Source organism: Buttiauxella sp. 3AFRM03, from assembly GCF_003675305.1.
Classification (GTDB): Bacteria; Pseudomonadota; Gammaproteobacteria; order Enterobacterales; family Enterobacteriaceae; genus Buttiauxella; species Buttiauxella ferragutiae.
The window spans coordinates 514,101-571,771 of the sequence record NZ_CP033076.1; the positions used below are offsets into that span (position 1 = coordinate 514,101).

The following is a 57,671-nucleotide window of genomic DNA, read 5'->3' on the forward strand; positions in this document are numbered from 1 at the left end:
CACACGCTCAGTTGTTATGACAGGTTGAGCACCGCGCTGACTGTCGCGCAAGTGTATGGCGTACAACGGCTGTGCAATCATTACGCCGCACGCCTTGCACCACAACCCGGGCCAGACTCCTCCCGCGAGAGCAATCGCCGCTTGACACAAATTACTCAGTACGCCCGCCAGTTGGCCAGCCAGCCCACCTTGATTGATGATAATTCTCGCCAGCAACTCGATGAAGTCGCTCTATCAGTAAATGACATAGTGACATTTAACCAATTGATTGGGTTTACCGGTTTTCAGGCTCGTGTGATTGCCGTCTTTCAGGCGCTTCAGGGTCTACCTGTGCGTTGGCTTCCTGGGCTTGATACCCAACAAGATGCCAGCGCGAATTTGTTCCTTGATGGCGATAAATCCTGGCAACCTGATTTACCCCCTGTCGAGCAACGTTACGCGAACACGCAACAGCTCGATGTTTTGAACCTGAGCCAGTCACAAAGCGTTTTAAACCCGATTGGCTGGCTGCTGGCGCACGATGCTGAACCGCTTTCTGTGCTGAGTCAGCTTATCAGGCTGTTACTCCCGCCCGATGGCGAAATCGGTGACGATCTCGTGCTGGTGAACCTGCTGACGGCGCGCATTAATGGAAGCGTCAGTTGCTTTAGTCATGCGACTGCTCATTGGCATGCAGAAAATGGTTTACCCGAAGCGATACGCAATGGAGAACGGGCGCTACAGGCCTGGAGCCACAATCATCCTCGGGAGCGCGCGATCATACAGGCTGTTCGCGTATTAACTCGAGCACCAGGCAGCTTCAGTGCCGCCCAGCTTCAACCCTTATTTGAACAAGGTTTTAGCAACGATGATGCGTTGCGATTACTGGTGATTTCAGGGCTGTATGGCTGGTTGAATCGACTGAAAATTGGGTTGGGAAATGCCAGCTAGACATTGTATATCCCACGTTTTTACGGCAATCATCGCTTGCCGCAATGAGTGGTTTCGCGTAAAACTGTCAGCCGCTCTTTTGGCCACGAAAACTAAAATACATGTTCCAGGATAACCCGCTGCTCGCGCAGCTTAAACAGCAACTGCATTCCCAAACTCCACGCGTTGAAGGCGTGGTTAAAGGCACGGAAAAAGGCTTTGGCTTCCTCGAAGTGGATTCCCAGAAAAGTTACTTTATTCCGCCTCCGCAGATGAAAAAAGTGATGCACGGTGACCGCGTGAGCGCGGTGATTCATACCGACAAGGACCGCGAAACCGCTGAGCCAGAAGAGCTTATCGAACCGTTCCTCAGCCGGTTTGTTGGCCGTGTACAACGTAAAGACGACCGCCTGTCTATCGTGCCGGATCATCCGTTATTACGTGACGCGATTCAGTGTCGTGCGGATCGTAACGTGACGCATGATTTCCAGAATGGCGACTGGGCCGTGGCTGAAATGAAGCGCCACCCGCTGAAAGGCGATCGCGCTTTTTACGCTGAATTAACGCAGTTCATTACCTTCGGCGACGATCATCTTGCCCCGTGGTGGGTGACACTGTCGCGCCACAATCTGGAACGCGAAGCACCTAACGGTGTGTCGACTGAAATGTTAGATGAAGGCCTGGTGCGTGAAGATTTAACCGCCCTTGATTTCGTCACCATTGATAGCGCCAGCACGGAAGATATGGATGATGCGCTGTACGTTGAAGAACTGGCCGACGGCAAATTGCAACTGACGGTTGCCATTGCTGACCCTACCGCCTGGATTGCTGAAGGCAGCAAGCTTGACGGCATCGCCAAAGTTCGCGCATTCACCAACTACCTGCCGGGCTTTAACATCCCGATGCTGCCACGTGAATTATCTGATGACCTGTGTTCATTACGTGCCAACGTCACGCGCCCGGTTGTCGCTTGCCGCATGGTTATCGCGCAAGACGGCAGTATCGATGAAGGCATTAATTTCTTCGTCGCCACCATCGAATCTAAAGCCAAACTGGCCTATGAAGATGTATCCGACTGGCTGGAAGAAAAAGGCGACTGGCAGCCGCCAGGTGACGCCATTGCCAAACAAATCCGTTTGCTGGAACGCGTTTGTCTGAGCCGCGCTGAATGGCGTCGTACGCATGCACTGGTGTTCAAAGATCGCCCTGATTACCGCTTTGTATTAGGTGAAAAAGGCGAAGTATTGGATATCGTCGCTGAGTCGCGTCGTATTGCGAACCGCATCGTTGAAGAAGCCATGATTGCCGCCAACGTCTGTGCAGCCATTGTATTGCGTGAAAAGCTCGGTTTTGGCGTTTATAACGTCCATACCGGTTTTGACCCAGCTAACATTGATCAGCTCGCAAACATGTTGCAAGGCCACGGTCTGGAAGTTGACGCCCAGGAAGTGCTGACGTTGAACGGCTTCTGTAAACTGCGCCGTGAGCTTGATGCACAACCAACCAGTTTCCTTGATAGCCGTATTCGTCGTTACCAGTCATTTGCTGAAATCAGCACTGAACCTGGTCCGCATTACGGTCTTGGCCTCGAAGCTTACGCCACCTGGACTTCACCGATTCGTAAATACGGCGATATGATCAACCATCGTCTGTTAAAGGCGATCATCAAAGGTGAAACCGCAACGCGTCCGCAAGATGAGATCACGGTACAGATGGCGGAGCGCCGTCGCCTGAACCGTATGGCAGAACGCGATGTCGGCGACTGGTTATATGCGCGCTTCCTGCAAGATAAAGCGGGAACCGACACACGCTTTGCAGCTGAAATCATTGATGTCAGCCGTGGCGGGATGCGTGTACGCCTGATTGAAAACGGCGCGGTAGCCTTCATCCCTGCGCCATTCATTCACTCTGTTCGTGATGAAATGGTGTGCAGCCAGGAGCTTGGTACAGTGCAAATTAAAGGTGAAGTCGCCTTTAAAGTGACTGACGTTATCGATGTAACTATCGCCGAAGTGCGTATGGAAACGCGTAGCGTGATTGCCCGTCCAGCAATTTAAACGCAAGTTTAAAAATCTTCCTAAAAAGCTGAACATTGTGTTCAGCTTTTTTATTGGAACTTTTCCACCGACAACTGGATTTCGGGAAATAGTAACAATGGGGAAATGATTAGAGTTGTAACACTTTTTTTACTTGCGTTGTCTCCCGAAAAACTGCCAATCTAGCGCCGAAGATTCAGATTTCTCACATCTTCTGCAAAAACAATGTCTTTTACAGACAGTTGTCGCTTTGAGATCGGTTTTATATTGCTAATATAAATATCAGACTGACACGATATGTCGGCCCGGTTCAGGAGAGAGCATGAAAGACGATTTGGAGCAGAATCTGCTCTACCGTTATTTAGGGACAACCAGCCCATATTGGCGTTTGCCAACCGATAGCAATGCGCTGCAATTAGCAGCCAGCGAAGATTCAGATGTGAGTCAGGTCATCGCTTTGGATCCCGAACAGGCAGAGCAAATCCGCCAAATGACGGTGATTACCTCAAGCGTAACCATGTCAATTTCTTTGTTTGGCAGCGAAGTTTCTGTCCATCTGGTAGGACGAAAAGTATCAAAAAAGGAGTGGGCCGGTACGGCCTCAGCATGGAATGATACCCCTTCTGTTGCGCGTGATTTAGTACAAGGCCTCTCTTTTGCAGAACAGGTGGTTTCTGAGGCAAACTCGGTGATCGTCATTCTCGACCGATTAGGGAATATTCAGCGCTTCAATCGCCTGAGTGAAGAATATACCGGTCTTAAAGAACAAGATGTCATTGGGCAAAACGTCTTTAAATTATTCATGAGCCGTAGTGAAGCCGCCGCATCCAAACGCAATATTAGCGGTTTCTTTCTCAACGGAAACTCTTACGAAGTCGAACGCTGGATAAAAACCCGCAAAGGACAGCGGCTATTTTTGTTTCGCAATAAATTCGTCCACAGTGGCAGTGGCAAGAACGAAATCTATCTGATTTGTTCTGGTACCGACATTACCGAAGAACGCCGCGCACAAGAACGCCTGCGAGTGCTGGCAAATACCGATACGATTACCGGCCTTCCCAATCGCAATGCCATTAATGACCTCATCACTGCCGCTATCGATAATCGCGGTGAAACTCAGGCTGGCATCGTTTATCTGGACCTCGATAACTTTAAAAAAGTGAACGATGCTTATGGCCATATGTTTGGCGATCAGCTTTTGCAGGCGGTGTCGTTAGCGATTTTGAGTTGTCTTGATGATGGGCAAATTCTGGCCCGCCTTGGGGGTGATGAGTTTATTGTTCTGGCTACTGACACTTCGCAAGCCACTCTGGAAGCGATGTCGTCGCGAATTTTAACCCGCCTGAAGCAACCTTTCCGTATCGGGTTAATTGAAGTTTACACCGGTTGTTCGTTAGGTATTTCGCTGGCTCCCCAGCATGGTGAAGACCGGGAAAGCGTTATTCGCAACGCAGATACCGCGATGTATACCGCAAAAGAGAGCGGGCGCGGCAAGTTCTGTGTCTTCTCACCGGAAATGAATCAGCGGGTCTTTGAATACTTGTGGCTCGATACCAACTTACGTAAAGCGCTGGAAAACGATCAGCTGGTTATTCACTACCAGCCGAAAATGACCTGGCGCGGCGAAGTCAGAAGCCTGGAGGCGTTGGTTCGCTGGCAATCGCCAGAGCGTGGTTTGATTCCACCACTGGACTTCATTTCCTATGCAGAAGAGTCCGGTTTGATTGTTCCGCTTGGCCGCTGGGTAATGTTGAGCGTGGTTCAACAGGTGGCGAAATGGCGTGATAAAGGTATCAACTTACGCGTCGCGGTGAACGTGTCTGCACGCCAGTTAGCAGACCAAACAATCTTTAGCGATTTGAAGCAAGCACTCAAAGATCTCAACTTTGAGTACTGCCCTATCGATGTCGAACTCACAGAAAGCTGCTTGATTGAAAACGAAGAGTTAGCCCTTTCGGTGATTCAGCAGTTCAGTCGTCTTGGTGCCCAGGTGCATTTGGATGACTTTGGAACGGGTTATTCCTCGCTTTCTCAACTCGCTCGTTTCCCGATTGATGCCATTAAACTCGACCAAAGTTTCGTGCGCGATATTCATAAGCAATCTGTTTCCCAGTCGCTAGTGCGTGCCATCGTTGCAGTGGCGCAGGCTTTGAATTTGCAGGTGATTGCTGAAGGGGTGGAAAACCAAAAAGAAGATGCCTTTCTGACTAAGAATGGTGTCAACGAACGGCAAGGTTATCTGTTTGCGAAACCCATGCCCGCAGCCGTATTCGAACGTTGGTTAAAACGTTATCAAGCCAGAACTGCACGTTAACTGATTTATCAAACAGATAAGTGCCATATCATCCACCTGATATGGCACTTAATAGTGCAGCATAGTTAGTTTTGGTTAGCCCTTTGAGCAAAAACCTCTTTTGCGGCAAACAGCCCGTTAAGTGCGCATGGGAAACCGGCATACACCGCCATTTGCATCATCACTTCAACAATTTCTTGCTCTGAATTGCCAACATTTAATGCCCCTTGAATATGCACTTTGAGCTGTGGTGTCGCATTGCCAAGCGCTGTCAGTGCTGCAACCACCGCAATCTCTCTGGATTTCAAATCGAGACCTGGGCGTGAGTAAATATCACCGAAGGGGAACTCAATCAGCAGTTTTGCGAAATCTGGTGCAATGTCGCTCAAGCTGTTAATGACATTTTCACCTGCATTTCCATCAACTTCTTTTAATTTTGCAAGACCACGTAAGTAGCGTTCGTTTTCCATTTTTTAATCCTTTCAGTTATGGGATGAACGCACTCTAAATTTTCCGCTGCACAGTATCCAATACCCTTTTTGTGATACCTTTTCGGTATGAATGATGCAATCGATCTGCGACAACTTCGTTATTTTCTGGCAGTGAGTGAAGAACTCAATTTCAGCCGCGCTGCGTTACGCCTGCATATTTCTCAACCGCCATTAAGCCGACAGATCCGCCAACTGGAAGAGCAGCTTGGCGTACAATTATTTCTACGCAGTAAAACTGGGGTGACACTTACCGAGGCGGGTGCAGCATTTTTGCCGGAAGTAAAACTGACTTTGTTGCAGGCTGAAAAAGCGATTGCGGTTGCCCGTGCGTCGAAAGGTCAGGATGGTGGAAGGTTTGTTATCGGCTACACCACAGTGTTCGAACGCAGCATTATCCCTAATGTAACAAATGAATTGACCCAACGTTTTCCAGACTGGCAAATCCTCTCAAAGGGAAACTATTCCGTTAATCTGATTCGTGAAGTGCAAAATGGCACGATGGATGCCGCGTTCGTTGGTTTGCACTCCGATACCCAAGATCTGGCTGTCGAAAAAATCATAAATGACCCGTTAGTCGTGGCTATACCCCAGCATCATCGACTTGCAGCGAAACGTAGCTTAAGTTTCGACGACCTTCGTGGCGAAGCGATATTCTGGTTCGAAAGGCGTATGAATCCTGGTTTTTATGATCATTGTCAGGCATTTTTCCAGCGCATCAATTTCAAACTTAATGTGATCCCTGAGCCAGCAGATCATCACATCATGCTGGGGCTAATTGCCGAGGGAAACGGGATCGCGCTAGTTCCTGCATCATTGCAATGTATCAAGCGGCAAGGCGTGGTTTTTCGTAAGTTGAGGGAAGAATCTCATCACCTGACGATGGGCATCGCTGTCGTCTGGTCCAGGGAAAATCAGTCGCCTGTTCTGAAAACGTTTCTTGAACAGGTTCATTGTTCCCCCTGAACCGCGCAGCAAAAAGAAGACGCCATTCTGAAGAACAGCGCCAACCAACGGCAGAGCCGTATTACAACACTCTTAAACCTTAACTCGCTTTACGCAATACCGTTGCAGTATGGCGGTTTTGCAACTGCACCAGTCTTTCCATATAAGCAATATCCTTAGCTTCGAGGCAGAATGCGGCATCCACCCAGTCTTCAGTGATATCCATTAATTCCGAACGAGGTAACTGGAGGACACGTTGACGGGCACGCAACATTGCCCGAACACCATTTAGCTTAGGCTGCAAGGTATCGATAAAGGTTCGCGTCGCAAGGTAACCCTGGCCCGGTTCAAATAATTCATCCACCAGGCCAAATTGCTGATGCCACTCAGCGGTATGTGACTCCCCTTTATAAATCAGCTCCTCAGCCAGTTTCATACCAGAGCGACGGGCAACCAGCGAATACGCTCCCATTCCAGGGAACAGGTTAAAGGCGATTTCCGGGAACCCCATGCGCGCATCCCGTTGTGCCAGGACAAAATGGTGCGCAAGTGCGGCTTCAAACCCACCTCCTAATGCACTCCCTTCGACCATTGCAAGGCTAATTGCTCCACTATCAAAACCGCGGGAAGCCGCATGGACGCAGTCCACACAAGCGCGAGCATAAGCACGAAGTGCTTCACGACGGCCTTGCTGAATTGATTCAACAAAGAAGCCCAAATCGCCCCCCGTGTTATACATGCCTTGCACCAATGAGCCGGTCACCCAAAAATCAACGACAAAACCCTCCTGCTGCACCAGATACCGCAGGTTCATGATTTCTTCGATTAATTTATGGTTGAAACAAGGGCGAGGTTGAGCTCGTAACATCATCCATACAGTGCGTCGTTCTACTTCATAATAGCCAGACAATTGAGTGAATCGAGTAGTGTCCGTGAACAATTTGCAAGTTGGCTGGTTAATGACTGTCATTATCTTATCCTCATGTTATGAAAGCGCGTTACACGCAGGATCAGACTAATCCACTACTGCATTGGTATGAATGTATTGGAGTATTTAATAATTATTACTTATGTATTATTCGATAATTGATTGATGGATAAGAGTAAAAAAGCGCCTTAGCACCTTCTCTTTTGAGGGCTTTTTTTGCATTATGACGGTAACTTTTTCCCGAAAAACAGGATGCACTATGCCGAAAGTGGACCCTCTGCAACTCGCAAAGCGTATTGATACTGTGCTGGATATTTTAGTGGGAGGCGATCATACGTCAGCCATTAATAACCTGGAGATTTTGAAAGCTGAATTGCTACTCGTCGCAAATGGTGATGAACAAAAAGAAAGCGACTTAAAAAAGTCGCCCTGGGAGATTTGATCTGCTGCCGGCGAAAACCGGCACAGTTTTACAAGCTCAGTGAACCAAACGCCCCTTGCCAGTCCTTTTCGAATGTTGCAATCGCAGCATTCACCGCAGGTGTTGTCAGCAATTGCTCAGTGACATCAACCGGTAACGTAATCGCTTCACAACCCGCCAACAGGCAAGACATAGCCTGATGCGGCGTACGGAAACTGGCAGCCAGAATTTTCGATTGTGGTGCATGAAGCGTCAGCAATTGCTGTAAGTCCTGCACCATTTGAATACCATCGCCACCCTGCGCATCCAGGCGGTTCACATACGGTGCGACATATTCTGCACCTGCCAGCGCAGCCAGTAAGCCTTGCGCGGCACCATAAACCGCTGTCCCGAGTGTTGGGATGCCCAGTGCTTTTAATTGCTTCATTGCCGCCAGGCCTTCGACTGTGGTTGGAACTTTTACCACCAGACCCGGAACGCGTTTCACCAACAACTCGGCTTCTTTCACCATGTCATCAGCTTGTGCGGCAATGACTTGAGCAAATAATTTGCCTTCACCACCCAGCGCATCCTGCAACGCGGGCAACACTTCCCAAAGGGAAATGCCCGCTTTAGCTACAATTGATGGGTTGGTAGTCACGCCCTGCAAAGGCAAAACACGCGCTAAGCGTTTCACTGCGGCAACGTCAGCAGTATCTAAATACAGTTCCATAAACTCTCCAGATTTGTCGAATATCTCATTGCTCACATCATAACGTCACTGTCTGTTCCTTTGCTGATCGAAATCAATAAAACCTTCATTCGAAAGTAATCTAATTTACGAACAGAAGATAAAGGCGGGCTTATGCTATTTAATATCCAACGTTACTCAACACATGATGGTCCAGGTATCCGCACCGTGGTGTTCCTGAAAGGCTGCTCCTTAGGCTGCCGCTGGTGCCAGAATCCTGAAAGCCGTGCACGCAGTCAAGACGTTCTGTTTGATGAGCGCCTATGTCTTGCAGGCTGTGAGTTATGCCCACAAGCGGCTCCCCACGCTATCAGTCGTGTTGACGACTCGTTGGTTATCGCACGTGAGAAATTGCTGGCTGACGATATGGCCGCACTGGCCGACTGCTGCCCCACTCAAGCATTAAGCGTGTGCGGTGAGACACAGAGTGTTGATGCCATCATGCAGAAAGTCTTACGTGATAAACCGTTCTACGAACGTAGCGGTGGCGGTATTACGCTTTCCGGTGGCGAACCTTTTATGCAGCCTGATATTGCTGAGCAACTGCTGCGAAAAAGCAAAGAAGCGAGGATTCATACCGCTGTCGAATCTTGCTTGCATGTACCCTGGAAATATATCGAACCGACGCTCGAACATCTCGATTTGCTGCTCGCGGATCTCAAACATGTTGACGCGAAGCGTTTCAAACAATGGACCGATGGCAGCGCCGAACGCGTGCTGGATAACTTCCGCAAGCTGGCGGCACGCAATGTCGAAATGACGATACGGGTGCCATTAATCCCTGACTTTAATGCTGATGAGCAATCTATTCGTGCCATCTGCGATTTTGCCGCCGATGAAATTGGCGTCAAAGCGATTCACTTTTTGCCTTACCACACTTTAGGTATTAACAAATACAAGCTCCTGAATCTCCCTTATACGGCCGCGCACCAACCGCTTGATGCGCCAGAACTGCTGCAATTTGCTGAGCAGTACGCAAGCCAAAAAGGGATGACCGCCTGGATAAGAGGATAAACCGATGACCCAACTGAATCTGAACACCTTAAGCCAACGCATCAAAGATCATAAAGAAGCGTTGATTCATATCGTTAAGCCGCCGGTTTGTACTGAGCGCGCACAACACTATACGGCGATTTATCAGCAACATCAGGACAAGCCATTACCTGTGCGCCGCGCCCTCGCCCTCGCCCATCACCTTGCTGAACGTACTATCTGGATTAAGCATGATGAGCTGATTGTCGGGAACCAGGCAAGCCATGTGCGCGGTGCACCATTTTTTCCTGAATATACGGTAGGTTGGATCGAAACCGAGATCGATGAACTGGGCGACCGCCCTGGCGCTGGCTTCTCGATTTCAGATGCAGATAAAGCGGTAATGCACGAAATTTGCCCCTGGTGGCGCGGCCAGACGGTACAAGATCGCTGCTACGGAATGTTCACCGACGAGCAAAAAGAGTTGCTGGCAACCGGGATTATCAAAGCCGAAGGCAATATGACCTCTGGCGATGCGCACCTGGCGGTCAACTTCCCGCTGTTGCTGGAACTAGGTATTGATGGTTTACGTGCCAAAGTCGCTGAGCGCCGCTCACGCCTGCATCTCACCGACTGGGAAGATTTGCATAAAGAACAGTTCCTGAAAGCTATCGATATTACGTTTGTCGCGTTAAGCGATCATATTCAGCGTTTTGCGGTGCTTGCTAAAGAATTGGCGGCCAGCGAAAAACGTGTTGCACGCCGTGACGAGTTACTGGCCATGGCCGAAAACTGCGAGCTGATTGCCCACCAAAAACCGACCTCGTTCTGGCAGGCTTTGCAATTAAGTTACTTCGTGCAGTTAGTCTTGCAGATTGAGTCTAACGGTCACTCCGTTTCGTTTGGTCGCCTGGACCAGTTTCTGTATCCGTGGTATCGCCGCGATGTTGAACTCGAGCAAACTTTGGGTCGTGACCAGGCTATCGAGTTGCTGCAAAGCTGCTGGCTGAAGTTGCTCGAAGTTAACAAGATTCGTTCAGGTTCCCACTCGAAAGCATCTGCTGGTAGCCCGCTATACCAAAACGTGACCATTGGTGGCCAAACGCTAGTAAATGGTGAGGCCGTAGACGCGGTAAACCCACTCTCTTACGCCATTCTTGAATCATGCGGCCAGTTACGTTCAACACAGCCAAACTTGAGTGTGCGCTACCACGCAGGGATGAGTAATGACTTCCTCGACGCTTGCGTGCAGGTGATTCGCTGTGGTTTCGGGATGCCAGCGTTTAACAACGATGAAATCGTCATTGAAGAATTTATCAAACTGGGCGTCAGCCGCGAAGATGCTTATGATTATGCCGCTATCGGCTGTATCGAAACGGCGGTTGGTGGCAAGTGGGGTTATCGTTGCACAGGCATGAGTTTCATTAACTTCGCGCGGGTGATGTTGGCGGCGCTGGAACATGGGCGCGATGCAACCAGCGGTAAAATCTTCCTGCCACAACAACATGCGCTCTCCGCAGGCAACTTCACCCAGTTTGATCAGGTGATGAACGCCTGGGATACACAGATTCGCTATTACACTCAGAAATCCATCGAAATCGAATGTGTTGTTGATACCGTTCTGGAAGAAAATGCCCACGATATTCTTTGCTCTGCACTGGTGGATGACTGTATCGAACGCGGTAAGAGCATTAAGCAAGGCGGCGCTAAGTATGACTGGGTTTCAGGTCTGCAAGTCGGTATCGCCAACCTTGGCAACAGCCTTGCTGCGGTGAAAAAACTGGTGTTCGAACAAGGTGTCATTGGCCAGCAACAATTAGCCGAAGCGCTGGCAAATGATTTTGACGGTTTGACGGGTGAGCAACTGCGCCAACGCCTGATTAACAACGCGCCAAAATATGGTAACGATGAAGACGATGTCGATTTACTGCTGGCGCGCGCTTATCAGACGTACATTGATGAGCTAAAGCAGTATCACAATACTCGTTTTGGCCGCGGGCCTATCGGCGGGACATATTACGCAGGGACCTCTTCAATTTCTGCAAACGTGCCGTTTGGTGCTGCAACCATGGCAACACCAGATGGACGCAAAGCGACAACACCGCTGGCTGAAGGAGCAAGCCCCGCTTCAGGAACCGACCGCCTTGGGCCAACAGCCGTAATCAGTTCAGTGGGCAAATTGCCAACCAGTGAAATTCTGGGCGGTGTGCTACTGAATCAGAAACTGAATCCGGCGACACTGGATAACCCACGTGACCGTGAAAAGTTGATGATTATGCTGCGGACTTTCTTCGAAGAGCATAAAGGCTGGCATGTACAATACAACATTGTTTCCCGTGAAACCCTGTTAGATGCCAAACAACATCCTGATAAGTATCGCGATCTGGTGGTTCGTGTAGCAGGTTATTCTGCTTTCTTTACCGCCTTATCTCCGGACGCTCAGGATGATATTATAGCCCGCACAGAACACACACTTTAATAATCCAGGCGGTGCTTTATGCACCGCCCAAAATTTGGCTGACATGAATTCCAGACAACAAATTATTTTACAGATGGTGATTGATCAAGGTCGCATGAGTGTGACCGATCTCGCTAAAAAAACCGGAGTCTCAGAAGTGACCATTCGCCAGGATCTCAATCTTCTGGAGAAAAAAAACTATCTGAAGCGTATCCATGGCTATGCCGTTCCGCTGGATAGCGAAGACGTTGAAACGCGAATGATGAACAATTATTCGCTTAAACGGCATCTCGCTGATTTTGCAGCGACTTTAGTTAACGATGGCGAAACGATTTTTATCGAGAATGGCAGTTGTAATGCGCTGCTGGCACGGGCACTGGCCGAGCAGAAAAAAATCACTCTGATTACTGTCAGCAGTTACATTGCTCATCTTCTGAAAGATACTGACTGTGAAGTTGTTTTGCTTGGCGGCATCTACCAGAAAAAAAGCGAAAGTATGGTTGGGCCTCTGACACGTCAATTTATCCAGCAGGTACACTTCAGCAAAGCGTTCATCGGCATTGACGGTTTCTTGCCTGAAACTGGATTCACCAGCCGCGATATGATGCGTGCCGACGTGGTGAATACCGTGTTGGAAAAAGGCAGTGAAATCATTGTTCTGACAGACAGCACCAAGTTTGGTGCGATGCACCCCTACACGCTGGGGCCGATTTCATGTATCAATCGCGTGATCACTGATGACGGTATTAGCGAAATCACCGGTCAGCAACTGCAAGACACTGGTGTTCAAGTTAATATTGTTAAACAATTTCCCATTACGTAATCACGACGTTTAACTGCCTGCATCCCCCGCAGGCAGTCCTCATATCAGAATTATCCTGCACACCCTTTAAGATTATTTACCTGTTGTAATCCACCGTATAAATTAGAATATTTAACAGCGATATAACAGAACGTGATAATCACTGGCGTTATCTTTTAGGTCTATATCGACATGCAGTTTCACGGTAACTTTCTTTAAGTAGGTTAATTGCCTCTATACTTAAAGTGACTTATTTCCGTGAATCAATAATTCAGGAGAGAGTATTATGACCTTAAATAACAAAAAAATTGCTGCCGTTGCTTTGGCCTTGACCGTTGCGATGTCTTTGAGCGCCTGTTCTAACTGGTCTACACGTGACCGTAACACTGCGATTGGTGCCGGTGCAGGTGCTGTAGGTGGCGCGGTCTTAACCGATGGTAGTGCATTGGGTACCTTAGGTGGTGCGGCGGTTGGTGGTATTATTGGCCATCAGGTGAGTAAATAATTTTTGCTGCCAGCAAAAGCGTAAACGCTTTAATAATTATAAAAGCTATAATATTCAGGTCTGACTCCCGGCAGTCATAATAAAAGGCCACGGTAATTTTACCGTGGCCTAATTATTTTAGATTTCGATAGGTGAATCAACCGCCTGCTAATTTCACCTTCATACCTTTAGCTTCAAGCAGTGATTTAATCAGGTCGCGTTTGTCACCCTGAATTTCAATCACTCCATCCTTTAGCGAACCACCGCAACCACATTTCTTTTTAAGTTCTGCCGCTAAAGTCGCTAATTGCGCATCATCCATATCAATACCGGTTACCAGGCAAACACCTTTGCCTTTTCGCCCGCTGGTCTGACGTTGGATGCGCACCACACCATCCCCTTTTGGGCGGATGGTCGCGGCTTTAGGCTCATCAATGCGTCCAGATTCTGTGGAATACACTAAACGGCTGTTATCGTCTTTCATCACGCCCCCTGCTGTAAAGAGGCCCGGATATCACGCAGAGTTTGAGCAGGATCTGTCGATTGGGTGATCGGGCGTCCAATAACCATGAAATCTACACCTGCAATCTGCGCTTGCTGTGGTGTCATAATGCGGCGTTGGTCGCCTGCATCACTACCAGCCGGACGAATTCCTGGGGTGACCAGTTTGAAGTCTTGACCCAGTTCACTTTTAAAACGCACAGCTTCTTGTGCGGAACAAACCACACCATCCAAACCACAATTCTGTGTCAATCGAGCCAGACGTTCTGCGTATTCAGCAGGCGTGGCCGTAATCCCGAGATCGGCCAAATCGTTGGCTTCCATGCTGGTCAACACGGTTACTGCAATCAGCAACGGAGCATCGTTACCAAATGGTAACAAAGCTTCACGAGCAGCACTCATCATGCGCGCCCCACCACTGGCATGAACGTTTACCATCCATACGCCAAGCTCGGCTGCGGCAGCAACTGCACGAGCTGTGGTATTTGGGATATCGTGGAATTTCAAATCGAGGAACACATCAAAGCCACGTTGCTGGATGTCTCGCACCAGTTGTGGCCCAAACAGAGTAAACATCTCCTTGCCCACTTTCAGGCGGCAATCGCGCGGGTCGATACGGTCAATGAAAGCTAAAGCTTTATCACGATTATCGTAATCAAGTGCGACGACAATAGGAGAATCAGTGGCAACACGGGAGGAGGAGGATGCAGTTGAATTCATGGCTAAACCTTCTGATGTTGGGCAGCAATGCGGCGCAAGAGATAAACGGCAAGCATTCTACCCGCGGGAGACACAAAATTACAGTTGCCATTGCACCTTGCAAGGCACAAACGACACGGTGTTGATGTGAGGATACCAGGATTAACTATTAGTATGTTGTAACTAAAGTATGGTGTTTTTTTATAGATGGACAATAACTAACCGTTATTGCCCATCTAACCCCCGAATAGGTTTAATCGTCGACCAGGCACGGCAAGACGGACAATGCCAGTACAGCGTGAAAGCGGTAAAACCGCATTTTTGGCAGCGATAGCGTGGTTTGGTACGCACTTGTTCGCCAACCATATCACGTAGCACCATCAGGCTCTCTTTAGCACGCCCTTCTTCCGCTTCCTGCAAGTGATAATCCATCAACCGATGGAACAGACGCATGGTCGGATGACGCTGGAGTTGGCGGTTGATATAAACCTGCGCGACTTCAGAACCTTCTTTTTGCTCAAGGATCTCAGCAAGCATCAGTTCAGCACCTGCCCCGGTATTTTCTTCAACACAACGTTTTAAGAACGCTTCCCACTCTGGTCGTTTGTCTAACTGTTGATAGCAAGTTTGCAACATTTCGAGAGTTTCGCTGACTAACTCGCTGTCTTGATCGATAACACGTTGTAGCGATTCCACGGCTTTAGCGTATTCATTACGAGCCATGAAGATACGGCCCATCATGATTGAAATACGCGCGCAGTTTTTATCGGCTGCGGCCCCTTTTTTTAGCAATGACATGGCACGTTCCAGGTCATCACTGGCAATCAACTGCAACGCTTGTTCACAATAGAAATGGGCAATTTCGGTGCGTTGCTTATCTTTACCAAGCTTAACCAGGCGCTCTGCTACATCAATGGCTTTTTGCCAGTCACTGGTAGCCTGGTGGATAAGCAGCAACTGCTGTAGTGCACCAATGCGGAAATCAGTTTCATCAATCAGTTGCGCGAACATATCTTCGGCACGGTCATACAGACCAGCGGCCATATAGTCACGGCCCAACTGTTGTACAGCCAGCAAGCGCTGATCGTAAGTTAACGAGGCACTTTCCATTAATGATTGGTGGATTCGAATGGCACGGTCAACTTCACCACGAGAACGGAACAAGTTACCCAGCGTGAGGTGAGCTTCAACAGTGCTGGTATCCTCTTTAAGCATATCGAGAAATAAATCGACAGCTTTATCTTGCTGGTTCGACAGCAAGAAGTTAACCCCCGCCACATAGTCACGCGACAGGCGGTTAGCTTCTTGTTGCTTATCTTGATGCGCGCTTCTGCGCCCCATATACCAACCGTAAGCGGCGGCAATAGGCAAGAGCAGAAACAACAATTCCAGCATGGCAGGTTATTCCTTCACAGCCGGTACCGCCGCTGCTATGGCGTCAGAATCCGTGGTAATTTGCTGCTCAAGGCGTTTGATCTTGCGATCGGCGCGTGTCAGCGAAACACGCAAACGCAGCCAAAACAGGCCACAAATAATCCAACCCAGTAAAAAACCCGCAGCAAAAAGGGTCGCCAGTAATGTGGAGACTCGATATTCGCCTTGTGCCAGCAGATAGTTAAAAGTAACAACCTGATCGTTTTGTGCGCCCAAAGTGACTGAAATCACAAAAATCGCTAGCACCAGTAAGAAAATGAATAAATATTTCACATTACTTCCCGTCATGTGGTCTTACGCGACTATCACCATTAACATTCGAGTGGCTGGCCGGCGGCAAGAAAACTTATCCCGATGAGCTTACGTTCGTAAGTCATCCGGTAAGTGAGTGCAGCCAACATCCGCGCAGCTCGAAGGTTGATGGAGATACATTAAGCGCTAATGTTTTTCCAACTATATAAACTACCATTTCCCGGTTCTTCGTGGAATCCATTGAGCGCGTTCAATTCATAAGAAATGGGGGTTAAATCAATAATCTCAAGGCTCGGCATCCCGTTCGGCTATTTCGTCAGCTTCTTGCGGCGGCGGCGATAATGGTCCGCACAATTTCTGAGCAAGCCAGGTTGCCAGTGTTATCAGCACCCAAGAGATAAGTGTGGCAACGACTAAGTCACGGGGCCAGTGCATTCCGAGCACTAATCGACTGCCCATCACCCCCGTCGCCCAAACCAACAGTAAAGCGATGGTCCAGGTTCTTCGGCGGGGCCACAGTAGCCCTACTCCCAATAATGCCCAACTTGCCGCAAACATGGTATGCCCTGACGGGAAAGCAAAACCGGTCTCTTTTTGCCAGTGTTGGCGTAACCATTCTGGTAATTCTTGCTGCGATTTAAGCTGATTTTTTACCAACTCGCTACGCTGTTTACGTTTTAAATTGTAGAACTCATCTGTCGGAATATGTTGTGTTTTTTCAAGCCATACCACGAAAGGACGAGGTTCCTGCACTTTGTCTTTGATGACAGATTTAACGCCCTGCCCAATAAGAATAGCGGCTCCGAGAATCGCAAACAGCATCAGCGCGGCTTTTAGGCGAAACCTTAGGCACCATAAAAACCAGCCACATAGCAAAACATGGGTAATGATGCCCCAGGGTTGGGTGACGGTCTCCGTGACCCAATACATCATTTTCAACCAACTACCTTGCCCGCCAGGAACCCACTGCCAACCAGAGATCCACACGGCTAAAGGCATCACCAACAGTAATCCAGCACCCATTGTTGTTCGTTTTGCTATCGCTCGCATTGCTTATCCTTATGCTATTTGAATCTCAAGGATACCCGATAAACAGCATCGAAGGGAAAGCGGGAAGTCTTACATAGGGTAAAACCAGGAGTCTGCCCAGTCTATTAGGCGAAGTGGTCGGCGTTGTGGCAAACTAAGCAGTAGTAATTAAACAAGCCAGTCAGCTGGCAGGCACCGTAAGTGCCACTATAAGTACCTGGAGAATCACATGCAGCTTAAACGTGTGGCAGAAGCCAAACTGCCAACCCCATGGGGCGATTTCCTGATGGTGGGCTTTGAAGAATTGGCAACCGGGCAAGATCATGTTGCTCTGGTTTTTGGTGATATAACCGGAAATGATTCTGTTCTGGCGCGTGTACATTCAGAGTGTCTGACGGGCGATGCCCTATTCAGCCTGCGCTGTGACTGTGGTTTTCAGCTTGAAGCTGCATTAACCCATATCGCCGAAGAAGGCCGTGGTGTGTTGTTGTATCACCGCCAGGAAGGTCGCAATATTGGTCTGCTTAATAAAATCCGCGCTTATGCTTTACAAGATAAAGGCTACGATACCGTGGAAGCTAACCATCAGCTTGGTTTTGCCGCTGATGAACGTGACTTCACGCTATGCGCCGATATGTTTAAGTTATTAGGTGTCGATGCAGTTCGTTTGCTGACCAATAACCCGCGCAAAGTAGAAATTCTCAGCGAAGCAGGGATTAATATTGTGGAACGTGTGCCGCTCATCGTGGGCCGTAACCCTAAGAACGCACATTATCTGGATACTAAAGCCGCTAAAATGGGCCACTTGCTGTCTGAAGATTAAGTTATTTTCTCCCCCATCGCTGGGGGAGAATTCTGGCTAGTTCAGCATGTTACGAATCACATAATGCAGGATGCCGTCATTTTTGAAGTACGTCAGTTCATTACCGGTATCAATTCGGCAGCGGCATTCAACCACCTCTTTTCTTCCATCCGCAAACGTCAATGATACAGGAACCGAAACGCCCGGCGTAAGGTCGTTCAGGCCACTAATATCAACAAACTCCTCGCCAGTCAGCCCTAACGTTTTGCGCGTCACACCGTCTGGAAACTCCAGAGGAAGAATGCCCATACCAATCAGGTTGGAGCGGTGAATACGCTCGAATGACTCCGCTATCACCACTCTTACACCGAGCAACCGTGGCCCTTTAGCCGCCCAGTCGCGGCTGGATCCCGAACCATATTCTTTACCGGCAAACACGGCTAACGGAATACCTTTATCGCGATAACGCATCGCCGCATCATAAATCGAAATAACTTCATCACCTGGTAGCAAGCGAGTCATGCCGCCTTCTACTCCAGGCACCATTTCATTGCGAATACGGATGTTGGCAAAAGTCCCGCGCATCATCACTTCATGGTTACCACGGCGTGAACCGTAGGAGTTAAATTCTTTACGTTCAACCCCATGATTCTGCAAATAACGCCCCGCTGGGCTATCAGGCTTAATGCTCCCTGCCGGAGAAATATGGTCAGTGGTAACAGAGTCTCCCAGCATGGCCAACACGCGCGCACCATGAATATCTTGCAGCGGTTTAGGTGTGGCTTCCATATCATCAAAGAATGGTGACAAGCGGATGTAGGTAGAATCACTCTGCCAGCCGTAAGTATCTGAGTGAGCGACTTCAATATTGCGCCATTCCGGCGTACCCTCGAACACTTCCGCGTATTCTTTGTGGAACATTTCTGTCGAAACTTGCGCGACTGCGCGGGCAATTTCCAGACTGCTCGGCCAAATATCTTTGAGATAAACCGGATCGCCTTTTTTATCATGCCCCAGCGGATCGGTTGTCAGGTTCACATTCATGTTCCCGGCCAGAGCATAAGCCACCACCAGCGGCGGTGAAGCCAGCCAGTTGGTTTTCACCAAAGGATGAATGCGCCCTTCGAAATTACGGTTCCCCGAAAGCACGGCCCCAACGGTAAGATCGCCCTTCTTGATTGCTTGTTCAATCGGATCGGGTAACGGACCGGAGTTACCAATGCACGTGGTGCAACCATAACCCACCAAATTAAAGCCTAAGGCGTTGAGATACGGCGTTAGCCCAGCTTTGGCCAGATAGTCAGAAACGACTTTAGAACCCGGAGCCAAAGAAGCTTTCACCCACGGTTGGCGTTTCAAGCCTAAGGTCACTGCTTTTTTAGCCAGTAGCCCCGCGGCCATTAATACACTTGGGTTGGAGGTGTTAGTACAGGAGGTAATGGCTGAAATCACGACCGCACCGTCGGGTAATTGGTACTCACGCCCGTCCATGGTGTAGTCAACTGGAGCACGATCTTTATGAGAGGTGTTCACTTCCAGTTCGTTACTGGCATTAAACGCTTTAGGAACATCGCCTAACGGCACGCGATCCTGTGGCCGTTTCGGCCCAGCCAGACTTGCTTCTACCTCGTCCATATCCAGTGCCAGTGTGCTGGTAAATACCGGTTCATCGCCAGTATTTCGCCACATCCCCTGCACCTTCGCATAGGCTTCTACCAGCGCGATTTGCTCCTCGCTGCGTCCACTCAGGCGCATGTAATCCAGTGTCACCGCATCAATCGGGAAGAAACCACACGTCGCGCCATATTCTGGCGCCATATTGGCAATGGTCGCACGATCGGCCAGTGGTAAAGTGTCGAGGCCGTCGCCATAAAATTCGACAAATTTGCCAACCACTCCGTGCTTACGCAGCATTTGTGTGACGGTCAATACCAGGTCTGTTGCGGTGATACCTTCACGCAATTTGCCATCAAGTTTAAAGCCGACGACATCCGGGATAAGCATGGAAACCGGCTGGCCTAACATGGCGGCCTCAGCTTCAATACCACCGACACCCCAACCCAAAACGCCAAGGCCGTTAATCATCGTGGTGTGGGAATCGGTGCCGACCAGCGTGTCAGGATAGGCAACCAACTCATTGCCCTGCATTTCGCTCCACACCGCTTTACCCAGATATTCGAGATTAACCTGGTGGCAAATCCCGGTTCCCGGTGGCACCACGCTAAAGCGACTGAATGCCTGCTGCCCCCAACGCAGGAAAACGTAACGCTCGTGGTTACGCTCCATTTCGAGGCGCACGTTTTCCTCGAAAGCTTCGTCATTACCGAAATGATCAACCGTTACCGAGTGGTCGATAACCAGATCAACTGGGGACAGAGGATTGACTTTGGCGACATCGCCACCAAGACGTTTTACCGCCTCGCGCATCGCGGCCAAATCAACAACGGCGGGAACACCGGTAAAATCTTGCATTAGTACACGTGCGGGACGATAAGCTATTTCACGATCGGCATGGGCATTTTTCAGCCAACCTGCCAGGGCATGAATATCGTCCTGAGTAACGGAGTTTTCATCCTGCCAGCGCAACAGGTTTTCAAGCAGAACTTTTAACGACTTGGGTAAACGGGTGATATCCCCAAGTTCCTTTGCAGCCAGTGGCAAACTGTAATAATGATAGGTTTTATTCAGCGCCTGTAGAGTGTCCTTACTGGCCTCGCGTAGGGTTAACGACATAGCTCCTCCTTAAATTTCTTAGGATAGCGGTATCCCGGATGAAGATCAGGGACAGTATTAAAGATAACACAAAGATGTCGTAACGATTTGATAACAACCCGAATTGATAAATCAGAAGGTGTAAAGGGAAAGGAAGAGTGAATCAGCGCCCCGGCAGAGAACCAGGGCACAAGCAAGAAAGTGTTACTGAGTCAGCATCCAGACCATTTGCACCCAAAAGGCTAACGAAACGGTAAATGCGGTGAACCATGACCAGTACTTGACGCTACAGTGAGTATTCATAAGCCGCTCTCTTTATTTTAGTAAACACTGTGACTGAATAATTAATCAGTCGATTTGAATATTGCTGTGTGTAGTGATTACTTAAAGAGTGTGCTCTTAATCACGCTTAATTATAAAGTGTGACTGACAGCAAGTTAAATAAAGGTAAATGAGAATTATATTTATTGTTTAATATGTTCGTCTGTTGAAAACAGATCGATAAAGTCTTTTTGTTGTTGCGTCAGTTGCCACGACTCTGGCACCTGAGCCTTTCCAGGTTTCGCTTCTTGTTGTGGTTTGTCATCTTTCTGACGCACCGTTTTCTGCGCTTGTGTTTGAGCAAAGGAAGTCATTGTTACCCCCAAAAATGCCATGCAGCCACTGCAACGACTAGCCAAAACAAACCTGAGACCAGAAACACCGCCATCCAGGCTTTACGTTTCAGCCCTGATTCCCTTTGCGGTTCTTCACTTCCAGAAGGCATTGCTAACCTCATACAATCGGCACCACTTATCATATAAACTCAAACAATCGGTATAATTAATCGCTGACTGGGATTAATCCTAAAGAAACTCTAGTACAAAAGCCAGAGAAATTGCTCCCCGATTGCAGGAAAAGATTTAATCTTTTGACCTCAAATAAATAATTGAAACATTAAATTTGCATGGCGGTAAATTATTATCTACGTTTGTCTCTTAATTGAGACAGATTAACCACTTACATCTTATGGTTAATAAAAATCTGACGGGATATTAATTATCAGGCGGGTTGAAACATATTCTTAAGTGCAACTGAGAAGAGGTATCTTTCCCTATGGAAAAGATACCTTGGGATATTATTTTGCGGGTAACTTAATATCTTTGAACATCGCCTCAATATCTTCGTTTGAACGTAATGCGACCGCAGTATCGACAACATCACGAGTCAGATGTGGTGCGAAACGCTGAATAAAATCATACATGTAACTACGTAAGAACGTGCTGCGGCGGAAACCAATTTTGGTCGTGCTGTGGCTGAATACGCCCTGTGCTTCAATACGGACCAGATCCGGGTCAGAGACAGGATCAACCGCCATACTGGCTATCACGCCCACACCTAACCCCAACCTTACATAAGTTTTAATCACGTCAGCATCTGTTGCGGTAAACACAATACGCGGCGTCAAACCTGCACGATTAAATGCGGTATCCAGCTCGGAGCGCCCAGTAAAACCAAAGGTGTAAGTGACCAACGGATATTGCGCCAGCTCTTCGATAGAGACAGACTCTTTCGATGCTAACGGATGATCTGGGGTGACAACGATCGAACGGTTCCAGTGATAGCACGGCAGCATCACCAAATCATCGTAAAGGTGTAATGCTTCGGTTGCTATCGCAAAATCAGCATTCCCCTTGGAAACCGCTTCCGCAATTTGCGTTGGCGAGCCCTGGTGCATGTGAAGCGATACTCGCGGATAGCGTTCAATAAAGCCTTTGATCACATTCGGCAGCGCGTAACGCGCTTGTGTATGCGTCGTGGCGACGTACAAAGAACCTTTATCAGGCCAGGTGTGCTCACCCGCGACCGATTTAATCGCATCGACTTTCGACAGCACTTCACGGGCGATACGGATAATCTCTTGTCCCGCAGGCGTCACCTGCGTCAGGTGCTTGCCGCTACGAGCAAAGATCTGAATCCCCAGTTCATCTTCCAACATCCGAACTTGTTTACTGATCCCCGGCTGAGAAGTATAAAGCCCTTCGGCCGTCGAAGAGACGTTGAGGTTGTGGTTGACCACCTCGACGATATAACGAAGTTGCTGTAGTTTCATGGTGTTCCATCCGCAGTAAAAGCAGCCCCGGTATGAACAGCGACGGGGATTCAGACGTGGTGAAATTTTCTTAAGCCACTATATCAGTTATATCTTCTATGTATAGTTTGAAAGAAAAAATAATAATAAGGTTATATACGCAGATATAAAAAAGCCGGAGCACAGGCCCCGGCTTTCAATGTTAAAGAGAGTTACTTCTTCCCTTCAACCCACTTACCATCCACAAAGAACGCAGACCAACCGGTCGCTTTGCCTTCTTTCTCGGAGGAAACATATTGCTGCTTCGTCTTACGGCTAAAACGAACAACGGCTTTATTGCCATCAGCGTCTTGCTGTGGTGCATCAGCCAGATAACGCAGTTTTTCTGGCAGACGGTCACGGAAGCGATACAGTTCTTCAACCAGTGGCGCACGTGTTTCACGAGATTTCGGGAAAGTGTTTGCCGCAAGGAAAACACCGGCCGCGCCATCACGCAGTACAAAGTACGCGTCTGATTTCTCACAAGGCAACTCTGGTAATGGAACCGGATCTTCCTTCGGTGGAGCCACATCGCCATTACGCAGGATCTTACGGGTATTTTTACAATCGTCGTTAGTACAAGCCATGTACTTACCAAAACGCCCCATTTTCAGGTGCATTTCAGAACCACATTTCTCACACTCAACAATTGGACCGTCATAACCTTTGATGCGGAACTCACCCTCTTCGATTTCGTAGCCATCACAAGTTGGGTTGTTACCACAAACATGTAACTTACGTTTCGGATCGATGAGATAGCTGTCCATTGCGGTGCCGCATTTAGCACAACGACGTTTCGCACGCAGCGCATTGGTTTCCGCATCATCCCCTTCGAGGACGTTGAGGACTTCATTTTCCGGCACCAGGTTAATGGTGGTTTTGCAACGCTCTTTGACGGGCAACGCGTAACCTGAGCAACCTAAGAACACACCAGTACTGGCGGTACGGATACCCATTTGACGACTACACGTTGGGCAATCGATACTGGTCAGAACCATTTGGTTTGGACGCATGCCGCCTTCTTCCGGATCCAGTTCAGCTTTACCCAACTGTTCACTGAAATCACTGAAGAAGTTATCCAACACCCCTTTCCACTCGGCCTGATTGTTAGCGACCTGGTCGAGGCTGCTTTCCATTTGCGCGGTGAAATCGTAGTTCATCAACTCGCGGAAGTTTTCTTCCAGGCGGTCGGTAACAATTTCACCCATTTTCTCCGCATAGAAACGGCGGTTTTCCACACGCACATAACCACGATCCTGGATGGTGGAAATGATCGATGCGTAGGTAGACGGACGGCCAATGCCACGTTTTTCCAGCTCTTTAACCAACGAGGCTTCACTAAAGCGCGCCGGTGGTTTGGTAAAGTGCTGTCCAGGGATGACTTCTACAAGCGCCAGTTCATCACCCTGCTCAACAGCAGGCAATGTGCGGTCTTCGTCGCCCTTGCGCAGCGCAGGCATTACTTTCGTCCAGCCATCAAAACGCAGCGTGCGACCACGCGTTTTAAGACGGAAATCACCCGCTTGCACCGTTAGGGTGGTGGAGTCGTATTGTGCAGGAGTCATCTGACACGCTACAAACTGACGCCAGATCAACTGGTAGAGTTTTTGCGCGTCAGCTTCCATATCTTTAAGCGACTCAGCAACCACACTCACGTCAGAAGGACGAATCGCTTCGTGCGCTTCTTGCGAGTTTTCTTTGCTGGAATACTGGTTTGCAGCGGCTGGAAGATATTTCTTACCGAAACTCTCTTCGATATAGCCACGCACCATGCCCACGGCATCCTGGCTCAAGTTGGTTGAGTCGGTACGCATGTAAGTAATGTGACCCGCTTCATACAGACGCTGAGCCATCATCATGGTTTTCTTCACACCAAAACCAAGACGGGTACTTGCGGCTTGCTGCAACGTGGATGTGATAAACGGCGCACCAGGCTTGCTGCTGGTTGGTTTATCTTCACGCTCAAGCACTGAGTAACGTGCTTTTTCCAACTCGCTAACCGCAGACATGGTCTGCTCGCGGTTAACCGGGCGGAACGGTTTGTCTTTATGGTGGCTGACCTGAACCGGCAGACTGTCACCTTTCGGCGTCGTCAGATTCGCGTCAACTTCCCAATATTCTTCTGGCACAAACGCTTTAATTTCGCGTTCGCGGTCAACAACCAGACGTACAGCAACAGACTGTACGCGGCCGGCAGACAGGCCACGGGCAATTTTCTTCCACAGCAGCGGCGACACCATATAACCCACAACACGGTCCATAAAGCGACGCGCTTGCTGTGCGTTAACACGGTCGATATTCAGTTCGCCCGGCTTTTCAAACGCCTGTTGAATGGCATTTTTAGTAATTTCGTTAAACACCACGCGGCTATAACGCGTGTCATCACCACCGATAACTTCCCGCAGGTGCCATGCAATGGCTTCCCCTTCGCGGTCAAGGTCGGTTGCGAGATAGATATGGTCTGCTTTTTCAGCCAGTGATTTCAGTTCTGAAACCACTTTTTCTTTACCAGGCAGCACTTCATATTGTGCTTCCCAGTTGTGCCAGGGATCGACACCCATACGATTTACGAGCGCGCCGCGTTCATCCTTTTTGACCTTTTTGGTCCCTTTGGTGGAGGCGGAGTCAGCGCTCTTCTTGGTGGTTGATCCACTGGTCGGCAAATCACGGATATGACCTACGCTGGACTTAACCACGTAGTCATTGCCGAGATATTTGTTGATCGTTTTGGCTTTTGCCGGGGACTCAACGATGACGAGAGCTTTACCCATATTCACCTTACCTAATGTAATTCTTCCAGGAACGTCGCACGTTACTTTCACCTTCCACTGGCGACTCGCTTTTCTATATTGCGACAGCGTCAATGGATATCAACTCTTTTTTCATCACCAGCCTGATTGAGCTAAATGCGCAGGTGATTGAGATAGCGAGTCTTTCGCATCGGTGACATAGCACGACGGAAGTTTGGTTGAATGTCAAGCAATTCCGTTGCCAGATTTGCGAAAGCGTCACACTCTACCTGATAAAATGAGTTAAGCAACTTTATTAGCATGCAGCAGCGATTCCTGCCAGAACAGTAAACGGATTAAATCACCCTGGGTTTACTCAGGAATATTGCCCTTTGCAGTATAGCGGAAGTACACTACTGCCAGTTTTTAAAGGAGGAAATAATGAAACCAACCACTCAACCTATCGATAAACAATCACTACTCGTTGAAGCCAACAAAGTCATCCGCGCACATGAAGACTTCATGCACGGAATGGAAGCAACGGACGTAGAGCAAAAAAACGGGGTGCTGGTGTTCAAAGGTGAATACTTCCTTGATGAGCAAGGCTTACCTACCGGGAAAAGCACCGCGATTTTTAATATGTTTAAGCATCTTGCGCATGTGTTTGCAGATAAATATCACCTGCAAGACTAATGAAAAAAACGAGGCCAAATGGCCTCGTTTTCATTTAATGTTGTTCAGCCATAACTGGCTTACAGCAATGGTTTTTCACCACGCTGCCACCAGCGCATCAGCAGGTTATCAACGCTATTTGCCGCACTGCCGGTAAATCTGTCCATCATTTTCTTACGGCGCGTATAGTGAACATTAATCACTTCATGATTTTTCATCAGATTGATCAGTAAATCGTCGCTGGTGCTTACTGCATCAATCAAGCCTTTTTCCAGTGCTTGCGTACCGTACCAGTGCTCACCTGTCGCCACCGAATCGATATCAAGTGTCGGGCGCATGTCATGAACAAACTGCTTAAATAGCAGGTGAGTTTCATTGAGGTCTTCGCGGAATTTCTCACGCCCCTGCTCGGTGTTTTCACCAAACAACGTCAAGGTGCGCTTGTATTGCCCTGCGGTATGCAGCTCAACATCTATATCATTACGTTTTAACAGGCGATGGAAGTTAGGCACCTGCGCGACTACACCAATCGAGCCAATAATAGAAAACGGTGCTGCGACAATTTTGTCTGCCACACAAGCCATCATATAGCCACCGCTGGCAGCTACTTTATCCACTGCGACCGTCAGACGGACTTTGTTGTCACGCAGGCGCTGCAATTGCGAAGCAGCCAGGCCATAACCATGCACGACTCCGCCTGGGCTCTCCAGGCGCAGTAGAACTTCATCCTCAGGTTTGACGACCGCTAATACCGCTGTTATCTCTTCACGAAGCGAAGTCACTTCGTGGGCATCCATACTTCCTTTAAAATCCAATACATAAAGTGTTGGTTTATCAGAAATAACCTTTTCACCCCGTTTAGCACGCGCTTTAGCTTGTTTTGCTTCCAGCTTATGTTTTTTCTTCTCTGCTTTATGCCAGATTTTTTGCTGGTGATGGTCAAGCCTTGCCACCTGCATTTCTTCCTGCATTTCCTGATATTGTTCACTTAAATTGGTGAGATGTAATTCCCCACGCTGATGTCTTTTACGCCCTGCCACATTCACGATAATGGTGACAAGAATGCCAATAGCCGCAACGACAGTGACGATTTTCGCCAAAAACAGCCCATAGTTTGCAATTAGATCCACACTTTCCGCCTTCCGTTCAGAGCATTAAATACCTGTCGCCCAGTGTAACCGAGCACTGATTCTACGTCTGCAACCAACTATAAATGCTGCGAGATGCATTCCTGAACGGCTTTAGTAAAAGGAAACTTTTGCAAAATGTTAATCAAAGGTATTGTCTCCTGTTGCCTGATTGAAATAACCGCCTCTTTCAGGCATAAAGCCTGAAGGCCAAATAAACCCAGGCATTTCTGAGAATTAAGACGCGAGCTTTGCATCGCGCGAGGAGTTGAAAGTGCACTATCAACCGAAAACTGATTTACTGCAAAACCGCATCATTTTAGTCACCGGTGCCAGCGATGGCATCGGGCGTGAAGCCGCCTTAACCTATGCGCGTTATGGGGCAAGCCTCGTGTTGTTGGGGCGTAATGAAGAAAAATTACGCACCACAGCCCAGGAGATTAACACCCGCTTCGGTGGCCAGCCACACTGGTTCGTGCTGGATTTTGCCACCGCTACACCTGCAGATTGCCAGCATCTGGCGCAAAAACTTTCCGGGCTCATTCCTCGTATGGATGGAGTATTACACAATGCAGGGATTCTCGGCGATGTTCGGCCAATGGACGAACAAGATCCGCAAACGTGGCACAACGTCATGCAGGTGAATGTCAACGTCACCTTCTTTCTGACCCAGGCCCTGCTTCCTTTATTACTGAAGTCAGATTCAGGTTCGCTGGTGTTTACCAGCTCCAGTGTTGGTCGTCAGGGTCGTGCGGGTTGGGGGGCATACGCGGTGTCAAAATTCGCCACTGAGGGCATGATGCAGGTGTTGGCTGAGGAATATAAACAGCATAACCTACGCGTAAATTGCATTAATCCAGGCGGGACGCGCACCGCCATGCGCGCCAGTGCATTTCCAACTGAAGACCCCGAAAAGCTGAAAACACCGCGGGATTTAATGCCGCTTTATTTATGGCTGATGGGTGATGATAGTCGCCGTAAAACAGGCATGAGCTTTGACGCGCAACCCAACCGTAGACCAGGAATTTCCGAATGAGTGAAGATCGTTATCAACAACGCCAGCAGCGCCAGAAAGAAAAAGTGGATGCCCGTGTTGCAGCAGCGCAAGAAGAACGCGGTATTTTGATTGTCTTTACCGGGAACGGTAAAGGTAAAACTACTGCAGCATTTGGCACCGCAACCCGCGCAGTTGGGCACGGACAAAAAGTGGGCGTCATTCAGTTTATCAAAGGTCAATGGCCGAATGGGGAGCGTAATTTACTCGAACCTGCCGGTGTCGAATTTCAGGTAATGGCGACAGGTTTTACCTGGGACACGCAAAACCGCGAAACGGATACCGCCGCCTGCCAGGAAGTGTGGCAACACGCAAAGCGTATGCTCGCCGATAGCGCACTGGATATGGTTATCCTCGACGAAATAACCTATATGGTGGCATACGATTATTTACCGCTAGAAGAGGTGCTGGCCGCGCTGACACAGCGTCCTGAGAACCAGACCGTGATTATTACTGGCCGTGGGTGTCATCGGGATATTCTTGAAGTGGCGGATACGGTGAGTGAATTGAGGCCGGTGAAACATGCTTTTGATGCGGGTGTTAAAGCACAGATAGGTATCGACTATTAGTAAAAAACCCCTCAGTTGAGGGGTTTGATATTTTAGCTGCTGCGTCCACCACGGCGGCCGCCGCCAGTGGTTTGCGTGTGGCGTTTCACCGCACGACGAATCTGGTTCGCCTTCATGCGACGACGGTCTTTTTCAACCGCCACTTTGCTTTCTGTCTCTTCCGGCAACTCTACCAGCTTACGCAGATAGTTGGTTGGGCCCAGGTCGAGTTCAGTATAGCCGCCACGTGGCAAGCCTTTCGGCAACTGAATGTCACCGTAACGCACACGGATCAAGCGGCTAACCTGCACACCTACCGCTTCCCACAGGCGACGCACTTCACGGTTGCGGCCTTCGGTCAGGGTCACGTTGTACCATTGGTTAATGCCTTCGCCACCGGTAAACTTGATGGTTTTAAATGCGGCCGGGCCATCTTCAAGCTGCACACCACGACCGAGTTGCTTCACTTTGTCGTCGTCAATTTCGCCGAAGACACGCACTGCATACTCACGCTCTACTTCACGGCTTGGGTGCATCAGGCGGTTTGCCAGCTCACCATCCGTCGTGAAAAGCAGCAGACCGCAGGTGTTCACATCCAGACGACCGACCGCAATCCAGCGCGCACCGCGCAGTTTTGGTAAACGGTCAAATACAGTTGGACGCCCTTCCGGATCGTTACGCGTACACAATTCGCCTTCCGGCTTATAGTAAGCCAGCACGCGACAAATCTGTTCTGCGGATTCTTTAATCGAGATCAGGTGACCATCAATACGGATTTTCAGGGCCTGAGTCACTTCAACACGGTCGCCCAGCTTGGCAATTTTGCCATCAACGCTAACGCGGCCTGCGGAGATAATGGTTTCAATTTCACGGCGTGAACCGTGGCCGGCGCGAGCCAGGACTTTTTGTAACTTTTCGCTCTTATCGCTCATTGAGCTTCCTCGGGTGTCGCCTTCACAGGCGTCGAATTGGGATAATGGGGCACATCAGCCCCATTTTAGGCCGGACAGTATAGCTGTAGATGCACTTATAAGAAAGGTTTTGCGTCGCCCACGCCTTCACGAATAACCACTGGTGCATCATCCGTTAAATCAACCACGGTTGTCGGTTGCTGGCCAAGATAACCACCGTGGATAACCAGATCGACAACCTTCTCCAGGCGGTCTTTGATTTCTTCCGGATCTGACTCCGTAAACTCACTGCCTGGCAGCATCAGCGATGTTGATAACATCGGTTGGTCCAGGACTTCCAGCAAGGCTAACGCAATCGGATTCGACGGCACTCGCAAACCGATGGTTTTGCGTTTTTCCTGCAACAAACGACGCGGAACTTCTTTGGTGCCTTTGAGAATAAAAGTGTAATTACCTGGCGTGTTATTTTTGATTAAGCGAAACGCCACGTTATCAACAAATGCGTAAGTTGAAAGCTCCGACAAATCACGGCACATCAAGGTAAAATTGTGCCCGTCGGGTAATTGGCGAATGCGGCAAATACGCTCCATTGCCGTTTTATCTTCAAGTTTACAGCCCAGTGCATAACCCGAGTCGGTTGGGTAAACAATCACGCCGCCCTTGCGAACAATTTCAACCGCCTGGTTGATCAGGCGCTGCTGTGGGTTATCCGGGTGAATATAGAAAAATTGACTCATAAAACCCTCTCTTTTGCGATGTGGCCGCCACCCCAATTCTGCCAGACAGGCACCACACCTGCCGGGAGCCAAAGCTTGCGTCCTAGCTCAATCCACGCACACGGCATATGGAAATCTGAGCCCTGTGATGCCAACAAATTAAACTGCTGGGCATAACTGGCAAGCAGGGTGCGCTCATTGGGGGCTTGCTGACACTGCGCGACTTCCATGGCATCGCCACCACTTTCGGCAAACTGCGCCAGCAATCTTTTCAGCCATTTAGCCGTCAGGTCATAACGGCCTGGATGTGCCAGAACCGCCTGCCCGCCAGAATGATGAATCACATCAATAGCTTGTTCTATTGTACACCACTGTGGCGGAACGTAACCGGTTTTCCCTTTTGCGAGATATTTCTTAAACACGTCCGCCATGGTCTTGGCTTTACCGCACTCCACCAGGTAACGTGCAAAATGCCCACGCGTGACTTCCCCGCCGTTGGCATGGCGCATCGCGCCTTCTAACGCACCGGGGATATGTGCTTTTTCAAGCCGTTCGGCGATCAACGCCGCACGTTGTACACGGCGCTCACTTTGTTGCGCCAAAAATTCCGCCAGTGCCGGGTGATGTTCATCAACACCTAACCCAACGATATGGATTTCATGATTTTCCCAGAGGGTGGAAATCTCAACACCACTGATTAAACGCAATGGCAATTGCAGACGTGATACTGCTTCCCTTGCCGCGGCAATTCCGGCTACTGTGTCATGGTCGGTGATTGCCAGAATACCAACACGCATATCGACAGCACGTTGCACCAACGCCTCGGGCGTTAACAGGCCATCTGACGCGGTGGTATGGCTATGTAAGTCGTAAATCACCGCAAGTGTGGGTTCGCTCAAAATGGCTCCGGGTGTGTTAGTAAACTTAAAAAACGCCGCTCATCATAGCGATTTTATCGATAACTAAAAATCGCTATTGACTTTGAATCATCGAACTAGTTAACTAGTACGCAAGTTCACACGATAAAGGTATCTGAAAATGAAAGCGATAATCCGCATGCACAGCTGGTGGCGTACTTCCTGATAACGGGCAGTGTAATCGCTATGGCTGTAATTCAGCCCAGATACCAGGCCCGCCAACGAAGCGGGCTTTTTTTTGAACAAAATATGAGAGCAGAACATGCAAACACAAAAACCAGCGCTCGAACTCCTGATTAATGAAGCGCCCTATCGCGATAACCCTGGCGCAGTTTTCCATCAGCTGTGCGGAGCGCGTCCGGCAACGTTGTTGCTGGAATCGGCAGATATCGATAGTAAAGACGATTTGAAAAGCCTGCTGTTAGTTGACAGCGCGCTGCGCATTACTGCATTAGGTGACACTGTAACCATTCATGCGCTTTCAGATAACGGTGCCTCACTGCTACCCCTGCTTGATGCCGCGCTGCCTGCGGGTGTTGAAAACACACACTCTCCGCAGGGCCGAGTTCTGCGCTTCCCGGTTGTTAGTTCCCTGCTGGATGAAGATGCGCGTCTGTGTTCGCTGTCAGTGTTCGATGCTTTCCGTTTAATGCAGCAACTGGTTACTGTGCCGGTCAATGAGCGCGAAGCGATGTTCTTCGGCGGCCTGTTTGCCTATGACCTGGTCGCGGGTTTTGAAGATTTGCCTGAACTGGTGCAAGACAACCGTTGCCCTGACTACTGTTTTTATCTGGCGGAAACTCTGCTGGTTATTGACCATCAGAAAAAACACACCCGCATCCAGGCGAGCTTGTTTACCCCATCAGCCGCAGAAAAACAGCGTTTGCTTCAGCGCACTGCGCAGCTGATTAAACAAATGGAGCAAGAACCAGCTGCATTGCCGGTACAAAAAGTGGAAAGCATGACCTGCGAATGCAGCCAGAGCGATGAAGAATTTGGCGACGTGGTTCGTAAGATGCAGAAAGCAATTCGCATCGGTGAGATATTCCAGGTCGTGCCATCGCGCCGTTTTTCACTGCCTTGCCCGTCTCCGCTCACCGCTTATCAGACACTGAAAAAGAGCAATCCAAGCCCGTACATGTTCTTCATGCAGGATAACGACTTCACCCTGTTTGGTGCCTCACCGGAAAGCTCGCTCAAATATGATGCCACTTCGCGCCAGATTGAAATCTACCCGATTGCCGGGACTCGCCCGCGTGGTCGCCGTGCAGACGGAACGCTTGACCGCGATCTCGATAGCCGCATTGAACTGGAAATGCGTACCGACCATAAAGAGATGTCCGAGCACCTGATGCTGGTTGATTTAGCGCGTAACGACCTGGCGCGTATTTGCACGCCTGGCAGCCGTTATGTTGCAGACTTAACTAAAGTCGACCGTTATTCCTTTGTGATGCACCTGGTTTCGCGCGTGGTTGGCGAGCTGCATAAAGATCTTGATGTGCTGCACGCCTACCGCGCCTGCATGAATATGGGCACCCTGAGCGGCGCACCGAAAGTTCGCGCTATGCAGCTGATTGCCAAAGCCGAAGGCGTACGTCGTGGCAGTTATGGTGGTGCAGTGGGTTACTTCACCGCCCATGGTGATTTGGATACCTGCATCGTCATTCGCTCCGCCTACGTTGAAAATGGCATCGCCACCGTTCAGGCCGGGGCTGGCGTGGTTCTGGACTCTGTGCCGCAATCTGAAGCCGATGAAACCCGCAACAAAGCCCGCGCTGTATTGCGCGCCATTGCTACCGCGCATCACGCACAGGAGATTTTCTGATGGCTGACATTCTGCTGCTCGATAACATCGACTCGTTCACCTATAACCTTGCCGATCAGCTGCGTGCCAATGGTCACAATGTGGTTATTTACCGCAATCACGTTCCTGCACAGACTTTAATTGAACGTCTGGCGACCATGGACAACCCGGTGCTGATGCTTTCGCCAGGCCCTGGTGCGCCAAGCGAAGCAGGTTGTATGCCTGAACTGTTAACGCGTCTGCGTGGCAAATTACCGATTATTGGTATTTGCCTGGGCCACCAGGCGATTGTTGAAGCTTACGGCGGTTATGTCGGTCAGGCAGGTGAAATTCTGCATGGCAAAGCGTCGATTATTTCTCACGATGGCGAGGCGATGTTTGCCGGTTTGCCTAACCCGCTTCCTGTAGCCCGTTATCACTCACTAGTTGGCAGCAATATTCCGGCGGGTTTAACCATTAACGCCCATTTTGAGGGCATGGTGATGGCGGTTCGCCACGATGCAGATCGGGTGTGTGGTTTCCAGTTCCATCCGGAATCCATTCTGACCACCCATGGTGCACGTTTGCTTGAACAAACTCTCGACTGGGCGCTGCTGAAATTAAAACAAGCCAACACGCTGCAACCTATTCTCGACAAACTTTATCAGGCGCAAACCCTGAGCCGCGAAGAGAGCCACCAGCTGTTTGCCGCGATTGTGCGTGGCGAGTTGAAACCTGAACAACTGGCGGCGGCGCTGGTCAGTATGAAAGTACGTGGTGAACATCCGAATGAAATCGCTGGTGCAGCCACCGCGTTGCTGGAAGCCGCAGCACCGTTCCCAAGCCCGGACTATCCGTTTGCTGACATCGTCGGTACCGGTGGCGATGGCAGTAACAGCATCAATATTTCCACCGCCAGCGCCTTTGTTGCCGCCGCGGTTGGGCTGAAAGTAGCCAAACACGGTAACCGTAGCGTTTCCAGCAAATCTGGCTCGTCGGATTTACTGGCCGCCTTCGGTATTAACCTGGAAATGAGTGCTGAATCGTCGCGTAAAGCCCTTGACGATTTGGGCGTCTGCTTCCTGTTTGCACCGAAATACCACACCGGTTTTCGCCACGCGATGCCTGTGCGCCAGCAGCTAAAAACGCGCACCTTGTTCAATGTGCTTGGGCCGTTGATTAACCCCGCACATCCACAGATGGCGCTGATTGGTGTCTACAGTGCGGAACTGGTGTTGCCGATTGCAGAAACGTTGCGTGTGCTGGGATACAAACGTGCGGCAGTGGTACACAGCGGCGGTATGGATGAAGTTTCTCTGCATGCCACCACTCAGGTTGCCGAACTTCACGATGGCGAGATCAAAAGCTACCAACTGGAAGCCACCGACTTTGGCCTGCCAGCTTATCATCAGGATCAGCTGGCAGGCGGTACGCCAGAAGAAAATCGTGACATTCTCACCCGCCTGTTACAAGGTAAAGGAGAGACTGCTCATGAGTCTGCAGTAGCCGCGAACGTCGCTATGTTAATGCGTCTGCATGGGCAAGAAGATCTAAAAGCGAACGCACAACGAGTGCTGGAAGTGTTGCGCAGCGGCGCGGCATATGACCGGGTTACAGCACTGGCCGGAAGAGGATAAGTCATGCAGGAAACCGTATTAAAGAAAATCGTCGATGATAAGGCGATCTGGGTTGAAGCACGCAAGCAACAACAAACCCTGGCAAGTTTCCAGAACAACATTGTGCCGGCGACACGCAACTTTTATCACGCACTGCAAGGTGCCCGAACTGCCTTTATTCTGGAGTGCAAAAAAGCGTCTCCGTCCAAAGGCGTGATCCGTGATGATTTTGACCCGGCACGCATTGCCAACGTTTATAAGCACTACGCGTCTGCTATCTCGGTACTGACAGACGAGAAATACTTCCAGGGCAGTTTTGATTTCCTGCCCATTGTCAGCAACATCGTCACGCAACCGGTGTTGTGCAAAGACTTTATTATCGACGCCTATCAGATTCTGCTGGCGCGTTTTTATCAGGCCGATGCTTGTCTGCTGATGTTGTCGGTGCTCGATGACGAACAGTATCGCCAGCTTGCTGCAGTTGCGCATAGCCTGAATATGGGCGTGCTGACAGAAGTGAGTAATGAAGAAGAGCTGGAACGTGCGATTGAGCTGAAAGCTAAAGTTGTCGGTATCAACAACCGCGACCTGCGCGATTTATCCATCGACCTGAACCGCACTCGCCAGCTCGCGCCTCGTTTAGGCCACGGTGTGACGGTTATCAGCGAATCGGGGATCGGCAACTACGGCCAGATCCGTGAACTCAGCCACTTTGCTAACGGCTTCCTGATTGGTTCGGCCCTGATGGGTGAAGATGACCTGAATGCTGCGGTTCGCCGTGTAACGTTGGGTGAAAACAAAGTCTGTGGCCTGACTCGTCCGCAAGATGCCCGCGCCGCCTTCGAAGCCGGGGCAATTTATGGCGGCCTGATTTTTGTGCCTGCATCACCGCGTTTTGTCAGCGATGAAACAGCCGCTGCAGTTATTGCCGCAACACCGCTGAAATATGTCGGAGTGTTCCGCGACACGCCAGTTGGCAATGTCGTGCAAAAAGCAGAGCAATTTAATCTCGCCGCCGTGCAGCTGCATGGCGAAGAAAACCAGGCCTATATAGACCAACTTCGCGCAGCCCTTCCGGCAAGTGTCCAAATCTGGAAAGCGTTAAGTGTCAAAGAAAGCCTGCCCGCTCGTGATTTAAACCATATCGATAAATACCTGTTCGACAACGGCCAGGGCGGTAGCGGCCAACGTTTTGATTGGTCACTCCTTGCAGGCCAGAATCTGGAAAACGTGATTCTCGCTGGCGGACTGGGTGCTGATAACTGCATAGAAGCAGCGAAAGCGGGCTGCGTAGGTTTAGATTTCAACTCAGGTGTCGAAAGCGCACCGGGTATTAAAGATGCTAACAAGCTGGCTGCCGTCTTCCAGACGCTGCGGGCTTACTAAGGAAAATATCATGACATTATTGAATCCCTATTTTGGTGAGTTTGGCGGCATGTACGTGCCACAAATTTTGATGCCTGCACTGCGCCAACTGGAAGAAGCGTTTGTAGCAGCACAAAGCGATGCAGAATTTCAGGCTGAATTTAACGACCTGCTAAAAAACTACGCCGGCCGTCCAACAGCGCTGACCAAGTGCCGCAACCTGACAGCCGGCACCAAAACTACCCTCTATTTAAAACGTGAAGATTTGCTGCACGGCGGCGCGCACAAAACTAACCAGGTGCTCGGCCAGGCGTTGCTGGCAAAGAAAATGGGCAAAACTGAGATCATCGCCGAAACCGGTGCGGGTCAACACGGTGTGGCATCAGCCTTAGCCAGCGCCCTGCTCGGCCTGAAATGCCGCATCTACATGGGTGCAAAAGACGTTGAGCGCCAGTCGCCAAACGTGTTCCGTATGCGTTTGATGGGTGCAGAAGTCATCCCAGTACATAGTGGTTCCGCCACATTGAAAGATGCGTGTAACGAAGCGCTGCGCGACTGGTCCGGCAGCTACGAAACCGCGCACTATATGCTCGGCACCGCAGCCGGCCCGCATCCATTCCCGACTATCGTGCGTGAATTCCAGCGCATGATTGGCGAAGAAACCAAAGCGCAGATCCTTGAAAAAGAAGGCCGTCTGCCAGATGCGGTTATCGCCTGTGTCGGCGGTGGTTCGAATGCCATCGGCATGTTTGCTGATTTCATCAACGAACCTAAAGTCGGTCTGATTGGTGTTGAACCGGCGGGTCACGGTATCGAAAGCGGTGAACACGGCGCGCCACTGAAACATGGCCGTGTGGGGATTTACTTCGGTATGAAATCGCCGATGATGCAAACCGACGAAGGCCAAATCGAAGAGTCGTATTCCATCTCTGCCGGTCTGGACTTCCCGTCTGTCGGGCCGCAGCATGCACACCTCAACAGCATTGGCCGTGCAGATTATGTTTCGATTACCGATGACGAAGCTCTGGAAGCCTTCAAAACGTTGTGTCTCAAAGAAGGCATTATCCCGGCACTGGAATCTTCGCACGCGCTGGCTCACGCCCTGAAGATGATGAAAGAAAATCCAGAAAAAGAACAACTGTTGGTGGTGAACCTCTCTGGCCGTGGTGACAAAGACATCTTCACCGTTCACGACATTTTGAAAGCGCGAGGGGAAATCTAATGGAACGTTATCAACACGCATTTGAGCAGTTACAAGAACGCCGCGAAGGTGCATTTGTTCCTTTCGTGACTCTGGGTGATCCATCACCAGAACAATCTTTGAAGATCATCGACACGTTGATTGAAGCGGGTGCTGACGCGCTGGAGTTGGGTATTCCTTTCTCTGACCCGTTAGCTGATGGCCCAACCATTCAGAATGCCGCACTGCGTGCATTTGCCGCCGGTGTCACCCCAACACAATGCTTTGAAATGCTGGCGGTAATTCGCCAGAAACACCCAACCATCCCAATTGGCTTACTGATGTACGCCAACCTGGTGTTTAACCGTGGCATTGATGAGTTTTATGCACTGTGCGCCAAAGTGGGTGTCGATTCGGTGCTGATTGCCGATGTGCCGATTGAAGAGTCTGCGCCTTTCCGCCAGGCCGCCATGCGTCACAACGTTGCGCCAATCTTCATTTGTCCACCGAATGCCGATGACGCGCTGCTGCGTGAAATCGCCACACATGGTCGCGGTTATACTTATCTGTTGTCTCGTGCTGGTGTAACCGGTGCCGAAACACGCGCTCAATTGCCGCTTCATCACCTGGTGGAAAAGCTGGCTGAGTTTGGTGCAGCCCCTTCACTGCAAGGTTTTGGGATTTCTGAACCTTCGCAAGTTAAGGATGCGGTTGCTGCGGGCGCTGCTGGGGCGATTTCAGGTTCGGCCATTGTGAAGATTATCGAGCAGAATCTTGATAAGCCGGAAGTGATGTTAAGCGAGCTGAAAGCTTTTGTGCAGAGCTTGAAAGCCGCGACGCGCACGGCATAAGCAAACACAGAGGCCGGAGCAATTCCGGCCTTTGTTATCTCAATAACATTAGAAACGATAACCCGCCGAGAACATAAACACCCACGGATCGATACGCGTATTGATGTTCTGCTGCTCGCCACCGGCTTTAAACTTCACTTCAGTGTCGATATCCATGTACCAAACCGACATGTTCAGCAGCCAGTTTTCATTGATCATGTAATCCAGCCCCACCTGGCCTGCCACACCCCACGAATCTTTAACGCTCAAATCCGATAAGCCTGCATCTTTGCCGGTCTGGTTAAAATCAGCATCAAAGAAAGTGGTGTAGTTAATACCCACGCCGACATACGGGCGAACTTTACTTTGCGCATTACCAAAGTACCACTGCGCCATCAGTGTTGGCGGCAATTGGCTCACGGTTGCGATGTCGCCCGTTGGCCCTAAGCCAACGTGATGACGAAATGGAGTGGCGGCCAGTAGTTCGATACCGATGTTATCCGTCACCATGTAATCAAATGTCAGTCCCAGTTGGGTATTGTTGCTGACGCTAAACCCGCCCATTCCCAGCACATTGTCCGAACCCTCCGTTGGACGCACGGTTGCAGAACCGGCGCGCATGAAGAATTCACCTTGTTGATGTGCCAGCGCTTCACCTGACAAACAGGTTAATGCGAGTAACGCCACAGACAGTTTTTTCATAGCCCTCTCCTTGTTATGGTTTTAACAGCGGGCTGAATATACTCATTAATGAGTACAAAGTGATCTAGCATCGATCACACTTCACTGGCCAATTTAACATTTAATGATCTGGATTAATTTTTCCGCATATTGCTTAAAATGCCACTTACCCACTCCAGATCAATTTTTCTTACTGACAGTAACTTACTCAAGGCTTACATCTTGTCGGTGCCACATCCCTTCAACCAGGGTACAATTGGCCGCTGATTTTTAACCGAGCAACATCAAGGAGAGTGCATGTCTATCACGGCGGGTTCTGTGTACCGTGACACGGGGAATTTTCTACGCAATCAGTTTGTTACTGTCTTACTGATCGCGTTGCTTTGTGCTTTTATTTCGGTTGTGATCGGTCACGCCTTTTCACCCAGCGACGAGCAAATGTCTATCCTTAGTGAGGGAGATAATTTAGCCAATAGCGTTGGGCTGTTTGACCTTGTGCAGAACATGACGCCTGAGCAACAGCAAGTGCTACTCAAAGCCTCTGCGGCTTCGACATTTTCTGGTCTGATCGGCAATGCTATCCTCGCAGGTAGCGTGCTTGTACTCATCCAGATGGTCAGTGCCGGACAACGTGTGAGTGCCCTTCGCGCCATTGGCACATCGGCGCCTGTGTTACCAAAAATCTTTATTCTGATGTTCCTGACCACTTTCCTGGTGCAAATTGGCATTATGCTGATTGTGGTTCCGGGTGTGCTGTTAGCGATTCTGCTTTCATTTGCACCGGTTATGGTTGTTCAGGATAAAGCGGGTGTTTTCCAGTCACTGCGCAGCAGCATGCGTCTTGCCTGGGCAAATATGCGTCTGGTCGCACCTGCGGTGATTAGCTGGTTACTGGCGAAAACTGCTCTTTTGATGCTCGCGTCTTCATTTGCGGCGCTCTCACCGTCGGTTGGCGCGGTGATTGCAAATACGATCAGCAACCTTATTTCTGCGGTGTTGCTCATCTATTTATTCCGTTTGTATATGCTGGTTCGCCAATAACTTTCACCTGCTCCTGAGCATGGCGCTCAGGAGTCATTTTACGGAACAGATTATGAAGCAGTTTCTCGACTTCCTGCCCCTGATTGTCTTCTTCGCATTCTACAAAATGTACGATATCTACGTGGCTTCCGGTGCGCTGATTGTCGCCACCGGTTTTGCACTGGTGTACAGCTGGTACAAATTCCGCAAGCTGGAAAAAATGGCGCTGATAACCTTCCTGATGGTGGCAGTATTCGGCGGCCTGACGCTATTCTTCCATAACGATGAATTTATCAAATGGAAAGTGACGGTGATTTACGGGTTGTTTGCTGCCGCGTTGCTGATTAGCCAGTTCTTCATGGGCAAACCGTTGATTCAACGTATGTTGGGTAAAGAAATCTCGCTGCCAGAAACGGTATGGTCGCGGCTGAACATCGCCTGGGCACTGTTCTTTATCGCCTGCGGTGCGCTGAACATTTATGTAGCTTTTTGGCTGCCACAAAGCGTGTGGGTCAACTTTAAAGTGTTTGGACTGACAGCTGCCACACTGGTGTTTACTCTGCTCAGCGGCGTGTATATCTACAAGCATATGCCGCAAGAAGAGAAGTAATTCTCAAGCTTTAAGGCAAAAAAAAAGCACACCTTTAAAAGTGTGCTTTTTCATTTCTGGCAATGAACAATTACACCGATTTATCCACGGTGGTATTCGAACCCGAAGTCATGATGCGAACCTTATCTCCAGGTTTAAAGGTGGTGCTGCCGTTATAATCCTGTACCACCTGGATTATTTGCCCGCCATTAGTCTTGATCTGCAAATTCACCTGTTGAGGGTTCTGCTGCTGGCTTTGACGGTGGCGTGAGGCTTCTACCCCGGCAACCGCCCCCGTGGCGGTCATAATCGTTTTCCCGGAACCACCACCAAACTGGTTACCAATAGCGGCACCTGCAGCACCTGCGGCAATGGTACGCAATGGTCTGGAATGAGTCTGGGTGGTGATAATTTGGCTATTTTGAACAACGCCGTATTCCACCAGCGTTTTGCTTCCCGCAAAACTGGGCTGGCTGGATAGCGTGAGAAGACTAAGAGCAATAAGTGCGAATTTCTTCATGTTGTCCACTGTGTAGTATCAATTAAACCGCGATTTTGCCAGTCTTAAAACAAAGCCTTTAAGTCAATAATGCTACTTCGTGACTGAATTGTCTGATGCTATTAAACTATAGCAAGATACATAGTAACTGACCCTTAGTAATTTTCAGGAAGACAAATGACTCAGCAAGACACTCCTTCAGGGGAATTGGTATTACGTACGATGGCAATGCCTGCAGACACTAACGCCAACGGCGATATCTTTGGTGGTTGGTTGATGGCACAAATGGATATGGGTGGCGCAATTCTGGCCAAAGAAATCGCCAAAGGTCGCGTAGTGACGGTTCGCGTGGATGGGATGACATTCCTCAAGCCGGTCGCGGTGGGTGACGTGGTGTGTTGCTACGCCAAATGTGTAAAAAGCGGAACCAGCTCCATTACCATTAACGTGGAAGTGTGGGTTAAAAAAGTCTCATCTGAACCTATTGGTCAGCGTTATAAAGCAACAGAAGCCATATTCATTTATGTGGCAGTCGATACCGAAGGCAAACCGCGCCCTATTCCGCGCTAACCCAAGCTGGTCGCTATGAAACCCCGTGACAATGCAGAACAAAACACACAGTTGCTGAGCTCTCAGGCCACCCTCGATTTAGTGGAAAAACTCAGCCCCCATGTCACGTATGTGAAAGTACCGGCGCGCCGTCGCCTGTACTACTCCGCGAAAGGCGTCGACATGTGTTATCTCATCCGATCGGGGTTAGTACACATTCGCCGCGACATCGATGAAATTGTGCTCAGCTTGCTGCCAACGCCCAATATTGCCGGAATCACTAATTTATTGTCTAAAACGGGAGCGGGACTGTTTCTTGAAACACTCAGTGAGTGCGAGATAGCAACGATAACCACCGAACATGCACATAAACTGGTCGATGATCTCAATCTTTGGGAGTTAATGGCGAAACACGTGACTAAAGTTGCCAGTAATATTTACCTTCTTCAGGTCAGACTGACTGCGCCGACGGCCTACGAAATTGTGCGCTTCCAGTTATTTGGCTTAATGCGTGAACCCGAAAGCCTCAGAGACAAGACGTCCGCCGCCAAATACATTATGGACCGGACGCACTTGTCTCGTAGCTCGGTGATGAAGATCCTTGCGCAGTTAAAACAAGGTGACTACGTGCAAATTGAAGACGGCATTCTCAAAGCGCTGAATAATTTGCCCGCCAGGTATTAACCCTGTAACCCCCGGTTTTTCAGCATCGGTTCGCTATATGGCGCGTGTCCCCGCCAGTCGCTGTATAAGGTTTTAAGTTCGCGACTGTTGCCCTGTGCCAAAATCGCATCGCGGAAACGCTGGCCATTTTGCGCGCTCAGCCCGCCTTGTTCGACAAACCACTGATAACCGTCGTCCGCCAGCATTTGCGTCCAGATATAGGCGTAATAACCTGCGGCGTAACCCCCGCCAAAGATATGAGCAAAATAGCTGCTGCGATAACGTGGTGACACCGTAGCCAGATTAATCCGTTCCTTTTCGAGTGCCTGAGTTTCAAACCATGCGACATCATCGATTTCACTGCCCGCAGGCAAGCTGTGCCAGTTCATATCCAGCAACGCGGCAGCGAGTAACTCCGTCATGTCGTAGCCTTTATTGAATTGCGCGGCACGGAATAATTTATCTTTCAGCGCCTCAGGCATCGGTTCGTTGGTTTGATAATGGCGCGCATAGTTGGCGAAAACCTGCGGCTGGCGCGCCCAGTGTTCATTGATTTGCGATGGAAACTCGACAAAGTCGCGTGGCGTATTGGTACCGGAAAGTGTTGCATAACGCTGGGTGGCAAACAGCCCGTGCAAGGTATGGCCAAACTCATGGAACAATGTCACAACATCATCCCAGGAAATCAGTGCCGCTTCGCCGCTGGCAGGTTTGTTGTAGTTACAGACGTTGTAAATTACCGGGTCATTTTCCAACAACGTGGATTGTTCCACAAAGTTGCCCATCCACGCCCCGCCGCCTTTGCTGTCACGGGCAAAAAAGTCACCATAGAACAGCGCCATGCCACGCCCGTCGTTATCGAAGATTTCCCACACGCGTACATCATCGTGATAAACCGGAATATCGAAACGTTCGACAAACTTCAGGCCGAAAAGCTGGCTCGCCGCCCAAAAGACGCCATTGGTTAGCACGTTGTTGAGTTCAAAATAAGGTTTGATTTGTGCTTCATCAAGGTCGTATTGCGCATGTCGAACTTGCTCGGCATAAAATGCCCAATCCCAGACTTCTGCTTTAAAGCCGCCCTGCCGGGCATCGATAACTTGCTGGATGTCGGCCAGTTCCCGTTGCGCGCGGGCAGTCGCCGCAGGCACGATATCACGCATAAATTGCAGTGCTGCCTGTGGTGTTTCTGCCATTTGGTCGGCAATTTTCCACGCCGCGTAGCTTTCAAAACCCAGCAGTTGCGCCTGTTCAGCGCGCAGGGTTGCAAGGCGCGCCACAATCGCCCTGGTATCATTGCTATCGTTATGTTGTGTGCGTTGCCAACCAGCATTAAACAGCTTTTCACGCGTTTGTCTGTCACGCAGCGATTGCAGCGCGGGCTGTTGGGTGAAATTGAGTAAAGGAATGACGTATTTCCCCTCCAGCCCTTTAGCACTGGCCTGTTGCGCGGCAGCAGCAATTTCTGCCGGAGTTAATCCATCAAGTTGCTGTACGTCATCAATCACCAGCCCCGCCGCTTTATTAGCGGCGTGCAGACGATTATTAAACTGGCTGTTCAACTGTGCGGCTTCTTTATTCAGCACTTTCAGGCGCGCTTTTTTATCGTCGCTGAGGGTGGCTCCCGCCAGGGTAAAACTCTGCCAGACCACTTCAACCAGACGCAGGGATTCGTCATCAAGCCCCAGCGTATTGCGGCGTTGGTACACACTGTTTAAACGCGAAAACAGTGCACTATTGAGGCGCATTTCATCGGCTAATTCGGCCAGCTCTGCGGCAAATTCTTCATCGAGCTGTTGCAGATAATCATTGGTATTTGCCGCGGTCATGGCAAAGAAAACCTGAGTAACGCGCGCCAGCATGTGGCCGGTTTTTTCCAGCGCCAGATAGGTATTTTCAAACGTTGGAGCCGCTGTTTCGTTGGCAATCGCCGCAATTTCTTCACGCTTAATTCGTTTCGCTTCGTCAAAAGCAGGACTATAGTGACTGTCTTTGATGTCATCAAAGTGAGGGGCTTGATACGGCAATAAACTGATGCGGTAAAACGGATTAACTGACAGCATCCTGAACTCCTGAAATAAGTCCTGCAGGAAGGTGGAAGACGCTCACGCTTTTCCACCCTACGAAGAAAGTTAAGTGATTGTAGGGCGGATAAGCGTGAGCGTCATCCGCCAGGCTCAACTCGCCGCCTGATACACAGCAATTATTTCGGCGGTGATGGCTACAGCAATTTCGGCTGGCAGTTTACCTTTCACGTCCGGCAGCCCCACCGGGCAACGTAAGGTACTGAGTTGTTCCGCCGTGATGCCTTTTCCCGCCAGCCGATACTCAAAGCGCTGGCGTTTAGTCTGCGAGCCAATTAACCCGAGATAACGGTAATCGCCGCGCTTCAGTATCGCTTCGGTCAACTCCAGATCCCGCGGATGGCTGTGGGTCATGACGATAAAATAACTCTGCGCAGGTGCGGCGTGAACTGCATCCAGCGGGTCTTCTGCGTGAACGGTTTTCACCCCTTGCGGGGCGTCAGAAAATAAATCGGCGCGCTCATCAACCCAGATAATGTGACAGGGTAACGTTGATAACAGCGCCACCAGCGCCTGCCCGACGTGGCCTGCGCCAAATACCGTGATCTGCGGTTGTGCCTGAATCAACGGTTCAAACAGCACCGTGGTCATGCCGCCACAACACTGCCCAAGCCTGGCGCCCAGATTAAAATGCTCGGTATGCAGCATCGTGCTTTGCTTCTCCAGCATCGCTCGTGCCATGGCGATAGATTGATATTCCAGATGCCCGCCACCGATAGTCAGAAACGTCTGTTCACGGCCCACAATCATTTTGGTGCCACAGTTTCGCGGCACCGAGCCTTTATCAGCCAGCACAGTCAACAACACGCAAGGTTCGCGCCGCTCGCGCAACTGCATCAAAATAGCGATCCATTCATCGTCGTTCATGGCGCCTCCTGACAACCCCAAAATACGCGTTCTGGCGTGGCGGGCGCATCCAGCATTGGGTGTTTCAGGTAATCAGTGACACTTGCCACGGCGTCCTGTAAGGCGCACCACACGGATATTCCCAGCATAAACGGCGGTTCACCGACGGCTTTTGAACGATAAACAGTGTGCTGAGGGTTGGCATAATTCTCCAGCAACTTAACCCGTAAGTCGGCTGGCGCATCGCTTATCGCCGGTATTTTGTAGCTCATCGGGCTGTCGGTCAGCAACCGTCCTTTGTCATCCCAGACCAACTCTTCGCAAGTCAGCCAGCCTGCCCCTTGCACAAAACCACCTTCGATTTGCCCGATGTCGAGTGCCGGGTTCAGCGAATTGCCAACGTCATGCAGAATGTCGGTACGCAACAGACGGTACTCTCCGGTCAGCGTGTCGATAATCACTTCCGAACAAGCCGCCCCCCAGGAGAAGTAATAGAATGGCTGCCCACGACCGGCGGCACGGTCGTAATGAATCCCCGGTACTTTGTAGAACCCGGTGGCAGACAGCGGGACCTGGTTCAGCCAGGCAAGACTGGCGATTTCACTAAAGCTAAAATGCCGCCCAGGGACTTTCACCACGCCATTACGAAACTCCACTTGTTCGGTTTCGCAACCGTGTAAACGACAGAGCATTTCTACCAGCCGCTCTTTAATAGTCAGTGCGGCAATTTCCGCCGCTTTACCGTTGAGATCGGCACCCGATGAAGCCGCCGTCGGTGAGGTATTCGGCACTTTTCCGGTGTTGGTTGCGGTGACCTGGATCTGTTCGACGGGGATTTGCAACACCTCCGCTACCACCTGCGCCACTTTGGTGTTTAGCCCCTGGCCCATTTCTGTGCCGCCGTGGTTGAGCTGCACCGTGCCATCGGTGTAAATCAGCAGCAATGCCCCAGCCTGGTTGAGGAAACTGGAAGTAAAAGAGATGCCGAATTTTACCGGCGTCAGCGCCAGACCGCGTTTGAGTATTGGGTTGCTGCGGTTAAAATCCGTGATTTCTGTGCGGCGCTTTGCGTAATCTGCGCTGGCCTCGAGCTGACGGGTAATTTCCGTCATGATGTTGTGTTCGACCGTTTGATGGTAGTGCGTCACATTGCGTTCAGTGTCGCCATAGTAGTTACGCTTACGCACTTCCAGCGGATCAAGGCCAAGCTCCCGTGCGATGTGGTCCATAATCTGTTCGATGGCAACCATACCTTGCGGCCCGCCAAATCCACGGTAGGCGGTATTCGATGCCAGATTGGTGCGGCAACGGTAGCCAGTCACGCGCGCATCACCGAGGTAATAAGCGTTGTCGGCGTGGAACATAGCGCGATCGCAGATCGATCCTGACAGATCCAGCGAATATCCGCAGTTAGCCGCCAGATCGATAACCACTCCGTGCAACATGCCAGAATCAGTGAAACCCACGTCATAGCGCACAAAAAACGGATGCCGTTTGCCGGTAATACGCATGTCGTCACGGCGTGCAAGACGCATTTTTACCGGGCGGGCAGTTAATACCGCTACCAGCGCGGCGTGGCAGGCAATACCCGCCGCCTGGGTTTCTTTGCCGCCAAACCCACCGCCCATGCGGCGCATATCTACTGTGACTTTGTTCATCGTGACGCCAAGCACTGAAGCCACCAGCTTTTGCACTTCTGTCGGATGCTGGGTTGACGACCAGACCATCACACAGCCATCTTCCCCAGGCTGTACCACCGCAATCTGTCCTTCGAGATAAAAGTGCTCCTGGCCACCGATATGAAATTGCCCCTGAATGCGGTGCGCAGCGCTTGCCAGCGCAGCATCAGCATCACCGCGTTGATGAACGTGCGGTTCCTGAACATAGTGTTCGCGACGTAATGCCTCTTCAACATCCAGCACCGCTTCAAGCACGTCATATTCGATAGCGATCTTTTGCGCGCCTGCACGCGCGGCTTCTGGGGTATCGGCGGCTACCGTGAGGACAACCTGGCCGTGATACTCAACTTTGTCGCGGGCAAATAGCGGGTCGCCTGGCGCTAACGGACCAATATCCAGTTCGCCGGGAACATCCTGCCAGCTAAAAACGCGGACTACACCGGGAATGGCGTAACATTCGCGAGTATCAATATCGAGGATGCGCGCGTGGGCGTGTTGGCTGAGAACCGGGCATAAGTGCAACATGCCGGGCAAAGTCAGTTTGTCATCAATGTATTCCGCTTTGCCGCTGACGTGTTTATCTGCGCTTTCATGTTTGCGGCTTTCGCCTGCGCCACCGTGCAATTTGCGAGAAAACTGCTCGATCAATGACTGTTCTGACAGGCGCACAGGATTAGTTGACATAATGTTGTACCTCCAGTGCGTAAGCCGTTTCGGCGTGTTGTAGCACCAGGCGTCGTAGCAGATTTTGCGCGAGTTTCAGGCGATAGACTCCGCTGCCACGGAAATCACTTAACGGCTGGAAATCTTCGGCCAGCGCGGCACACGCCTGAGCCAGTGATTGCGAGTTGAGCGGCAAACCTGTCAGCGCGTTTTCAGCCCTTTTTGCGCGCGCCGGAACCGCAGCCATGCCACCGAAAGCCAGCCGAGCGCTCTGCACTTTTCCGGCGGAAAAATGCAGGTTGAATGCGCCAAAGACTGTCGAAATATCGTCATCCATCCGTTTGGATATTTTCCATGCGGCAAACGTCGGGGAGACTGCCGCCCGCTCAATAATCACCGCAGTGATAAATTCCCCAGGTTGCAAAGCTGTTTTGCGATAACTGAGGAAGAATTCATCGAGCGGCAACGTGCGCAGTTCGTTACCGCAGCGCAATTCCAGTTGCGCACCGAGCGCCAGCAGCATTGGCGCACCATCGCCAATCGGCGAAGCGTTTGCCAGATTTCCGGCAAGCGTGGCGTGATGGCGAATTTGCGGCGAGGCAAAGCGGTCGAGCATCTGCGAAAACGCTGGGATCGCTGGCTGTAAAACCTCCTGACACGCCTGCAATGTTGCCATCGCCCCAATGCGAATTTGGCTGTCGGTGATGGAAACCGTTTTGAGTTCATCCACCTGATTGAGTGCAATAATCAATGGCAGTGTCTGAAATTGCTGGGTGATAGTCAGCACCAGATCGGTACCACCAGCCAGCAAGCGAGCCTGCGGATTTTGCTGGTACAGCGATGCCAGTTGCTCAACGGTCTTTGGCAACAGGCAGCGGTTGGATTTACTAAGCTCGGCGACCTGCGATTGTTGCAGCGACTTTAAGCGTGCGACAGTTTGCATCTCAGTGCGAGTAAACTGGTCAGTACGCGTACCGCAACTTTGCTGCATCGCCTGAATAATTGGCCGATAACCCGTACAACGGCACAGGTTTCCGGCGAGTTGTTTTTCTATCTCATGACGGTCAGTCGGGCTATGCGCTTTTTGCAGTGCGAATCCCGACATCACAAAACCTGGGGTACAAAAACCACATTGCGAAGCGTGGCAATCGGCCATCGCCTGCTGCACCGGATGCAATTTGCTGCCGTCTGCTAAATCCTCCACGGTCAGCAACTGTTTGCCATCAAGCTGGCTGACCAGCGTGATGCAGCTATTGGCGCTGTCATAGCGCATTTTCTCGCCCTCAACCTGGCCAAGCACCACCGTACACGCCCCGCAATCACCCGATGCGCACCCTTCTTTGCTGCCACAGCGCTGTTCACTGCCGCGCAGCCAGTTCAGCACCGTGGTATTCGGGTCAACGTTATCAAGGGTCTTTAAGGTTTGATTGAGCAAAAATTGAATCATGCCGCGACCTCCAGCGTGCCACGTTGCCAGACGCATTTACCGTTTACCCAGGTGTGCCAGATGTTACGGTCATCGCCGAGCGTCATCAGCACGAACAACTTTTCATAAATATCCCGACTGTTGGCGTAGCGCAGTTTCTGCAATGGCGTTACGGCTAAGTCCAGCACCACAAAATCCGCCTCTTTACCGGGCAGGAAGTTGCCGATTTTATCATCCAGATCCAGCGCGTGTGCACCTCCCAATGTAGCGTGATAAAACGCTTCGCTAGCGCACAGACGGTATCCTTGCAGTTGGGCAACTTTGTATGCTTCGGCCAGGGTTTGTAGCATGTTAAAGGTGGTGCCTGCGCCAACGTCGGTGCCAATCCCCATGCGGATCCCCCGCTCATGGCACTGTTTGAGGTTAAACAGCCCGCTGCCGAGAAACAGATTTGAGGTTGGGCAAAAGGCGATGGCCGATTCAGTGCGGTGCAGGCAATCCCATTCACACTCTTGCAAATGGATGGCGTGAGCAAACACGCTGCGTTTTCCGGTGAGTTGGTACTGGTGATAAACGCCAAGATAGCTTTCAGCGTCGGGCCACAGGTTTTTCACCCATTCCACTTCGGCACTGTTTTCACTTAAATGGGTATGCAGCCAGGTATCGGGAAATTCTTCGCGCAGTGTCTGCACCACTTTGAGTAATTCAGGTGAAGATGTCGGCGCAAAACGCGGCGTCAGCGCATAGTTCAGGCGCCCTTTTTTATGCCAGCGCTGAATCAACTCACGCGTTTGCTGATAACTTTGCGCCGGTGTTTCGGTAAGATATTCCGGTGCGTTGCGATCCATCATCACTTTGCCCGCAATGATGCGCATGGAAAGATGTTCTGCCGCGCTGAAAAGCGCTTCCACCGACTGCGGATGCACCGTGCCAAAAACCAATGCGGTGGTGGTACCGTTGCTCAACAGTTGGCCAAGGAAAAATGCTGACATTTTCGCGGCGTACGAACTGTCCTGATATTGGCTCTCAACCGGGAAAGTGTAAGTTTGTAGCCATTCGAGTAACTGTTCGCCATAAGCGCCTATCATTTCTGTTTGCGGATAATGCAGGTGGGTATCAACAAAGCCGGGAATGATTAATTTGCCGCGATAATCGAGATAATCACTTTCGCTACGCAAATGCATGCGCCCTTCTTCCCATGGCAACAAAGCCACCACCGTACCGCCATCAATAAATAACAACGCATCATCATGGTGACGCGCATTCGCCAGCAACTCGTCAGGACGAGTCCCGGTTTGGGTTATATCGAAGAACTGGCCGCGTAACGCCTGCGTGTAATTAACTGTCATCGCTATGCCTGTAATGGTTTTGTGAAGAATGAGTTAATGATTGCAATGTTGATGCCACATTGAGGTTTGTCTTTAATCTTTTTTATAACAGTAGCTTAGAATACATTTTCCTTTGCTGCGCAACATTTAAGCAACTTTAGAGAGGGCAATCGGTTGCTTTTGGTCGCAATCGGTTGCCTTTTGGTATTATTAGTTGAGGATGCAAAAATCCGCGGGGTCTCATGCACCAGAAAGTTGCACACGGCAGATACCGCTGCACCAGCAGCGTGCAGGCCCTTGCAACGTCGTTTTTAGCACAAAGTTGAATTATCACTAACTGCCTTAGCATGCTAAGGTATTACCAAACAAAAACCTTTGAGGAACAGTGAGATGATTATTTTGGTGACCGGTGCAACTTCCGGATTTGGTGAGAGTATTACTCGTCGTTTCGTACAACAGGGTCATAAAGTCATTGCTACTGGACGCCGTCAGGAACGTCTGCAAGAGCTCAAAGATGAGCTGGGTGAAAGCATCATTACGCTGCAACTTGATGTGCGTAACCGTGCGGCTATCGAAGTGGCGATGGAACAGTTACCGGCGGCCTGGCGCAACATCGATGTGCTGGTGAATAATGCGGGCCTGGCGCTGGGTATGGAACCAGCTCATAAAGCGGACCCGGATGACTGGGAAACGATGATTGATACCAACAACAAAGGCCTCGTGTATATGACGCGCGCCGTGCTGCCTGGCATGGTCGAGCGTGATCGCGGTCATATTATTAATATCGGTTCTACCGCGGCTAACTGGCCATATGCTGGTGGCAACGTGTACGGGGCCACGAAAGCATTTGTGCGCCAGTTCAGCCTGAACTTACGTACCGATCTGCATAAGACGGCAATCCGCGTGACGGATATCGAGCCTGGTTTGGTCGGCGGTACTGAGTTTTCCAATGTACGTTTCAAAGGTGATGACGGCAAAGTCGAGAAAACCTATGAAAACGCCAACGCTTTAACCCCTGAAGATGTGACCGAAGCGGTTTGGTGGGTGGCGACACTGCCTAAACACGTCAACATCAATACGCTTGAGATGATGCCGGTTAGCCAGACGTTTGCTGGATTAAGCATTCACCGCGAAGGTTAATCACCTTGTCCATATTCGAAGGGATTTCGGGTATGGGCGACCGTGCAAATAAATGTTAAATTTGCACGGTTCTTCCAAAAAAAGAAAAATTTAATGCTACCGTCAACATTGCTTAACCCCACTCAGCCCGTTAACCAACAAATCTATCGCATTTTGCGTCGCGATATTGTGCGTTGCCTGATTCCGCCAGGAACGCCGCTGTCTGAAAAAGAAGTGGCAATCCGCTTTGAAGTGTCCCGCCAACCGGTTCGTGAAGCCTTTATCAAACTGGCGGAAACTGGCCTGGTGCAAATTCGCCCGCAGCGTGGAACTTACGTTAATAAGATTTCCGTCAGCCATGTTAAGAACGGCTGCTTTATCCGTGAAGCGATTGAGCGTGCGGTAGCGAAGCGTGCGGCAAGTATGGCGACAGACGAGCACCTTTATATGCTCGAGCAATTGCTGAACCAACAACGCACCGCCATTGACCGCAACCAGTTAGACGACTTTTTCCAGTTAGATGACGAATTTCACCAGCAACTGGCGCTGGTTGCCGATTGTAGCCTGGCCTGGGACACGGTCGAAAACATCAAAGCGACGATGGACCGGGTGCGTTATATGAGCCTTGATCACGTTTCGCCACCAGAGATGCTGCTCGCACAACATTACGATATTTTCGACGCCTTAAAACGCCATGATGAAGACGGTGTGGATCAGGCGATGTACCGCCATCTGCATGAGATTAGCCAGTCGATATTATTGATTCGTAAAGAGAAGCGTGACTGGTTTAGTGAAGAGTAATGTTTGAAGAAGAATGATTGAAGTCTCGCCCGTCACCGGGCGAGACTAGTACGCAATATTTAGAACTTAGCTACTGTCGCTTTCGCACCGTTTTCACGTAACGCCAAATAACTCTCAGTGACTCGCTGAACGAATTTCTCGTTAGCTGGCAGATCCTCACCAAAGATAGTTTTCAGCCCCAGAAGAGCTTTAACACGGGTTTCCCCTTCTTTGCTTGACGCCACCGCTTGCTGAATCGCCGGCAGTAATGGGTCGCTCACTTCAATTGGATTACCCTGCTCATCAACACCGCCAACATAACGCATCCAACCTGCAACACCCAGGGCCAACAGATCAAACTGACTACCGTTTGCCAGATGCCAACGAATGGAGTCTAACCAACGTTGTGGCAGCTTCTGGCTACCGTCCATGGCAATTTGCCAGGTACGGTGACGCAGTGCCGGGTTGGTGTAACGGGCAATTAATGAATCCGCATATTTTGCCAGATCAACACCCTGCACGGTTAAGGTAGGTGCTTGTTGTTGCAGCATTAATGCCTTAGCAGTCCGACGGTAGTTTTCATCCTGCATACATTCAGAAATATGCTGATAACCCGCCAGGTAACCCAGGTAAGCCAGGAAGGAGTGGCTGCCGTTGAGCATGCGAAGTTTCATTTCTTCGTATGGCAGAACGTCTTTTACGAGTTCCGCGCCTGCTTTTTCCCATTCAGGACGGCCAGCAACGAAGTTATCTTCGATGACCCACTGACGGAAAGGTTCGCAAGCCACAGCCGCAGGATCAGCAACGCCGGTCGCTTGTGCCACTTGTTCCAGCGTTTCAGCCGTAACCGCTGGCACAATGCGGTCAACCATGGTGGATGGGAATGTCACATTCGCTTGAATCCACGCCGCCAGTTCCGGGTTCAACGCCTGCGCATAGGCAGTAATAACGTTACGGGTGACATGACCGTTTTCAGGCATGTTGTCACAAGACATCACGCTAAATGCTGGCAGACCCGCAGCTTTACGGCGCGCCAGCGCTTCAACAATCACACCTGGCGCAGATTTTGGCTGCTGTGGATTAGCAAGATCATGGGCGATTAACGGGTGGTCCAGCAGGATGGTGCCGGTAGCTGGAGTGTGGCAATAGCCTTTTTCAGTCACGGTCAGGGAAACAATGGCCACTTCAGGTTGGGTCAGTGCACTAAATACCGCTTCCAGACCATCAACCTGCGCATGAATGGCGTCTTTCACCACACCCACTACGCGGCAATGCCAGGCGTCGGCAGACATTTCTGCCACGCTATAAAGGTTGTCCTGCTGCTTCAAATCAGCAATTTGCTGCTCGCCACCAATCAAATTGACTTCGCAGTAACCCCAGTCGCTACCATGTTCATTAGCCAGGATGTCGGCATAAACTGCCTGATGTGCGCGATGGAACGCACCAAAACCCAGATGAACGATGCGTGATACCAGTTTGCTACGGTCATATTTCGGGAGAATAGCTTTTGCAGATAAGAGTTTGTTTTCCATTTTTACAACTCGCTGTGTAGTAACTTGGGGACAGCTACAGACTACCTGCTATGGTAGTCTGCATTTTGATTTGAATTAAACTTTAGCCATTTGGTATGACACGAAATTCAAAGCTGTATAACAACTCATAGTTTGCGCTTTCACACATGCAGGCCTTTTACCGCGCGCTGTGATTTTGGCGTTTCAGCGGCATCTTCCAGTACGCTGAGGTCGCGGTCTCTGACTTCCGGCATCAGCATTGCTGAAATCAAACCAACGACAGAGTAAGCAATCATCATCACTACAATCGGCCACCAGGAATCGGTCATGTTGACGAAAATACCCGCCAGCACCGGGCCAAAGCCGACGGCTACCAGACCACCCGCCTCTTTAGATATTGCCATTCGGGTAAAGCGATTACGCGAACCAAACATTTCTGCCATTGTGATATTTTCCAGAGCAAACAACCCCAGTACCGCCACGTTATGAATAATGATGATCGAGGCCATAATCACATTCACCTCGTTGCTCTTATCCATAATCATCGACAGCATTGGATACGCGAGAATAATCGAGGAGATACTGACGATAATATAAGGAACACGACGCCCTATTTTATCGGACAGCCAGCCGAGGAATGGAATGGTAAAGAAGCCAATCACGGAGCTAATCATCAGGGCATCGGTCGGTACACTTTTCTCAAACAGCAGTGTCTGAACGAGGTAACCGGCGAGGAAGGTTTGAATCAGCCCTGAGTTACCCGCCTGACCAAAGCGCAGCCCTGTAGCCAGCCAGAATGATTTACTGGTGAACATCGCACCCAACGAATGGGTTTTATCCGCGGCTTGTTTTGCCGCCGCAGTGTTCCCTGCTTCGTCATTTACTTTCTCAAATACCGGGCTTTCTTTGAGGTTCATACGCAGCCAGATGGCAAAAATCATCACCACTACACTTGCGAGGAACGGCACACGCCAGCCCCAGGCCAACAACTCTTCTTTTGACAGGAAGAAGAACATGATGGCCCAGATAGCGGTCGCTGATAATGTGCCGCAGTTAGTCCCCATCGCCACCAGCGAAGAAATAATGCCGCGCTTACCTTTTGGCGCATATTCAGCAAGCATGGTTCCGGCACCGGATATTTCGGCACCCGCACCCAATCCCTGAATAATACGCAGCAACACCAGTAACATCGGCGCAAAGATACCAATTTGCGCGTAGGTCGGTAACACGCCAATTAAGGTGGTACAGATCCCCATCATGGTGATGGTAATAAACAACACTCTCTTACGACCAATGGTGTCCCCCATGCGGCCAAAGAAGAAAGCCCCCGCTATACGGGCGATGTAACCGGCTCCATAAGTCCCCATCGCCAGGATAAGTGCCATAGCGGCAGATTGTTCCGGGAAGAAGATTTCGTGGAAAACCAGTGCCGCCCCAAGGGAGTACAACTGGAAATCCATGAATTCCAGCGCGGTTCCCAGCCAACCGGAAACCGCGGCTTTAACTAAATCGGATGTACTTCTTTCAGGCTGACTATTATTTAGCTCTATTTTTGTATTCATTTTTCTGTTCTCTGCAATTTGTCGTTGTAGGTACAGCAAATATTCGGGTTCAGAGGTTGTTGCTTAGAATTTCAATAGGACCTTGCAGCATTGCTTTTGGTCTTTCTCGAAGAGTTCCATTGCATCAAGCACCTGTGTGTAGGCGTACTGGTGGGTGATGAGTTTCTCCGGTTGGATCTTCCGCTCAGTCATCCAGTTAATGACCATTGGGAATCGATTACTGTTAAGGCGCGAACTATAAATAGTCAGTTCTTTGCTAGTGATGGCCTGCTGGCTCAGAACACAGGGATCAGAAGAGAATCCCATAATGCCAATACGTGCCGCAGGCGAGGCAATGCCGATAGCTTCCGGCAAAATCGAAGGATGACAGGCAGCGTCAATGATAAGCGTCGGGCGAATGCCCAGTTTTTCGAGTTCGGTTTTCAACTCAATATGAGTGTTGTTGATGACCCGGTCAGCACCATTGGCTTTCGCCATATCCAGGCGTTCATCAATACGATCAGCAACAATGATTTCTTTCACGCCGTAAACACCGCGCAGTGCCTGAATCGAGGTTAACCCCATTGGGCCTGCGCCATAGACAAGCGCCGTATCCAGCGGGCCAGGATTCATCTGGCTACAAATGTTTGCCGCAATGGTAAACGGCTCGACCATGGTGGCTTCGTTATCGGGAATACTGTCTGGCACCCGATGCGCATTGTGGGCAGGCAAAGTGACATATTCGCTAAACCCGCCATCGCGATGTACGCCAACCACCTGAAGTTCAGCGCAAACATTTGGCCGCCCGACTAAACACGGATAGCAATGACCGCAACTCACCACCGGGTCGCCAACCACGCGCTCGCCAATGCGTGAAGACTCAACTCCTTCACCCACCGCATCTATGTGGCCGAAAAACTCATGTCCAATGACGCGTGGGTATTTAGCAAACGGGTTATGGCCACGATAAATATGCACATCGGAACCACAAATACCGGCGCTGCTCACACGAATACGCACTTCTCCCGGTTGTGGTTGTGGAACGGGACGTTCTTCAATGACCAATTTTTCAGGCTGCTGTATGGTTACGCTTTTCATAGTTTTCTCTCCTGTTACCAGTTCCACAAGGTGCCATCTTCAAGGCGTGCGACCGGCAAGTAAGCAGGTTCGTAGGGGTATTTCGCGGCCAGTTTTTCGTCGAACTCAATCCCGATGCCCGGTTTTTCACCCGGGTGCATGTAGCCGTTGTCGAACGTCCAGTTGTGTGGGAACACTTCGAGCATTTGTTCGGAGTAACCCATGTATTCCTGCACGCCGAAGTTCGGTACCCACAAGTCAAAGTGCAGCGCCGCAGCGTGGCAAATTGGCGAAAGGTCAGAAGGCCCATGCGAACCGGTGCGCACCTGGTAAAGCGAAGCAAAGTCGGCAATTCGGCGCATCCCACTGATGCCGCCCGCGTGAGTGATGGTGGTGCGGATGTAATCGATAAGCTGTTCTTCGATAAGTTGTTTACAGTCCCAGATGCTGTTAAATACTTCGCCCACTGCGATCGGCGTAACGGTGTGTTGACGAATTAAACGGAAGCATTCCTGGTTTTCAGCAGGTGTCGGGTCCTCCATCCAGAACAAGCGGTGTTCTTCGATGCTCTTACCAAAGCGCGCAGCTTCGATTGGCGTCAGACGGTGGTGCATGTCATGCAGCAGATGTTCGTTAAAACCAAATTTATTGCGCACCGCTTCGAAAAGCTTCGGTGTGAAATCGAGGTATTTTTCAGTGGACCACAGCTGTTCTTCCGGCCAGTCGCCTTTGGTTGCTGGTTCGTAAGCCTGCCCTTTTCCTTTTGCCATGCCGTAGGTCGTTTTCATGCCGGGCACACCGCACTGCACGCGAATGGCTTTGAAACCCAACTCTTTGTGACGCGCGTAGTCGTCCAGTACCTCGTCGATGGAATGGCCGGTGGTGTGGCAGTAAACCATCACTCCTTCACGGGATGCGCCACCCAACAATTGGTATAGCGGCATGTTGGCGGCTTTGGCTTTAATGTCCCATAACGCCACGTCGACCGCCGAAATTGCCGACATAGTGACAGGGCCACGACGCCAGTACGCGCCTTTATAGAAGAACTGCCAGATATCTTCGATGCGATGTGCATCACGGCCAATTAACTGCGGGCAGACATGATCTTTGAGGTAGGAGGCGACAGACAACTCGCGGCCATTTAACGTGGCATCTCCCAGCCC

53 protein-coding genes and 1 other annotated feature (2 of these 54 cut by a window edge) are annotated in these 57,671 nt (G+C 50.3%); of the genes, 24 read left to right on the forward strand and 29 right to left on the reverse strand.

Annotation, left to right across the window (positions count from 1 at the left end):
- The 3 genes from D8682_RS03630 to pdeR all read left to right on the forward strand — a co-directional run.
- Positions 1–930, forward strand: the 3' portion of a protein-coding gene (locus tag D8682_RS03630) for a carboxymuconolactone decarboxylase family protein (protein WP_121813553.1). The gene continues 231 nt to the left of window position 1, outside the view; 930 of the gene's 1,161 nt are visible here — the last part of the coding sequence; its start codon lies beyond the left edge, outside the window; its stop codon occupies positions 928–930.
- A 101-nt stretch (positions 931–1,031) separates the two neighbouring features.
- A complete protein-coding gene (locus D8682_RS03635) occupies positions 1,032–2,966 on the forward strand; it encodes an exoribonuclease II (RefSeq protein ID WP_121813554.1) in 1,935 nt (644 codons plus the stop codon).
- A 301-nt stretch (positions 2,967–3,267) separates the two neighbouring features.
- Positions 3,268–5,259: a cyclic di-GMP phosphodiesterase gene (gene pdeR / locus D8682_RS03640; RefSeq protein WP_064546397.1), complete on the forward strand. Its 1,992-nt coding sequence runs from the start codon at positions 3,268–3,270 to the stop codon at positions 5,257–5,259.
- Between the two features lie 65 nt (positions 5,260–5,324).
- On the opposite strand, the gene D8682_RS03645 is transcribed toward pdeR, so the two are convergent.
- Positions 5,325–5,708, reverse strand: coding sequence for a carboxymuconolactone decarboxylase family protein (locus tag D8682_RS03645; protein ID WP_064546395.1), 384 nt, complete (start codon positions 5,706–5,708; stop codon positions 5,325–5,327).
- 87 nt (positions 5,709–5,795) lie between these two features.
- Here D8682_RS03645 and D8682_RS03650 point away from each other — a divergent pair, with 87 nt between their 5' ends.
- The gene (locus tag D8682_RS03650) at positions 5,796–6,692 is read left to right on the forward strand and encodes a LysR family transcriptional regulator (RefSeq protein WP_121813555.1); all 897 of its coding nucleotides are present in this window, start codon (positions 5,796–5,798) and stop codon (positions 6,690–6,692) included.
- A 79-nt stretch (positions 6,693–6,771) separates the two neighbouring features.
- Here the strand turns inward: D8682_RS03650 and D8682_RS03655 are convergent, their stop codons facing one another.
- Positions 6,772–7,641, reverse strand: coding sequence for a crotonase/enoyl-CoA hydratase family protein (locus tag D8682_RS03655; RefSeq protein WP_064546391.1), 870 nt, complete (start codon positions 7,639–7,641; stop codon positions 6,772–6,774).
- A 217-nt stretch (positions 7,642–7,858) separates the two neighbouring features.
- Between D8682_RS03655 and D8682_RS03660 the strand changes: the two genes are divergently transcribed.
- A complete protein-coding gene (locus D8682_RS03660) occupies positions 7,859–8,041 on the forward strand; it encodes a hypothetical protein (RefSeq protein ID WP_121813556.1) in 183 nt (60 codons plus the stop codon).
- A gap of 28 nt (positions 8,042–8,069) precedes the next feature.
- On the opposite strand, the gene fsa is transcribed toward D8682_RS03660, so the two are convergent.
- On the reverse strand, positions 8,070–8,732 hold the full coding sequence (gene fsa, locus D8682_RS03665; RefSeq protein ID WP_121813557.1) for a fructose-6-phosphate aldolase: 663 nt from the start codon (positions 8,730–8,732) through the stop codon (positions 8,070–8,072).
- A 132-nt stretch (positions 8,733–8,864) separates the two neighbouring features.
- On the opposite strand from fsa, the gene D8682_RS03670 reads away from it, so the two are divergent.
- From D8682_RS03670 to osmB, 4 genes are all read left to right on the forward strand, one after another.
- Positions 8,865–9,764, forward strand: a complete 900-nt coding sequence (locus D8682_RS03670) for a glycyl-radical enzyme activating protein (RefSeq protein ID WP_121813558.1) — start codon at positions 8,865–8,867, stop codon at positions 9,762–9,764.
- Between the two features lie 4 nt (positions 9,765–9,768).
- Complete coding sequence (locus tag D8682_RS03675; RefSeq protein WP_064546380.1) at positions 9,769–12,201, forward strand: formate C-acetyltransferase/glycerol dehydratase family glycyl radical enzyme; 2,433 nt, start codon at positions 9,769–9,771, stop codon at positions 12,199–12,201.
- Between the two features lie 43 nt (positions 12,202–12,244).
- A complete protein-coding gene (locus D8682_RS03680) occupies positions 12,245–13,003 on the forward strand; it encodes a DNA-binding transcriptional regulator YciT (protein WP_064546378.1) in 759 nt (252 codons plus the stop codon).
- Positions 13,004–13,268: 265 nt separating this feature from the next.
- Entirely contained in the window at positions 13,269–13,487 is a 219-nt protein-coding gene (osmB, locus tag D8682_RS03685) for an osmotically-inducible lipoprotein OsmB (RefSeq protein WP_064546376.1), read from the forward strand.
- Positions 13,488–13,623: 136 nt separating this feature from the next.
- Here osmB and yciH read toward each other — a convergent pair whose 3' ends face one another.
- The 5 genes from yciH to pgpB form a co-directional block, all read right to left on the reverse strand.
- Positions 13,624–13,950, reverse strand: coding sequence for a stress response translation initiation inhibitor YciH (gene yciH / locus D8682_RS03690; RefSeq protein WP_064546372.1), 327 nt, complete (start codon positions 13,948–13,950; stop codon positions 13,624–13,626).
- On the reverse strand, positions 13,950–14,687 hold the full coding sequence (gene pyrF, locus D8682_RS03695) for an orotidine-5'-phosphate decarboxylase (RefSeq protein ID WP_121813559.1): 738 nt from the start codon (positions 14,685–14,687) through the stop codon (positions 13,950–13,952). The genes yciH and pyrF overlap by 1 nt, the downstream gene beginning before the upstream one ends.
- Before the next feature lie 204 nt (positions 14,688–14,891).
- Positions 14,892–16,061: a lipopolysaccharide assembly protein LapB gene (gene lapB / locus D8682_RS03700; RefSeq protein WP_121813560.1), complete on the reverse strand. Its 1,170-nt coding sequence runs from the start codon at positions 16,059–16,061 to the stop codon at positions 14,892–14,894.
- Between the two features lie 6 nt (positions 16,062–16,067).
- On the reverse strand, positions 16,068–16,373 hold the full coding sequence (locus D8682_RS03705) for a LapA family protein (RefSeq protein WP_064546369.1): 306 nt from the start codon (positions 16,371–16,373) through the stop codon (positions 16,068–16,070).
- A 264-nt stretch (positions 16,374–16,637) separates the two neighbouring features.
- The gene (gene pgpB, locus D8682_RS03710) at positions 16,638–17,402 is read right to left on the reverse strand and encodes a phosphatidylglycerophosphatase B (protein WP_064546366.1); all 765 of its coding nucleotides are present in this window, start codon (positions 17,400–17,402) and stop codon (positions 16,638–16,640) included.
- 208 nt (positions 17,403–17,610) lie between these two features.
- Between pgpB and ribA the strand changes: the two genes are divergently transcribed.
- On the forward strand, positions 17,611–18,204 hold the full coding sequence (ribA, locus tag D8682_RS03715; RefSeq protein WP_064546364.1) for a GTP cyclohydrolase II: 594 nt from the start codon (positions 17,611–17,613) through the stop codon (positions 18,202–18,204).
- A gap of 36 nt (positions 18,205–18,240) precedes the next feature.
- Here the strand turns inward: ribA and acnA are convergent, their stop codons facing one another.
- From acnA to topA, 6 genes are all read right to left on the reverse strand, one after another.
- Positions 18,241–20,916, reverse strand: coding sequence for an aconitate hydratase AcnA (acnA, locus tag D8682_RS03720; protein WP_064546362.1), 2,676 nt, complete (start codon positions 20,914–20,916; stop codon positions 18,241–18,243).
- A 183-nt stretch (positions 20,917–21,099) separates the two neighbouring features.
- Positions 21,100–21,198: a small membrane protein YmiC gene (gene ymiC / locus D8682_RS27385; RefSeq protein ID WP_305038228.1), complete on the reverse strand. Its 99-nt coding sequence runs from the start codon at positions 21,196–21,198 to the stop codon at positions 21,100–21,102.
- Positions 21,199–21,359: 161 nt separating this feature from the next.
- Positions 21,360–21,530, reverse strand: coding sequence for a hypothetical protein (locus D8682_RS26660; protein WP_162302978.1), 171 nt, complete (start codon positions 21,528–21,530; stop codon positions 21,360–21,362).
- 2 nt (positions 21,531–21,532) lie between these two features.
- Complete coding sequence (locus tag D8682_RS27320; protein ID WP_121813561.1) at positions 21,533–21,694, reverse strand: YmiA family putative membrane protein; 162 nt, start codon at positions 21,692–21,694, stop codon at positions 21,533–21,535.
- A 318-nt stretch (positions 21,695–22,012) separates the two neighbouring features.
- Entirely contained in the window at positions 22,013–22,987 is a 975-nt protein-coding gene (gene cysB / locus D8682_RS03730) for an HTH-type transcriptional regulator CysB (RefSeq protein WP_064546360.1), read from the reverse strand.
- Positions 22,988–23,178: 191 nt separating this feature from the next.
- Positions 23,179–25,776, reverse strand: coding sequence for a type I DNA topoisomerase (gene topA, locus D8682_RS03735; protein WP_064546357.1), 2,598 nt, complete (start codon positions 25,774–25,776; stop codon positions 23,179–23,181).
- Between the two features lie 399 nt (positions 25,777–26,175).
- Here topA and D8682_RS03740 point away from each other — a divergent pair, with 399 nt between their 5' ends.
- Positions 26,176–26,427, forward strand: a complete 252-nt coding sequence (locus tag D8682_RS03740) for a YciN family protein (RefSeq protein WP_064546355.1) — start codon at positions 26,176–26,178, stop codon at positions 26,425–26,427.
- 59 nt (positions 26,428–26,486) lie between these two features.
- Here the strand turns inward: D8682_RS03740 and sohB are convergent, their stop codons facing one another.
- Positions 26,487–27,536, reverse strand: coding sequence for a protease SohB (gene sohB / locus D8682_RS03745; protein WP_121813562.1), 1,050 nt, complete (start codon positions 27,534–27,536; stop codon positions 26,487–26,489).
- 271 nt (positions 27,537–27,807) lie between these two features.
- On the opposite strand from sohB, the gene D8682_RS03750 reads away from it, so the two are divergent.
- Both D8682_RS03750 and cobO read left to right on the forward strand, forming a co-directional pair.
- On the forward strand, positions 27,808–28,569 hold the full coding sequence (locus D8682_RS03750; protein ID WP_121813563.1) for a YciK family oxidoreductase: 762 nt from the start codon (positions 27,808–27,810) through the stop codon (positions 28,567–28,569).
- Positions 28,566–29,156 (forward strand): cob(I)yrinic acid a,c-diamide adenosyltransferase, encoded by a 591-nt coding sequence (cobO, locus tag D8682_RS03755; RefSeq protein WP_064546349.1) that lies wholly within the window; start codon positions 28,566–28,568, stop codon positions 29,154–29,156. The genes D8682_RS03750 and cobO overlap by 4 nt, the downstream gene beginning before the upstream one ends.
- A 32-nt stretch (positions 29,157–29,188) precedes the next feature.
- Here the strand turns inward: cobO and rluB are convergent, their stop codons facing one another.
- The 3 genes from rluB to D8682_RS03770 form a co-directional block, all read right to left on the reverse strand.
- Positions 29,189–30,067 carry a 23S rRNA pseudouridine(2605) synthase RluB gene (gene rluB, locus D8682_RS03760; RefSeq protein WP_064546347.1) on the reverse strand — a complete coding sequence of 293 codons (879 nt, stop codon included), beginning with the start codon at positions 30,065–30,067 and terminating at the stop codon, positions 29,189–29,191.
- Positions 30,068–30,162: 95 nt separating this feature from the next.
- Positions 30,163–30,783, reverse strand: coding sequence for an L-threonylcarbamoyladenylate synthase (locus D8682_RS03765; protein ID WP_121813564.1), 621 nt, complete (start codon positions 30,781–30,783; stop codon positions 30,163–30,165).
- Complete coding sequence (locus tag D8682_RS03770) at positions 30,780–31,661, reverse strand: PHP domain-containing protein (RefSeq protein WP_064546343.1); 882 nt, start codon at positions 31,659–31,661, stop codon at positions 30,780–30,782. Before D8682_RS03770 ends, D8682_RS03765 begins: the two co-directional genes overlap by 4 nt.
- A 160-nt stretch (positions 31,662–31,821) precedes the next feature.
- Positions 31,822–31,919: a sequence feature (Trp leader region), on the forward strand.
- A gap of 22 nt (positions 31,920–31,941) precedes the next feature.
- On the opposite strand from D8682_RS03770, the gene D8682_RS03780 reads away from it, so the two are divergent.
- The 5 genes from D8682_RS03780 to trpA are packed head-to-tail and all read left to right on the forward strand — an operon-like array spanning position 31,942 to position 38,474.
- Entirely contained in the window at positions 31,942–33,504 is a 1,563-nt protein-coding gene (locus D8682_RS03780; protein ID WP_121813565.1) for an anthranilate synthase component 1, read from the forward strand.
- On the forward strand, positions 33,504–35,099 hold the full coding sequence (gene trpD / locus D8682_RS03785; RefSeq protein ID WP_121813566.1) for a bifunctional anthranilate synthase glutamate amidotransferase component TrpG/anthranilate phosphoribosyltransferase TrpD: 1,596 nt from the start codon (positions 33,504–33,506) through the stop codon (positions 35,097–35,099). Before D8682_RS03780 ends, trpD begins: the two co-directional genes overlap by 1 nt.
- A gap of 3 nt (positions 35,100–35,102) precedes the next feature.
- Positions 35,103–36,464, forward strand: coding sequence for a bifunctional indole-3-glycerol-phosphate synthase TrpC/phosphoribosylanthranilate isomerase TrpF (gene trpCF / locus D8682_RS03790; protein ID WP_121813567.1), 1,362 nt, complete (start codon positions 35,103–35,105; stop codon positions 36,462–36,464).
- A gap of 7 nt (positions 36,465–36,471) precedes the next feature.
- Positions 36,472–37,665, forward strand: coding sequence for a tryptophan synthase subunit beta (trpB, locus tag D8682_RS03795; RefSeq protein ID WP_064546573.1), 1,194 nt, complete (start codon positions 36,472–36,474; stop codon positions 37,663–37,665).
- Positions 37,665–38,474, forward strand: coding sequence for a tryptophan synthase subunit alpha (trpA, locus tag D8682_RS03800; RefSeq protein ID WP_064546333.1), 810 nt, complete (start codon positions 37,665–37,667; stop codon positions 38,472–38,474). Before trpB ends, trpA begins: the two co-directional genes overlap by 1 nt.
- Positions 38,475–38,522: 48 nt before the next feature.
- Here the strand turns inward: trpA and ompW are convergent, their stop codons facing one another.
- A complete protein-coding gene (gene ompW, locus D8682_RS03805; protein WP_064546332.1) occupies positions 38,523–39,155 on the reverse strand; it encodes an outer membrane protein OmpW in 633 nt (210 codons plus the stop codon).
- Positions 39,156–39,431: 276 nt separating this feature from the next.
- On the opposite strand from ompW, the gene D8682_RS03810 reads away from it, so the two are divergent.
- Complete coding sequence (locus D8682_RS03810) at positions 39,432–40,175, forward strand: YciC family protein (RefSeq protein WP_064546330.1); 744 nt, start codon at positions 39,432–39,434, stop codon at positions 40,173–40,175.
- Positions 40,176–40,227: 52 nt separating this feature from the next.
- Positions 40,228–40,764, forward strand: coding sequence for a septation protein A (locus D8682_RS03815; RefSeq protein WP_064546329.1), 537 nt, complete (start codon positions 40,228–40,230; stop codon positions 40,762–40,764).
- A 70-nt stretch (positions 40,765–40,834) separates the two neighbouring features.
- Here the strand turns inward: D8682_RS03815 and D8682_RS03820 are convergent, their stop codons facing one another.
- Positions 40,835–41,263, reverse strand: a complete 429-nt coding sequence (locus tag D8682_RS03820) for a hypothetical protein (RefSeq protein ID WP_064546328.1) — start codon at positions 41,261–41,263, stop codon at positions 40,835–40,837.
- A 156-nt stretch (positions 41,264–41,419) separates the two neighbouring features.
- On the opposite strand from D8682_RS03820, the gene yciA reads away from it, so the two are divergent.
- A complete protein-coding gene (gene yciA / locus D8682_RS03825; RefSeq protein WP_121813568.1) occupies positions 41,420–41,812 on the forward strand; it encodes an acyl-CoA thioester hydrolase YciA in 393 nt (130 codons plus the stop codon).
- Positions 41,813–41,827: 15 nt separating this feature from the next.
- Positions 41,828–42,475 (forward strand): winged helix-turn-helix transcriptional regulator, encoded by a 648-nt coding sequence (locus D8682_RS03830; protein ID WP_083963367.1) that lies wholly within the window; start codon positions 41,828–41,830, stop codon positions 42,473–42,475.
- On the opposite strand, the gene dcp is transcribed toward D8682_RS03830, so the two are convergent.
- The 5 genes from dcp to guaD form a co-directional block, all read right to left on the reverse strand.
- The gene (gene dcp, locus D8682_RS03835; protein WP_121813569.1) at positions 42,472–44,517 is read right to left on the reverse strand and encodes a peptidyl-dipeptidase Dcp; all 2,046 of its coding nucleotides are present in this window, start codon (positions 44,515–44,517) and stop codon (positions 42,472–42,474) included. The two genes, D8682_RS03830 and dcp, sit on opposite strands and share 4 nt — an antisense overlap.
- A 114-nt stretch (positions 44,518–44,631) precedes the next feature.
- Positions 44,632–45,405, reverse strand: coding sequence for a xanthine dehydrogenase accessory protein XdhC (gene xdhC, locus D8682_RS03840; RefSeq protein WP_121813570.1), 774 nt, complete (start codon positions 45,403–45,405; stop codon positions 44,632–44,634).
- On the reverse strand, positions 45,402–47,747 hold the full coding sequence (gene xdhB / locus D8682_RS03845) for a xanthine dehydrogenase molybdopterin binding subunit (protein ID WP_121813571.1): 2,346 nt from the start codon (positions 47,745–47,747) through the stop codon (positions 45,402–45,404). Before xdhB ends, xdhC begins: the two co-directional genes overlap by 4 nt.
- Positions 47,737–49,173, reverse strand: coding sequence for a xanthine dehydrogenase small subunit (gene xdhA / locus D8682_RS03850; protein ID WP_121813572.1), 1,437 nt, complete (start codon positions 49,171–49,173; stop codon positions 47,737–47,739). Before xdhA ends, xdhB begins: the two co-directional genes overlap by 11 nt.
- Positions 49,170–50,501, reverse strand: a complete 1,332-nt coding sequence (gene guaD, locus D8682_RS03855) for a guanine deaminase (protein WP_121813573.1) — start codon at positions 50,499–50,501, stop codon at positions 49,170–49,172. The genes xdhA and guaD overlap by 4 nt, the downstream gene beginning before the upstream one ends.
- Positions 50,502–50,870: 369 nt before the next feature.
- On the opposite strand from guaD, the gene ydfG reads away from it, so the two are divergent.
- Together ydfG and D8682_RS03865 are read left to right on the forward strand one after the other, a co-directional pair.
- Entirely contained in the window at positions 50,871–51,620 is a 750-nt protein-coding gene (gene ydfG, locus D8682_RS03860) for a bifunctional NADP-dependent 3-hydroxy acid dehydrogenase/3-hydroxypropionate dehydrogenase YdfG (protein ID WP_064546315.1), read from the forward strand.
- Between the two features lie 93 nt (positions 51,621–51,713).
- Positions 51,714–52,400, forward strand: coding sequence for a GntR family transcriptional regulator (locus D8682_RS03865; protein ID WP_064546313.1), 687 nt, complete (start codon positions 51,714–51,716; stop codon positions 52,398–52,400).
- Between the two features lie 59 nt (positions 52,401–52,459).
- Here D8682_RS03865 and D8682_RS03870 read toward each other — a convergent pair whose 3' ends face one another.
- From D8682_RS03870 to rspA, 4 genes are all read right to left on the reverse strand, one after another.
- Positions 52,460–53,911, reverse strand: coding sequence for a mannitol dehydrogenase family protein (locus D8682_RS03870; protein ID WP_121813574.1), 1,452 nt, complete (start codon positions 53,909–53,911; stop codon positions 52,460–52,462).
- Positions 53,912–54,051: 140 nt separating this feature from the next.
- Complete coding sequence (locus D8682_RS03875; protein WP_121813575.1) at positions 54,052–55,452, reverse strand: MFS transporter; 1,401 nt, start codon at positions 55,450–55,452, stop codon at positions 54,052–54,054.
- A gap of 63 nt (positions 55,453–55,515) precedes the next feature.
- On the reverse strand, positions 55,516–56,529 hold the full coding sequence (locus tag D8682_RS03880) for a Zn-dependent oxidoreductase (RefSeq protein WP_064546307.1): 1,014 nt from the start codon (positions 56,527–56,529) through the stop codon (positions 55,516–55,518).
- A gap of 14 nt (positions 56,530–56,543) precedes the next feature.
- On the reverse strand, positions 56,544–57,671 hold the 3' portion of the coding sequence (gene rspA, locus D8682_RS03885) for a starvation-sensing protein RspA (RefSeq protein WP_064546305.1). 87 nt of this gene lie beyond the right edge of the window; only the last 1,128 of its 1,215 coding nucleotides appear in the window; the start codon falls outside the window, past its right edge; it ends in the stop codon at positions 56,544–56,546.

Bases quoted from the DNA above. Each gene is read 5' to 3' on its own strand.
- D8682_RS03635 (WP_121813554.1), top strand. From the start codon at position 1,032: ATGTTCCAGGATAACCCGCTGCTCGCGCAGCTTAAACAGCAACTGCAT.
- pdeR (WP_064546397.1), top strand. From the start codon at position 3,268: ATGAAAGACGATTTGGAGCAGAATCTGCTCTACCGTTATTTAGGGACA.
- D8682_RS03645 (WP_064546395.1), bottom strand. From the start codon at position 5,708: ATGGAAAACGAACGCTACTTACGTGGTCTTGCAAAATTAAAAGAAGTT.
- D8682_RS03650 (WP_121813555.1), top strand. From the start codon at position 5,796: ATGAATGATGCAATCGATCTGCGACAACTTCGTTATTTTCTGGCAGTG.
- D8682_RS03655 (WP_064546391.1), bottom strand. From the start codon at position 7,641: ATGACAGTCATTAACCAGCCAACTTGCAAATTGTTCACGGACACTACT.
- D8682_RS03660 (WP_121813556.1), top strand. From the start codon at position 7,859: ATGCCGAAAGTGGACCCTCTGCAACTCGCAAAGCGTATTGATACTGTG.
- fsa (WP_121813557.1), bottom strand. From the start codon at position 8,732: ATGGAACTGTATTTAGATACTGCTGACGTTGCCGCAGTGAAACGCTTA.
- D8682_RS03670 (WP_121813558.1), top strand. From the start codon at position 8,865: ATGCTATTTAATATCCAACGTTACTCAACACATGATGGTCCAGGTATC.
- D8682_RS03675 (WP_064546380.1), top strand. From the start codon at position 9,769: ATGACCCAACTGAATCTGAACACCTTAAGCCAACGCATCAAAGATCAT.
- D8682_RS03680 (WP_064546378.1), top strand. From the start codon at position 12,245: ATGAATTCCAGACAACAAATTATTTTACAGATGGTGATTGATCAAGGT.
- osmB (WP_064546376.1), top strand. From the start codon at position 13,269: ATGACCTTAAATAACAAAAAAATTGCTGCCGTTGCTTTGGCCTTGACC.
- yciH (WP_064546372.1), bottom strand. From the start codon at position 13,950: ATGAAAGACGATAACAGCCGTTTAGTGTATTCCACAGAATCTGGACGC.
- pyrF (WP_121813559.1), bottom strand. From the start codon at position 14,687: ATGAATTCAACTGCATCCTCCTCCTCCCGTGTTGCCACTGATTCTCCT.
- lapB (WP_121813560.1), bottom strand. From the start codon at position 16,061: ATGCTGGAATTGTTGTTTCTGCTCTTGCCTATTGCCGCCGCTTACGGT.
- pgpB (WP_064546366.1), bottom strand. From the start codon at position 17,402: ATGCGAGCGATAGCAAAACGAACAACAATGGGTGCTGGATTACTGTTG.
- ribA (WP_064546364.1), top strand. From the start codon at position 17,611: ATGCAGCTTAAACGTGTGGCAGAAGCCAAACTGCCAACCCCATGGGGC.
- acnA (WP_064546362.1), bottom strand. From the start codon at position 20,916: ATGTCGTTAACCCTACGCGAGGCCAGTAAGGACACTCTACAGGCGCTG.
- ymiC (WP_305038228.1), bottom strand. From the start codon at position 21,198: ATGAATACTCACTGTAGCGTCAAGTACTGGTCATGGTTCACCGCATTT.
- D8682_RS26660 (WP_162302978.1), bottom strand. From the start codon at position 21,530: ATGACTTCCTTTGCTCAAACACAAGCGCAGAAAACGGTGCGTCAGAAA.
- D8682_RS27320 (WP_121813561.1), bottom strand. From the start codon at position 21,694: ATGATAAGTGGTGCCGATTGTATGAGGTTAGCAATGCCTTCTGGAAGT.
- cysB (WP_064546360.1), bottom strand. From the start codon at position 22,987: ATGAAACTACAGCAACTTCGTTATATCGTCGAGGTGGTCAACCACAAC.
- topA (WP_064546357.1), bottom strand. From the start codon at position 25,776: ATGGGTAAAGCTCTCGTCATCGTTGAGTCCCCGGCAAAAGCCAAAACG.
- D8682_RS03740 (WP_064546355.1), top strand. From the start codon at position 26,176: ATGAAACCAACCACTCAACCTATCGATAAACAATCACTACTCGTTGAA.
- cobO (WP_064546349.1), top strand. From the start codon at position 28,566: ATGAGTGAAGATCGTTATCAACAACGCCAGCAGCGCCAGAAAGAAAAA.
- rluB (WP_064546347.1), bottom strand. From the start codon at position 30,067: ATGAGCGATAAGAGCGAAAAGTTACAAAAAGTCCTGGCTCGCGCCGGC.
- D8682_RS03765 (WP_121813564.1), bottom strand. From the start codon at position 30,783: ATGAGTCAATTTTTCTATATTCACCCGGATAACCCACAGCAGCGCCTG.
- D8682_RS03780 (WP_121813565.1), top strand. From the start codon at position 31,942: ATGCAAACACAAAAACCAGCGCTCGAACTCCTGATTAATGAAGCGCCC.
- trpD (WP_121813566.1), top strand. From the start codon at position 33,504: ATGGCTGACATTCTGCTGCTCGATAACATCGACTCGTTCACCTATAAC.
- trpCF (WP_121813567.1), top strand. From the start codon at position 35,103: ATGCAGGAAACCGTATTAAAGAAAATCGTCGATGATAAGGCGATCTGG.
- trpA (WP_064546333.1), top strand. From the start codon at position 37,665: ATGGAACGTTATCAACACGCATTTGAGCAGTTACAAGAACGCCGCGAA.
- ompW (WP_064546332.1), bottom strand. From the start codon at position 39,155: ATGAAAAAACTGTCTGTGGCGTTACTCGCATTAACCTGTTTGTCAGGT.
- D8682_RS03810 (WP_064546330.1), top strand. From the start codon at position 39,432: ATGTCTATCACGGCGGGTTCTGTGTACCGTGACACGGGGAATTTTCTA.
- D8682_RS03815 (WP_064546329.1), top strand. From the start codon at position 40,228: ATGAAGCAGTTTCTCGACTTCCTGCCCCTGATTGTCTTCTTCGCATTC.
- D8682_RS03820 (WP_064546328.1), bottom strand. From the start codon at position 41,263: ATGAAGAAATTCGCACTTATTGCTCTTAGTCTTCTCACGCTATCCAGC.
- yciA (WP_121813568.1), top strand. From the start codon at position 41,420: ATGACTCAGCAAGACACTCCTTCAGGGGAATTGGTATTACGTACGATG.
- D8682_RS03830 (WP_083963367.1), top strand. From the start codon at position 41,828: ATGAAACCCCGTGACAATGCAGAACAAAACACACAGTTGCTGAGCTCT.
- dcp (WP_121813569.1), bottom strand. From the start codon at position 44,517: ATGCTGTCAGTTAATCCGTTTTACCGCATCAGTTTATTGCCGTATCAA.
- xdhC (WP_121813570.1), bottom strand. From the start codon at position 45,405: ATGAACGACGATGAATGGATCGCTATTTTGATGCAGTTGCGCGAGCGG.
- xdhB (WP_121813571.1), bottom strand. From the start codon at position 47,747: ATGTCAACTAATCCTGTGCGCCTGTCAGAACAGTCATTGATCGAGCAG.
- xdhA (WP_121813572.1), bottom strand. From the start codon at position 49,173: ATGATTCAATTTTTGCTCAATCAAACCTTAAAGACCCTTGATAACGTT.
- guaD (WP_121813573.1), bottom strand. From the start codon at position 50,501: ATGACAGTTAATTACACGCAGGCGTTACGCGGCCAGTTCTTCGATATA.
- ydfG (WP_064546315.1), top strand. From the start codon at position 50,871: ATGATTATTTTGGTGACCGGTGCAACTTCCGGATTTGGTGAGAGTATT.
- D8682_RS03865 (WP_064546313.1), top strand. From the start codon at position 51,714: ATGCTACCGTCAACATTGCTTAACCCCACTCAGCCCGTTAACCAACAA.
- D8682_RS03870 (WP_121813574.1), bottom strand. From the start codon at position 53,911: ATGGAAAACAAACTCTTATCTGCAAAAGCTATTCTCCCGAAATATGAC.
- D8682_RS03875 (WP_121813575.1), bottom strand. From the start codon at position 55,452: ATGAATACAAAAATAGAGCTAAATAATAGTCAGCCTGAAAGAAGTACA.
- D8682_RS03880 (WP_064546307.1), bottom strand. From the start codon at position 56,529: ATGAAAAGCGTAACCATACAGCAGCCTGAAAAATTGGTCATTGAAGAA.